Annotated in this window: 55 protein-coding genes and 1 riboswitch (1 of these 56 running past the window's edge); of the genes, 31 read left to right on the top strand and 24 right to left on the bottom strand. The window is 69.9% G+C overall.

Translation table 11 applies throughout. From position 1 onward, the window contains the following. Positions 1-298, top strand: partial view of an erythromycin esterase family protein gene (locus BCF44_RS43635; RefSeq protein ID WP_116180408.1) — the 3' end only. 947 nt of this gene lie to the left of the window's left edge; only the last 298 of its 1245 coding nucleotides appear in the window; the start codon falls outside the window, past its left edge; the stop codon is at positions 296-298. A 36-nt stretch (positions 299-334) separates the two neighbouring features. After that, positions 335-886, top strand: coding sequence for a S1 RNA-binding domain-containing protein (locus BCF44_RS43630; RefSeq protein WP_116180407.1), 552 nt, complete (start codon positions 335-337; stop codon positions 884-886). Here the strand turns inward: BCF44_RS43630 and BCF44_RS43625 are convergent. Together BCF44_RS43625 and BCF44_RS43620 are read right to left on the bottom strand one after the other, a co-directional pair. Continuing rightward, on the bottom strand, positions 849-1061 hold the full coding sequence (locus tag BCF44_RS43625) for a helix-turn-helix domain-containing protein (protein ID WP_116180406.1): 213 nt from the start codon (positions 1059-1061) through the stop codon (positions 849-851). The genes BCF44_RS43630 and BCF44_RS43625 overlap by 38 nt on opposite strands. A 45-nt stretch (positions 1062-1106) precedes the next feature. Then, a complete protein-coding gene (locus BCF44_RS43620; RefSeq protein WP_116180405.1) occupies positions 1107-1451 on the bottom strand; it encodes a TfoX/Sxy family protein in 345 nt (114 codons plus the stop codon). A gap of 114 nt (positions 1452-1565) precedes the next feature. Here BCF44_RS43620 and BCF44_RS43615 point away from each other — a divergent pair, with 114 nt between their 5' ends. Genes BCF44_RS43615 through BCF44_RS43605 form a run of 3 tightly spaced genes read left to right on the top strand, consistent with a single transcriptional unit; the run spans position 1566 to position 4127 of the window. Next, positions 1566-2603: an MFS transporter gene (locus BCF44_RS43615; RefSeq protein ID WP_116180404.1), complete on the top strand. Its 1038-nt coding sequence runs from the start codon at positions 1566-1568 to the stop codon at positions 2601-2603. A 7-nt stretch (positions 2604-2610) separates the two neighbouring features. Further along, positions 2611-3558, top strand: coding sequence for a hypothetical protein (locus tag BCF44_RS43610; RefSeq protein ID WP_116180403.1), 948 nt, complete (start codon positions 2611-2613; stop codon positions 3556-3558). Positions 3559-3611: 53 nt separating this feature from the next. Continuing rightward, complete coding sequence (locus BCF44_RS43605) at positions 3612-4127, top strand: protein-tyrosine phosphatase family protein (RefSeq protein ID WP_211353505.1); 516 nt, start codon at positions 3612-3614, stop codon at positions 4125-4127. 17 nt (positions 4128-4144) lie between these two features. Here BCF44_RS43605 and BCF44_RS43600 read toward each other — a convergent pair whose 3' ends face one another. Next, on the bottom strand, positions 4145-5887 hold the full coding sequence (locus BCF44_RS43600; RefSeq protein WP_211353504.1) for a S9 family peptidase: 1743 nt from the start codon (positions 5885-5887) through the stop codon (positions 4145-4147). A gap of 84 nt (positions 5888-5971) precedes the next feature. Between BCF44_RS43600 and BCF44_RS43595 the strand changes: the two genes are divergently transcribed. Continuing rightward, complete coding sequence (locus tag BCF44_RS43595; RefSeq protein ID WP_246016159.1) at positions 5972-8224, top strand: M64 family metallopeptidase; 2253 nt, start codon at positions 5972-5974, stop codon at positions 8222-8224. Here BCF44_RS43595 and BCF44_RS43590 read toward each other — a convergent pair whose 3' ends face one another. Then, the gene (locus BCF44_RS43590) at positions 8225-9667 is read right to left on the bottom strand and encodes a M1 family metallopeptidase (protein WP_116180401.1); all 1443 of its coding nucleotides are present in this window, start codon (positions 9665-9667) and stop codon (positions 8225-8227) included. Positions 9668-9755: 88 nt separating this feature from the next. Between BCF44_RS43590 and BCF44_RS43585 the strand changes: the two genes are divergently transcribed. Next, positions 9756-10049: an MGMT family protein gene (locus BCF44_RS43585; protein ID WP_211353503.1), complete on the top strand. Its 294-nt coding sequence runs from the start codon at positions 9756-9758 to the stop codon at positions 10047-10049. On the opposite strand, the gene BCF44_RS43580 is transcribed toward BCF44_RS43585, so the two are convergent. Beyond that, complete coding sequence (locus BCF44_RS43580; protein WP_116180400.1) at positions 10018-10395, bottom strand: MerR family transcriptional regulator; 378 nt, start codon at positions 10393-10395, stop codon at positions 10018-10020. The two genes, BCF44_RS43585 and BCF44_RS43580, sit on opposite strands and share 32 nt — an antisense overlap. Before the next feature lie 64 nt (positions 10396-10459). Between BCF44_RS43580 and BCF44_RS43575 the strand changes: the two genes are divergently transcribed. Next, positions 10460-10903: a hypothetical protein gene (locus tag BCF44_RS43575; protein ID WP_116180399.1), complete on the top strand. Its 444-nt coding sequence runs from the start codon at positions 10460-10462 to the stop codon at positions 10901-10903. Here the strand turns inward: BCF44_RS43575 and BCF44_RS43570 are convergent. The 3 genes from BCF44_RS43570 to BCF44_RS43560 all read right to left on the bottom strand — a co-directional run bounded on the left by BCF44_RS43570 (position 10840) and on the right by BCF44_RS43560 (position 14801). Further along, positions 10840-11364 (bottom strand): universal stress protein, encoded by a 525-nt coding sequence (locus BCF44_RS43570; protein WP_116180398.1) that lies wholly within the window; start codon positions 11362-11364, stop codon positions 10840-10842. The genes BCF44_RS43575 and BCF44_RS43570 overlap by 64 nt on opposite strands. A 69-nt stretch (positions 11365-11433) precedes the next feature. Continuing rightward, positions 11434-12459, bottom strand: a complete 1026-nt coding sequence (locus BCF44_RS43565; RefSeq protein ID WP_116180397.1) for a ribonucleotide-diphosphate reductase subunit beta — start codon at positions 12457-12459, stop codon at positions 11434-11436. Then, complete coding sequence (locus tag BCF44_RS43560) at positions 12450-14801, bottom strand: ribonucleoside-diphosphate reductase subunit alpha (protein ID WP_246016158.1); 2352 nt, start codon at positions 14799-14801, stop codon at positions 12450-12452. The genes BCF44_RS43565 and BCF44_RS43560 overlap by 10 nt, the downstream gene beginning before the upstream one ends. Before the next feature lie 118 nt (positions 14802-14919). Further along, positions 14920-15126: riboswitch (cobalamin riboswitch) on the bottom strand. 122 nt (positions 15127-15248) lie between these two features. Here BCF44_RS43560 and BCF44_RS43555 point away from each other — a divergent pair. The 3 genes from BCF44_RS43555 to BCF44_RS43545 all read left to right on the top strand — a co-directional run bounded on the left by BCF44_RS43555 (position 15249) and on the right by BCF44_RS43545 (position 17557). Then, positions 15249-15923, top strand: a complete 675-nt coding sequence (locus BCF44_RS43555; protein WP_116180396.1) for an SDR family oxidoreductase — start codon at positions 15249-15251, stop codon at positions 15921-15923. A gap of 21 nt (positions 15924-15944) precedes the next feature. Next, complete coding sequence (locus tag BCF44_RS43550; RefSeq protein WP_116180395.1) at positions 15945-16532, top strand: TetR/AcrR family transcriptional regulator; 588 nt, start codon at positions 15945-15947, stop codon at positions 16530-16532. 248 nt (positions 16533-16780) lie between these two features. Continuing rightward, positions 16781-17557, top strand: coding sequence for a polysaccharide lyase family 7 protein (locus BCF44_RS43545; RefSeq protein ID WP_246016157.1), 777 nt, complete (start codon positions 16781-16783; stop codon positions 17555-17557). A gap of 43 nt (positions 17558-17600) precedes the next feature. On the opposite strand, the gene BCF44_RS43540 is transcribed toward BCF44_RS43545, so the two are convergent. Both BCF44_RS43540 and BCF44_RS43535 read right to left on the bottom strand, forming a co-directional pair. Beyond that, positions 17601-18125, bottom strand: a complete 525-nt coding sequence (locus BCF44_RS43540; protein WP_147328864.1) for a hypothetical protein — start codon at positions 18123-18125, stop codon at positions 17601-17603. A gap of 89 nt (positions 18126-18214) precedes the next feature. Continuing rightward, positions 18215-19102 carry a VOC family protein gene (locus BCF44_RS43535; RefSeq protein WP_116180393.1) on the bottom strand — a complete coding sequence of 296 codons (888 nt, stop codon included), beginning with the start codon at positions 19100-19102 and terminating at the stop codon, positions 18215-18217. Between the two features lie 110 nt (positions 19103-19212). Between BCF44_RS43535 and BCF44_RS43530 the strand changes: the two genes are divergently transcribed. The 5 genes from BCF44_RS43530 (at position 19213) to BCF44_RS43510 (ending at position 24637) form a co-directional block, all read left to right on the top strand. Next, positions 19213-19872, top strand: a complete 660-nt coding sequence (locus BCF44_RS43530; protein WP_116180392.1) for a class II aldolase/adducin family protein — start codon at positions 19213-19215, stop codon at positions 19870-19872. A gap of 13 nt (positions 19873-19885) precedes the next feature. Further along, positions 19886-21169: an MFS transporter gene (locus tag BCF44_RS43525; protein ID WP_211353501.1), complete on the top strand. Its 1284-nt coding sequence runs from the start codon at positions 19886-19888 to the stop codon at positions 21167-21169. Further along, positions 21166-22590, top strand: coding sequence for an aldehyde dehydrogenase (locus BCF44_RS43520; RefSeq protein ID WP_211353500.1), 1425 nt, complete (start codon positions 21166-21168; stop codon positions 22588-22590). The genes BCF44_RS43525 and BCF44_RS43520 overlap by 4 nt, the downstream gene beginning before the upstream one ends. 43 nt (positions 22591-22633) lie before the next feature. Beyond that, a complete protein-coding gene (locus BCF44_RS43515) occupies positions 22634-23179 on the top strand; it encodes a PadR family transcriptional regulator (protein WP_246016174.1) in 546 nt (181 codons plus the stop codon). Positions 23180-23470: 291 nt separating this feature from the next. Further along, positions 23471-24637 (top strand): HNH endonuclease signature motif containing protein, encoded by a 1167-nt coding sequence (locus tag BCF44_RS43510; protein ID WP_147328863.1) that lies wholly within the window; start codon positions 23471-23473, stop codon positions 24635-24637. Positions 24638-25569: 932 nt separating this feature from the next. Here BCF44_RS43510 and BCF44_RS43500 read toward each other — a convergent pair. Further along, complete coding sequence (locus tag BCF44_RS43500; RefSeq protein WP_116180388.1) at positions 25570-26325, bottom strand: IclR family transcriptional regulator; 756 nt, start codon at positions 26323-26325, stop codon at positions 25570-25572. A gap of 40 nt (positions 26326-26365) precedes the next feature. On the opposite strand from BCF44_RS43500, the gene BCF44_RS43495 reads away from it, so the two are divergent. From BCF44_RS43495 to BCF44_RS43470, 6 genes are all read left to right on the top strand, one after another. Beyond that, positions 26366-27163 (top strand): 2-keto-4-pentenoate hydratase, encoded by a 798-nt coding sequence (locus BCF44_RS43495; RefSeq protein ID WP_116180387.1) that lies wholly within the window; start codon positions 26366-26368, stop codon positions 27161-27163. Beyond that, complete coding sequence (locus BCF44_RS43490; RefSeq protein WP_116180386.1) at positions 27160-28095, top strand: acetaldehyde dehydrogenase (acetylating); 936 nt, start codon at positions 27160-27162, stop codon at positions 28093-28095. Before BCF44_RS43495 ends, BCF44_RS43490 begins: the two co-directional genes overlap by 4 nt. After that, a complete protein-coding gene (gene dmpG, locus BCF44_RS43485; protein WP_116180385.1) occupies positions 28092-29105 on the top strand; it encodes a 4-hydroxy-2-oxovalerate aldolase in 1014 nt (337 codons plus the stop codon). Before BCF44_RS43490 ends, dmpG begins: the two co-directional genes overlap by 4 nt. Continuing rightward, positions 29102-29839 (top strand): 2-keto-4-pentenoate hydratase, encoded by a 738-nt coding sequence (locus BCF44_RS43480; protein ID WP_211353498.1) that lies wholly within the window; start codon positions 29102-29104, stop codon positions 29837-29839. Before dmpG ends, BCF44_RS43480 begins: the two co-directional genes overlap by 4 nt. Before the next feature lie 32 nt (positions 29840-29871). After that, entirely contained in the window at positions 29872-30762 is an 891-nt protein-coding gene (gene bla, locus BCF44_RS43475) for a class A beta-lactamase (protein ID WP_116180384.1), read from the top strand. 113 nt (positions 30763-30875) lie between these two features. Next, entirely contained in the window at positions 30876-32090 is a 1215-nt protein-coding gene (locus tag BCF44_RS43470) for a family 2 encapsulin nanocompartment cargo protein terpene cyclase (protein WP_211353497.1), read from the top strand. Positions 32091-32150: 60 nt separating this feature from the next. On the opposite strand, the gene BCF44_RS43465 is transcribed toward BCF44_RS43470, so the two are convergent. From BCF44_RS43465 to BCF44_RS43455, 3 genes are all read right to left on the bottom strand, one after another. Beyond that, a complete protein-coding gene (locus BCF44_RS43465; protein ID WP_116180382.1) occupies positions 32151-32999 on the bottom strand; it encodes a geranyl diphosphate 2-C-methyltransferase in 849 nt (282 codons plus the stop codon). A gap of 277 nt (positions 33000-33276) precedes the next feature. Further along, positions 33277-34401, bottom strand: a complete 1125-nt coding sequence (locus tag BCF44_RS43460) for a hypothetical protein (protein ID WP_116180381.1) — start codon at positions 34399-34401, stop codon at positions 33277-33279. Then, a complete protein-coding gene (locus BCF44_RS43455) occupies positions 34398-36197 on the bottom strand; it encodes an HSP90 family protein (protein ID WP_170218068.1) in 1800 nt (599 codons plus the stop codon). Before BCF44_RS43455 ends, BCF44_RS43460 begins: the two co-directional genes overlap by 4 nt. Positions 36198-36291: 94 nt before the next feature. Here BCF44_RS43455 and BCF44_RS43450 point away from each other — a divergent pair, with 94 nt between their 5' ends. Continuing rightward, on the top strand, positions 36292-37410 hold the full coding sequence (locus tag BCF44_RS43450) for a glycosyltransferase family 2 protein (protein WP_116180379.1): 1119 nt from the start codon (positions 36292-36294) through the stop codon (positions 37408-37410). Here BCF44_RS43450 and BCF44_RS43445 read toward each other — a convergent pair. Then, positions 37407-38294, bottom strand: coding sequence for a hypothetical protein (locus BCF44_RS43445; protein ID WP_147328862.1), 888 nt, complete (start codon positions 38292-38294; stop codon positions 37407-37409). The genes BCF44_RS43450 and BCF44_RS43445 overlap by 4 nt on opposite strands. Before the next feature lie 134 nt (positions 38295-38428). On the opposite strand from BCF44_RS43445, the gene BCF44_RS43440 reads away from it, so the two are divergent. After that, positions 38429-40090: an acetolactate synthase large subunit gene (locus BCF44_RS43440; RefSeq protein WP_116180377.1), complete on the top strand. Its 1662-nt coding sequence runs from the start codon at positions 38429-38431 to the stop codon at positions 40088-40090. Here the strand turns inward: BCF44_RS43440 and BCF44_RS43435 are convergent, their stop codons facing one another. Beyond that, positions 40091-41359: a dihydrolipoamide acetyltransferase family protein gene (locus BCF44_RS43435; RefSeq protein WP_116180376.1), complete on the bottom strand. Its 1269-nt coding sequence runs from the start codon at positions 41357-41359 to the stop codon at positions 40091-40093. It abuts the gene before it with no gap. A gap of 15 nt (positions 41360-41374) precedes the next feature. Then, the gene (locus BCF44_RS43430) at positions 41375-43531 is read right to left on the bottom strand and encodes an alpha-ketoacid dehydrogenase subunit alpha/beta (RefSeq protein WP_116180565.1); all 2157 of its coding nucleotides are present in this window, start codon (positions 43529-43531) and stop codon (positions 41375-41377) included. Positions 43532-43627: 96 nt separating this feature from the next. Here BCF44_RS43430 and BCF44_RS43425 point away from each other — a divergent pair, with 96 nt between their 5' ends. Together BCF44_RS43425 and BCF44_RS43420 are read left to right on the top strand one after the other, a co-directional pair. Further along, positions 43628-44128 carry a VOC family protein gene (locus BCF44_RS43425; RefSeq protein WP_211353496.1) on the top strand — a complete coding sequence of 167 codons (501 nt, stop codon included), beginning with the start codon at positions 43628-43630 and terminating at the stop codon, positions 44126-44128. A 13-nt stretch (positions 44129-44141) separates the two neighbouring features. Continuing rightward, positions 44142-44795 carry a GntR family transcriptional regulator gene (locus tag BCF44_RS43420; protein WP_246016156.1) on the top strand — a complete coding sequence of 218 codons (654 nt, stop codon included), beginning with the start codon at positions 44142-44144 and terminating at the stop codon, positions 44793-44795. Positions 44796-44815: 20 nt separating this feature from the next. On the opposite strand, the gene BCF44_RS43415 is transcribed toward BCF44_RS43420, so the two are convergent. The 5 genes from BCF44_RS43415 to BCF44_RS56105 all read right to left on the bottom strand — a co-directional run bounded on the left by BCF44_RS43415 (position 44816) and on the right by BCF44_RS56105 (position 50774). Then, the gene (locus BCF44_RS43415; protein ID WP_211353495.1) at positions 44816-47053 is read right to left on the bottom strand and encodes an exo-beta-d-1,3/1,6-glucosidase; all 2238 of its coding nucleotides are present in this window, start codon (positions 47051-47053) and stop codon (positions 44816-44818) included. Between the two features lie 17 nt (positions 47054-47070). Next, positions 47071-48282 (bottom strand): MFS transporter, encoded by a 1212-nt coding sequence (locus BCF44_RS43410; RefSeq protein WP_116180373.1) that lies wholly within the window; start codon positions 48280-48282, stop codon positions 47071-47073. Positions 48283-48663: 381 nt separating this feature from the next. Then, complete coding sequence (locus BCF44_RS43405) at positions 48664-49161, bottom strand: DinB family protein (protein WP_116180372.1); 498 nt, start codon at positions 49159-49161, stop codon at positions 48664-48666. A 14-nt stretch (positions 49162-49175) separates the two neighbouring features. After that, positions 49176-50141, bottom strand: coding sequence for an SDR family NAD(P)-dependent oxidoreductase (locus tag BCF44_RS43400; RefSeq protein ID WP_116180371.1), 966 nt, complete (start codon positions 50139-50141; stop codon positions 49176-49178). A gap of 39 nt (positions 50142-50180) precedes the next feature. Further along, positions 50181-50774, bottom strand: a complete 594-nt coding sequence (locus tag BCF44_RS56105; protein ID WP_170218067.1) for a TetR/AcrR family transcriptional regulator — start codon at positions 50772-50774, stop codon at positions 50181-50183. A gap of 84 nt (positions 50775-50858) precedes the next feature. Here BCF44_RS56105 and BCF44_RS43390 point away from each other — a divergent pair, with 84 nt between their 5' ends. Further along, the gene (locus tag BCF44_RS43390; protein ID WP_246016155.1) at positions 50859-51413 is read left to right on the top strand and encodes a discoidin domain-containing protein; all 555 of its coding nucleotides are present in this window, start codon (positions 50859-50861) and stop codon (positions 51411-51413) included. Beyond that, positions 51410-51808, top strand: a complete 399-nt coding sequence (locus BCF44_RS43385) for a glycoside hydrolase family 3 protein (RefSeq protein ID WP_116180370.1) — start codon at positions 51410-51412, stop codon at positions 51806-51808. Before BCF44_RS43390 ends, BCF44_RS43385 begins: the two co-directional genes overlap by 4 nt. A gap of 166 nt (positions 51809-51974) precedes the next feature. Here the strand turns inward: BCF44_RS43385 and BCF44_RS58165 are convergent, their stop codons facing one another. Then, positions 51975-52145 carry a hypothetical protein gene (locus BCF44_RS58165; protein WP_246016154.1) on the bottom strand — a complete coding sequence of 57 codons (171 nt, stop codon included), beginning with the start codon at positions 52143-52145 and terminating at the stop codon, positions 51975-51977. Positions 52146-52894: 749 nt separating this feature from the next. On the opposite strand from BCF44_RS58165, the gene BCF44_RS43375 reads away from it, so the two are divergent. After that, the gene (locus BCF44_RS43375; protein ID WP_116180369.1) at positions 52895-55660 is read left to right on the top strand and encodes a glycoside hydrolase family 2 protein; all 2766 of its coding nucleotides are present in this window, start codon (positions 52895-52897) and stop codon (positions 55658-55660) included. A 64-nt stretch (positions 55661-55724) separates the two neighbouring features. On the opposite strand, the gene BCF44_RS43370 is transcribed toward BCF44_RS43375, so the two are convergent. Beyond that, complete coding sequence (locus tag BCF44_RS43370; protein WP_116180368.1) at positions 55725-56378, bottom strand: HAD family hydrolase; 654 nt, start codon at positions 56376-56378, stop codon at positions 55725-55727. 108 nt (positions 56379-56486) lie between these two features. Here BCF44_RS43370 and BCF44_RS43365 point away from each other — a divergent pair, with 108 nt between their 5' ends. Both BCF44_RS43365 and BCF44_RS43360 read left to right on the top strand, forming a co-directional pair. Beyond that, on the top strand, positions 56487-56642 hold the full coding sequence (locus BCF44_RS43365) for a hypothetical protein (protein WP_116180367.1): 156 nt from the start codon (positions 56487-56489) through the stop codon (positions 56640-56642). A 38-nt stretch (positions 56643-56680) separates the two neighbouring features. Next, positions 56681-56941, top strand: coding sequence for a DUF4235 domain-containing protein (locus BCF44_RS43360; protein WP_116180366.1), 261 nt, complete (start codon positions 56681-56683; stop codon positions 56939-56941). Positions 56942-57071: the final 130 nt, after the last annotated feature.

The raw sequence follows: 57071 nt of genomic DNA, 5'->3' as shown, positions 1-57071 counted from the left end.
GGGCGTCATGTTCGCCGACCTCGACGAGCCCAAGCCGGACAGCCTCGACGGCCTGATGGCCGCCAGCCGTGCCGGCGACGAGCCGTTCGCCGTCGACCTGCGGCGGCTGTCCCCCACCGACGAGGCCACCGTGCGGGCCGTAAAGGAGCAGCGGTACGGGGTGGTCTACGCCGAGGTCGATGCCATGGCGGCGTACGACGTGCTGGTGCACCTGCCGCACGTCACCGGCGCCACCCTCGACCGCGACACCGTCTCGTATGCCGTGCCGGATGTTCGGGACCGGCTGCTCAAGGCGTGACTATGATTCGCAGGTGCCCAAGGACTTCCTGGCGAGGTGATCAACGTCGACCTCGATGAGGAGCAGAACCCTGAGCTGTGGGCGTTCCTCAAGGCGTGTGAGCGTGGCAAGATCCTGTCCGGGACGGTGGCGTCGATCCGGCCGTTCGGCGTGTTCGTGGCGCTGGACGACGGCCCTCAGCACCCGATTTTCGACGGCGTCGGATTCGTCACCTATCCCGAACTGACGTGGCGACATTTCGACGACGTCAACGATGTTGTCCAGGTGGGCCAACGGGTTTCCGGCGAGTTCCTCCAGTTCGACACATGGAACGGCGAAGCCAGGCTGTCGCTGAAGGCACTTCAACCGGATCCCTACGCCACCACCGATCTCGCCGCTGGTCAGGAAATCCTTGGCACCGTGGCCAAAGTCGTGCCGTTCGGTGTGTTCGTACAACTCACCGAGGACATCACCGGCTTTCTCTACACCAACGAAATCGATGTGACAGCCGGCGACGAGATCACCGTCGTGGTGGCGGAAGTCGACCGCCTCCGTCGCCGAACGTCGTTGACTAGAGGGACAGCATCTTCTGGATGGCCTGACGGCTGACGCCGAGTTCGCGGGCGATGTCGGACTGGCTGACGCCCTGGGCGATGAGGCCTTCCATCAGCCTCCGCCGCTCGGTGGCGTACTCCCGGGCCAGACGGGTGTGGTGGATCGCCTGCTCCCGAACCTCTTTGATGCGGTCGTAGGTCTCACGATGCGGATCGTCTGGGGTTGTCATGACACCATCGTGACAACCCCCGGTTGTCACGTCAACCCCTAGTTGTCACCGCTTCGCTTTCTTGGCCGGCAACGACTTCGCGAAGCCGACGCCGCGGTTCACCCACACCGCAAGGTCCTCGTCAGCCGCCACCGCGGCCAGGTCGACGAACAGCCAGCCGGTCATCTCCCGGCCGCCCATCACCATCGGCGCCACCAGCTTGTCGTCGATCAACGGGCCGGCGTCGGCCGGGTCGACCCGCACCAACAGGCCGCCCTGTCCGCTGGCCGCCACCGACATGTTCCCGTTGACCAGAAAGGCAAGGCCGCCGAACATGCGCTTCTCGTCGACGCCGGTCTCGGCGGCGACCAGCGCGCGGATCCGTTCGGCCAGCTCGAGGTCGTAGGCCATGCCGGGATTATTCGCCGTGCCCGCGTTTCGCGCTACGCTCGCGGCAGAACCGGGACAGGGCACGCGTCTGGTGGCTGGGTAGGCGCGTCCCCGAGGTGTGCCCGGGAGACATTCATGTCCTACCGCGAGCTCGTGCGCTCGTCCGGTCCCCTGTTCCTGGCGCTGGGTGTCATGGCCCGGCTGCCCTACGCGATGCTGCCCCTGGCCACGCTGCTATGGCTGCGGGCCGGCGGCGTCGGTTTCACCCAGGCCGGTGAAATCGCCGCCGCCCAGAGCGTCGCCATCGCCGCCGGCGGCCTCATCGTCGGCCGCATGGCGGACCGCCACGGTCCGCGCCGCGTCGGCGTGGTGACGGCGCTGCTCAACGCCACTGCCGTTGGCGTCATGCTCGGCACGTCGCCGCACGATTGGGCGGCATGGCCGATGACGGCGCTCGTCGGGCTGACCCAGCCGCAGGTCGGGCCGCTGGTTCGAGTGCACTGGACGCTGCGCCGCCCCGACCTGCTGCCCGTGGCGCTGTCCTTCGAGGCCGCCGCCGACGAGCTGAGCTTCATTCTCGGCCCGATCCTGGCCGGGCTGCCGGTCATGCTGATGCTGTTGGTGGGCGCCGCTTTCCCGTTCGCGCTGCGCTATGACGCCGGGCGGCCCGCCGGGCAGGCTGCGGGCGCTGTGCGATGGCTTCCCATCGCGGCTCTTGTGGTGGCCATGGCGTCGGTGGGGGCGATCTTCGGCGCGGTGCAGACCGGCGGCACCGCGCACGGCTCGGCCGGACCGCTCTACGCGCTGCTCGGCGTCGGCAGCGGGATAGGTGGGCTGATCAGCGGCTGGATTAGTCTTCCCCGCAGGGTTTCCGGCGCAGTGCTGATGGTCGGCATGACCGTCGTGGCCGCAGGCGCGTACGGGGTGGTGCCGTTGCCGGCGGCGATGATCCTCGGCGGCGCGACCATCGCGCCGTACATGGTCAAGCTTTTCCTGGCAGCAGAACGGTTTGCGGCCGGGCGGGTCGGCACCGTGATCGCCGTGCTGAGCGCCGGCGGGCCGGTCGGCACCGCCGTCGGCCAGGGCATCGCCGGCCGCCTGACCGACCAGTTCGGGGCCGCGGGCGCGTTCTCGGTCGTGCCGGTCGCGGCCCTGATATGCGTGCTGATCTAATGCCGCGGTGCCGCATGCAGACCTGACGGCCGCCGCGTGGCGGGACCTGTCCGACGAGTCGGCGACGGAGGTCGCGCGGGCGATCGCGAGCGAGAACGACCTGGCGCTGATCGGCGTACGCGCTCGCGAGTACGCCGGTCGGCGGCAGCGCATCGCGGTGTTCGAGCGGGACGGCCTGCGGTTCTCGCTGCTGCCGGCAGATCGCGTGACACTGGGCTTCGACGGTCACCGGTTCACGCCCACCGAGGCGCAGGCCGAGAGCTACGCCGACAGCGTCGACGAGTACGACCTGCCGCCGCTGGCCGAGCACGTCGACGCCATGACCTCGCCGGTGCGAACTGTTGACCTGCCGGCGGTGCTGGTCGGCATCGAGGCGTTCGACGGGTGCCGGGTCGACGTCGACGCCGACGACCCTCGGGTGCAGGAGGTCATCGCCCACCTGGGTCCGAAGCCCGGCTGCGAGATCACCTCCACAGGCGACGGCGACGGCGTGCGAATCCGGTTCGACCAGGACGGTGGCATCGCCGAGGCGCAGGTCATCGAGGACGTCACCTACGCCGACGCCGTGCGGCGCGTGACCGAGTTGGGACTGCGGCCGGCCAGCCCCGACGAGTGGGAGTACGCATGCGGCGCCGGGGCCACCACCCTGTTCCGCTGGGGCGACGACTGCCGTGGCGACCGCTCCCCGTACGACGACCCGGACGGTGTGCAGCACAAGCCGAACCTGTGGGGATTGCGCATCGGGCAGGACTCCTACCGCCACGAATGGACGTCCGAGCCGACGATCGTCTGCGGCGGCGACGGCGGTGGCACGGAGTGCGGCGGAGCGGGGGCGTTCCTGGCCTGGCTCACCCTCGCCACCGCCTACCGTGACGTCGACTTCGGCGAGTGGCTCAACTCCCCCGCCGCCTACAGCGACACGCTGCTGCTCCGGCCCGCCATCGACCTCAAGTGACACGTCGTGACCGGTCAGCGACGGACCGTGCCACGGCGTGGGAGCATGGGCGAGTGGGGACCTCACACCAGGACCGGAACATACCGCCGCCGCGGTCGCCGTGGAACGAGGTCTTCGACGACCTGTGGATGGGCGGCCACGAGTACGTGGACGAGAAGGGTGAGCTGCGGGACGCCGTCGTCACGGACGAGTTCGACCTGGTGATCAGCCTCTACAAGCAGCCCGGCCACGGCCCGCAGAAGGGCAAGCGGCACATTGTCTACCAGATCCCGGACGGGCCGCTCACGCCCAAGCAGATCGCCCGGCTCCGGGAGTTGGCGGAATGGACCGGCGACCGGGTGCGCATGGGGCGCAAGGTGCTGATCCGCTGCCACAGCGGCTACAACCGGTCCGGCCTGCTCACCGCGCAGATCCTGATCGAGCTGCACGTCAACCCGCACGCGGCGATCGAACTCGTGCGGCGGGCCCGCGGGCGGTGGGCGCTGAACAACCAGATCTTCGTCGACTACCTGCTCACCGGCCTGGACATCGCCTACCTGCTGACGGGCCTGGAGGCGCCGAGCCTGTAGGTCCACAGTGGACGCTCTCACAGCCGGCGATCGAGCCAGGCCCGCACGCGGTCGAGCACGTCGAGCTGGTGGCGGCGTTCCCGAAAGCGGTGCCCCTCACGGGGATAGACGACGAACTCGTGCTCGACGCCGTGGTGGTCCAGGGCGCGGTGGAAGTATTCCGCTTGGGAAAGCGGCACATTGGTGTCGGCGGCACCGTGCAGGATGAGCACGGGAGTCCGCACCTGGGAGGCGAACGAGATGGGGCTGAGCTCATCGTGCCGGTGCGGGCCGACACCCTCCCAGCCGGTGCTGCCGCCCAGCGCGGCCTCGAACAGGCCCCATTCGCCGCTCCCGGCGAGCATTCCCCAGTCGGTGACGCCGGCGCCGACGATCGCGGCGGCGAAGCGGTCGGTGTGCCCGACGGCCCACGCGGCCATGAACCCGCCGTGACTCCAGCCGGCGATGGCGAGCCGTCGGGGATCGGCGACGCCGTCGGCGACGAGCAGGTCGATGCCGGTGAGGATGTCGGTCCACTCCTCCTGCCCGACGGCCCCGCTGACGGCGGTCGCGAACTCGTGCCCCCGCCCCTGGCTGCCGCGCGGATTGGGTAGGAACACGGCGTAGCCGGCGAGCGCGAGCCATTGCCCGGACGGGACCCAGTGCAGGCCGAGATGGTCGGAGTGCCGGTCGTAAGGACCGCCATGCACGACGGTGACCAGCGGAAACGGGCCGGATCCGGGCGGCAGCACCAGCAGCCCCTCCAGCTCCAGCCCGTCAGCTGCCTGGTACTCCAGCCGCGACTGGGTGCCCCACTCGATCTCACGGGCCCACGGCCGCGTGTCGGTGACCCGAACTCCGTTGAGATGCACGTCCTGCGGCTCGTACGCGGTGCTGACGACCGCAGCAAGGGAATCGCCGCCGACACTGACCTCCTTGACCAGGCCCGTGTGCCGCGAGACCAGCCCGGCGGCAAGGCGGTGGATGGCGGTGTCCAGCCCCTCCGCGACGACCATGAGCGGGTCGCCGTCGTCGGTCTGCACGAGCTCGAACGGGCACGCCGGCAGGCCGAGAGTGAGGTTGCCGTCGACGACGTCGTAGACGGCGGTCCCGGACTGGAGACTCGGCCCGGTCTGGCCGAGGTAGGCGATCCGCCAGTCGCCGGCCCGCCGCCACACGGGCGAATGCGCCTCGACCGCCGCCGGCCCCAGGTCGCGGACCTCCCCGGACAGCTCGACGACGTGCAGCTCGGGGTGCAGCAGCCCGGGATACAGCTCGGGGCGCGACCAGGTGAGCACGGCCAGCGGCCCGCCGCCGGGCTGCTGGGCGATCTCGCTGACGTGCCGATCCCCGTACAGGACACGAATCTCGCCGTCGCGGAACAACCTCAGTCGTGACGGCCGGAACTCGCCGCGCACCTCGATGTCGTCGGTGGCAGGCGAATCGGCGGCGATGAAGGCGATGCCGTCGACGAGCGGCAGGAAGTCGTCGATACCGGCGTCCCACTCGACCACCACGGTTTCCCCGCCGGACAAGGCGATTCGACGCAGCTCAACGCCGTCGACGACGAACACGGACCGCGAGTCCGAGGCCCAGCGCGGATTCGACCCGACGGCCAGGCGACGCGGCGTCGATTCGAGAGAAGCGAGCCACACTTCGCTGACCGGCTCCTGGTCCGAATGCCCCACCGGTCGCCGCTCGTACGCCACCCAGCGGCCGTCCGGCGACACCCTCGGATTCGAGGCGTTCCACGAGTCGACGATCATCGAGGCGGTCAGCACCGGGCCGACGCTACCGGAAATCCGTTGAAATCAGGCGACTTTCGGACCTTGTGAGCGGTGCGCGGGGTTCCTAGCGTCGGCCGTGTGTTGAGACGAATCCTCATCGCCGGCATGGTGTCGGCCCTGGCGCTGCTCCCGGTCCCGATCGCGACGGCGGCCACCGGGCCGGCCACGGTCGTGCCGATCCGGGTCACCGGCGACCCGGCGAAGCGCTTCAACCTGGTGGTCCTCGGCGACGGCTACACGACGGCGGACATGCCGAAGTTCCGTGCGGACGTGGACAGACACATGAACGTCTTGTTCACGTTCGAGCCGTTCAAGTCGTACCGGAACTACATCAACGTGTACTCGGTGGAGATCCCGTCGGCGGAGTCGGGCGTGAGCTGCGACCCCGACCTGACCTCGCCGCAGCGGAACACGCCGCTGCACATGGCGTTCTGGTCGGGCTGCGACCCGAACGGCGTGCAGCGAGCGCTGGGCATGGACGGCGACGCGGCGACGGCGTACGCGAACCTGGTGCCGGGCACGACGGACGCGAACCGGCAGATCCTGGCCATCGCCAACAGCACGACGTACGGCGGCGTGGGCGGCACGTACGCGACGGCCTCGGGCGGCAACGCGATGTCGTCGCTGATCACGCCGCACGAGCTGGGGCACTCGCTGGGCGGATTGCAGGACGAGTACGACTACTACGCCCGGGGTGTGCGCGGCGGCGCGTACACGGGCGGCGAGCCGGACTCGGTGCACCACACGCTGCTGACCGAGCAGGAGATGAAGGACCAGCAGAAGAAGTGGTGGCGCTGGCTGGGCGAGCCGAGCGAGGCGGGCGGCACGATCGGCCGCTACGAGTCGGGCATGTACAGCGGCAGCGGCGTCTGGCGGCCCAGCGCGCACTCGATCATGAAGACACTGGGCTACCCGTACGACCAGGTCGGCCGCGAGGACATGACCAAGCAGATCTCGGCGAAGACCAGCATCGTGCAGGACACGACGCCGATGGCCAAGGCGATCGGCGCGGACCGGGTGGTGTGGGTGGAGCCGATGCACCCGAACAGCCACCCGCTGACGATCACCTGGAGCCTGGACGGCAAGCAGCTGTCGGCGAACGGCCAGCAGCTGGACCTGCGGCCGCTCAACCTCAAGGGCAAGCACAAGCTGACGGCGACGGTGGTCGACCCGACGGACTTCGTGCGTGACCCGGCGATCCGGCAGGCGCTGACCAACACCCACGCCTGGTCGGTCGACGCCTCGATCAAGACACCGCCGACCACCACCCCGGTCACGTTCACGGACACCACGGAGACCGACCGGCCGGTCGGTGCGGACGAGGTCGTGTTCGCCGACACCACGCACCCGTCGAACCAGGTCGTGCCGGTACGGTGGGCGCTGGACGGAAAATCGTTGGCCAGCACGGCAAACGACCTCGACCTCAAGGCACTCAGGCTGACGGGCACGCACACGCTGACCGCCGCGGTCGGCACCGACACCCGCAGCTGGGCCGTGGACGCGACGGATCCGACCACCGACTACCAACTGTCGAACTCGCTGCTCACCGTGCGCAAGGCGGACGGCACGAGCGAGTACGTCTACAATGGACCGTTCACGATGAAGCTGACCGCCGCCGACGACCGCACGGGCGCGCTCACCAGCGAATTCCGCACGGACGGCGACGGCTGGTTCAACTACTTCGGCTGGCCGAGCGACTCCACCTCGCCGTGGCACTTCACGCCGAGCGGCACCGAGATAGACCACCTGGTCTACGGCAAGCTGGGCAAGCCGCGACTGTCCCCTTGGGACGATCCGACGCCGAGCTACGGCCAGCACACCATCGAGTACCGCACCACCGACGCCGCCGGCAACACCGCGACCGCCAAGAGCTTCCAGGTGAACCTGCTGCCGGCCCCGCCGGCTTGCACCAACACGATCACCGGCAGCCACGACGGCGCAATCGTCGTCACCGACGGCGTCACCTGCCTCGATCACGCCCAGCTCCACGGCGCGATCGTCGTGCAACCGGGCGCGTCGCTGGTCGCGACCGGTTCGACGATCACGGGCGGCATCAGTGCCGCTAACGCCGACTCGGTGGAACTGCTCGACACGACCGTGCGCGGCGCGGCGACCATCGCCGGCACCGCGCACGACGTGACGATCGTCGGCGGCAGCGTGCAGGGCGCCCTCGCCCTGTCCGGCAACAACACCGGGGCACGGCAGCCGGTCGTGGCCGGCGTCAGCGTCACCGGTGCGCTGACCTGCGTCGGCAACTCCCCCGCCCCGAGCAACATCGCCGCACCCAACACGGTGCGCGGCGGTGCGCTCGGGCAGTGCTCCTCACTGTAGTCATGTCGCCGATCCCGGCTGCCAATCCGGGTGGCCGGGCATCGGCGGCGTGTGATCGCTGTAGAGCCAGTCCTTGACGTAGCCGGTGAAGTCCTTGCCGGACACCTGGTTCGCCACGTCGATGTAGTCCTGCGTGGCCGCCGATCGGTTGCGGAACCGCTCGAAGAAGGTCCGCTCGATGCGCTGGAACGTGTCCACGCCGACCTGGTAGCGCAGGCCGTACAGCATCAGCGCCATGCTGTTGGTGGTGCCCAGCACGCTGATCGTGTCCTTCGGGCGTCCCGGCGGGCCGTCGCTGGCCCGGAAGCTGTTGTCCTGCTGGTACCAGCTGTGCAGGCCGTCCTCCGTGGGCCGAAATCCCTTGTCCCCCTGGTAGAGGAAGCTGTAGAAGCTGGCGTGGCCCTCGCTGAGCCACATGTCGCTCCAGTTCCGGACCGACACGGCATCGCCGAACCACTGGTGCACGAGCTCGTGCACCATCGTCGCGGTGAGCCCGATCGGGCCTTGCAAGCCGGCCTGGGCGTTGAACGTCGACAGAGTCGCGTTCTCCATCGCCCCGAAGTACTCGCCGTCAACGCCGAGCACACCGTACGTCTCGAACGGGTACGGCCCAAGATGCTGCTCGACCCACGCGACCTCGCTCGGAATGTCGTTGACGAAGGTCTTCGAGGCGTCCGCCTGCGACGCCGTCACGTAGCTGCGCAGCGGCAGGCCGTGCGGGCCGGCAGCGGTGATCTCCGTGAAGTGGCCGACCGCGAACACCGCCGTGTCGGTGGGAATCGGGTCACGGGTGCCGTAGGTGTACGTGGTACGGTCGCCGACCGTCTTCTTGTCGCGCAGGGTGCCGTTGGACACCGCCTGCACGTCGTTCGGCACGGTGATGTGCGTGGTGAACCGGGCCTTGTCGCTGGGATAGTCGTTGCTGGGAAAGAACTCGTGCGCCCGGTCCGGCTGCGCGAAGGTCACGAAGCCGTCCGGCTTCTCGAACCAGTGCCGGCCCTGCGGATCGGCCGGCGCCGGTGACTTCGGGTCGTAGGTGCGGTCGGAGACGTACGAGATCTCCACGTCGAAGTGCTGACCCCGGCCCACCGGCCGGTCCGGGGTGACGTAGAGCTTCTCGTTGGCGTCCTGGGTGCGGAAGGCAGCCGCCCGGCCGTCCACCGTCACGGAATTGATCTTCCGGACGACCGAGTCGAGGCTGAACGAGGACAGCGATTGCGTTGCCGTGGCGTCGATCCGCACGGCCGAGTCCATCAGCGTGCTGCCAGCCCGGTAGTCGTAGCTGACGTCGTAGTGCTGGACGTCGTAGCCGCCGTTTCCCAACGCCGTGAAGACACGGTCGCCGAGGCTGTCCGCGCCCGGCGCGGGCCCGGCGAACGCCGGCGCCGCGACAACCAGACAGAGCGCCGCGGTCGCTGCCGCGGCTGGGGTGCTTCGTCGCATGCCGGCGACGGTAGCGACGAGTGACCGGTCCGACGCGGAATGTGGGGAACCGTCGAGGAGCTGTCACAGAGCGGGCATAATCCAGCGCATGGACGAGGAGTTGCACGAGCGGATGCGGGAAGCGATCAGGGACGTGCCGCCCGGGCAGGTCTCCACCTACGGCGACATCGCCGCCATGGCCGGCGCGCCGTCCCCGCGCATGGTCGGTGCGATGCTCGCCGAGGACGGTCACGACCTGCCCTGGCACCGGATCCTGCGGGCCAACGGCACCCCCGCCCCGCACATCGCGCACGAGCAGCTCGCGCGGCTGCGGGCGGAGGGCGTGCTCGCCGACGGTCAGAAGGTGAACCTCAAGAAGTACCGCTGGCAGCCGGAGAACTAGCGCGCAGCGGGCAGCCCGTGTCCACGCGCGCCACCAGATCCGCGCGCAGCGTGGCGAGTTCCGCCATCCGCGCGTCGATGAGCCGGATCTTGTCCCGGAACAGCGCGGACAGCGCTTCGGCCGAGTCGGGCACGTCCCGCAGTTCGGCCAGGTTCTCGGCGATCTCGCCGAGCGAGAACCCGAGCGCCTGCGCGGTGCGGACGTACTGGAGCCACGGGACGGTCTCGGGCGGGAAGTCACGGTAGCCGTTGCCGAGCCGCCGGCCGGCGACCAGCCCGACCTTCTCGTAGAACCGGATGGCGTCCCGGCTCAGGCCCGTCCGCGCGGCCAGTTCCCCGATACGCATGGTCGACTCCGTCGCTGGCGTGGACTTGACCCTGGAGCGTACTCCACTGTTTAGCGTCGACCCCATGGACTACCGACGACTCGTCCGCCTCAGCGCCGGCTACGACCTCGTTGTCACGGCGGCTTTCGTCACGCCGTGGACGTACGAACTGGCCCGGCGGGCGCTGTCCGCGCTGGGCCTGGCGCTCGGACTCGGGGCGATGCCCGCCGGCGATCCGACGCAGGTCATGTACGCCAACCTGATGGGGTCGGTGGTGATCGTGTGGGCGGTGTTGCGCCTGACCGACCCGCGAGCCGTCTACGGCCTGTACGACGGCGCGGCGCGAACCCTGTTCGCCCTGTGGGAGGCCTACGGGGCAACGCACGGCGCCACCGGACTGTTGTGGGGGTTCTTCGCCGTGGAGGTGGTCTTCGGCGTCCTGCAACTGGCCCCGTGGCTGTCCGCTCAGCCGCCGACCAGGTGGTTCACCGCGCGCCGACGCCGCAGCAGCCGCGGCAGCATGCCGTGATCCATCTGCCGGCTCAGCGGCGACGGCGGCACCAGCAGGACGGAACACAGCGCGTGGGCAGCGCAGTACCTCGGCACCGAGGGAATCAGCGCCCGCCGCAGCGGACTGCGCCGGCCCGCGCCGATCACCAACAGGTCGTTCTCGTCCTCGGCGATCCGCACCAGCGCCTTGCCCGCGTCGGCCCGCACCGCCACCTGCTGCACGTCCACGTCGTGCGGGATGCCGCCAAGCGCCTCGTCCCACGCCCTGGCCAGCCGCTCCCAGGCGCCCTGCTCCCACATCTTCTTCAGCTTCACGTCGAGCGTGCGCCGGTAGGCGACCTCGCCACCCGGCGCGCTCCACGCGACCACCGCGACGAGCGGGACCGCGCGCATCCGCGCCTCGGTCACCGCCCGTCGCAAGGCCTGCAAGCTGCCGACCGAGCCGTCGACACCGACGACCACTCGGCGAACGCCATCCATCACCGACCCATGGTAGGCACCGAACGCAAGGGGCCAGCGTCACCCGAACAGGTTCTTTACGGTGTCCGGCTAGAAGTCCTCGTCGAAGCTCACGGTTCCGGTCACCGCGACCTGATACGCCGACACCCGCCGCTCGAAGAAGTTGGACAGCTCCTGCACGTCCTGCAACTCCATGAACGCGAACGGGTTGCGGGCGTTGAACTCCGGCGCCAGGCCCAGCGCGGCCAGCCGCCGGTCGGCGACGTGCTCGAGGTAGGACCGCATGTCCGCCAACGACAAACCGGCCACGCCCTGCACGAGCAGGTCTTCGGCGAACTGCGTCTCGGCGTCGACGGCCTCACGCAGCATCTGCCGGACCTGGTCGTGCAGCTCGTCGTCGAACAGGTCGGGTTCCTCGCGGCGCACGGTGTCCACCACGTCGAACGCGAACGCCATGTGCATCGACTCGTCGCGGAAGACCCAGTTGGTGCCGGAGGCGAGGCCGTTGAGCAGGCCCCGCGAGCGCAGGAAGTACACGTACGCGAAGGCCCCGTAGAAGAACAGGCCCTCGATGCACGCGGCGAAGCAGATCAGGTTGAGCAGGAACGCCCGCCGGTCCTCCTTGCTGTGCAAGCGGTTCAGGTGCTCGATGGAGTCGATCCACTTGAAGCAGAACTCGGCCTTGTTGCGGATGGACGGGATGTTCTCCACCGCCGCGAACGCCTCGATCCGCTCGTTCTCGTCGGGCAGGTAGGTGTCGAGCAGCGTCAGGTAGAACTGGACGTGCACGGCCTCCTCGAACAGCTGCCGCGACAGGTAGAGCCGCGCCTCCGGGGCGTTGACGTGCTCGTACAGGTTGAGCACGAGGTTGTTGGCGACGATGGTGTCGCCGGTGGCGAAGAACGCGACCAGCCGGTTGACCAGGTGCCGCTCGGCCGGCGTCAGCTTGTTCAGGTCGGCGAGGTCGGAGTGCAGGTCGACCTCCTCGACGGTCCACGTGTTCTTGATGGCGTCGCGGAAACGCTCGTAGAACAGCGGATACCGCATGGGGCGCAGGGTCAGGTCCATGCCCGGGTCGAGCAGGGACTGCTTACGGGCGAACGTCGTCACTGGCATGCCTCGCAGGACTCGGGGTTCTCCAGGGAGCAGGCGATCGCCTCGACAGCCGGCACCGTCGCCTGCTGGATGCGCGTCGCCGGGCGGGAACGCAGGTAGTAGGTGGTCTTCAGCCCGGATTGCCAGGCGTAGCGGTACATCGACGACAGCTTGCCGATCGTCGGCGAGGCGACGAACAGGTTCAGCGACTGGCTCTGGTCGATGTACGGGCCGCGCGCGGCGGCGAGATCGATCAGGGACCGCTGCGGAAGCTCCCACGCGGTGCGGAACAGCGACCGGCTCGCCTCGGGCAGGCCCGTCAGTCCCTGCGCCGAGCCGTCGTCCCGCTTGAGCTGGGCGCGGGTCTGCGCGGTCCACTGGCCGTGCCGCTTGAGCTCGGCGACGAGATAGGTGTTGACCTGCAGGAACTCCCCGGAGAGGGTTTCCCGCTTGAACACGTTGGACACCTGCGGCTCGATGCACTCGTAGCAGCCGGCGATGGACGCGATCGTCGCCGTCGGGGCGACGGCGATCAGCAGCGAGTTGCGCAGGCCGTGCTCGGCGACCTTCTCCCGCAACCGAGTCCAGCGCTCGGACTGCGTCGGGGTCACGCCCCACAGGTCGGGCTGGAGATCGCCACGGGCCGCGCGGGTCTCGGCGAACGACGGGTGCGCGCCGGCGCTCGCGGCCAGATCCGCCGAGGTCTCCAGGGCGGTGAGGTAGATCTCCTCGGCGATCCGCGTGGACAGCTCGCGCGCCTGCTCCGAGTCGAAGTCCAGACGCAGCTTGAAGAACACGTCCTGGAGGCCCATGACGCCGAGGCCCACCGGCCGCCAGCGCGGGTTGGAACGCCCGGCCGGCTCGGTCGGGTAGTAGTTGATGTCGATCACGCGGTCCAGGAACGTGACGGCGGTGCGGACGGTCTCCCGCAGCCGCTCCCAGTCCATCCCCTCGCCGAGCACGTGCGCGCCCAGGTTGACCGAGCCGAGGTTGCACACCGCGGTCTCGGTGTCGCTGGTGACCTCGAGGATCTCCGTGCAGAGATTGGAAAGGTGCACGACGTTGCCGCGTTCGGCGGTCTGGTTGCAGGTGCGGTTGGACGTGTCCTTGAACGTCATCCAGCCGTTGCCGGTCTGCGCCAGCGTCCGCATCATCTTCGCGTACAGGTCGCGGGCCTTGACCGTGCGCACGGCGCGGCCGGCCTGTTCGGCGGCGCGGTAGGCGCGGTCGAAGTCCTCGCCCCACAGGTCCGGCAGCTCCGGCGTCTCGTCCGGGTCGAACAGCGACCAGTCGGCGTCGGCCTCGACGCGGCGCATGAACTCGTCCGGGATCCAGTTGGCGATGTTGAGGTTGTGCGCGCGGCGCGCGTCCTCGCCGGTGTTGTCGCGCAGCTCCAGGAACTCCTCGACGTCCGGGTGCCAGGTCTCCAGGTACACGCAGGCCGCGCCCTTGCGCCGGCCGCCCTGGTTGACCGCCGCCACCGACGCGTCAAGGGTCCGCAGCCACGGCACGATGCCGTTGGAATGGCCGTTGGTGCCGCGGATCAGGGCCCCGCGCGAGCGGACCCGGGACCACTGCACGCCGATGCCGCCGGCGAACTTGGACAGCTGCGCCACCTGCGCGTACCGCTCGTAGATCGAGTCGAGTTCGTCACGCGGCGAGTCCAGCAGGTAGCAGGAGGACATCTGGGTGTGCCGGGTGCCGGAGTTGAACAGCGTCGGCGAGCTCGGCAGGTACGCCAGCGAGGACATCAAGCGGTAGAAGCGGATCGCCTCGGCGGCGGTGTGCGACAGGCCGCAGGCCACGCGCAGCAGCCAGTACTGCGGACGCTCCAGCACCGCCCGCGAGTTGGGGTGGCGCAGCAGATAGCGGTCGTACACCGTGCGCAGGCCGAAGTACTCGAACCGGCGGTCCGCGTCGGCGTCGATGGCGTCGTCGAGCTTGCGGGCGTGCGTGGCAACGAATTTCGCGGTGGCGTCGCCGATCAGGCCCTCGCGGTGGCCCAGCGCGATGCTCTGGCTGAACGAGTGCACGCCCTGGCCGCGGACCTCCTTGTCGATGTAGGCGGCGAGCAGCTGCGCGGCCAGCCTGGAGTACTCGGGCTCCTCGGCGACGAGCTCGGCGGCGGTCTGGATGGACAGCCGGTCCAGCTCCTCGGTGGTGGCGCCGTCGTACAGGCCGTTGATCGTCTTGGTGGCCACCCGCAGCGGATCCACCTCGGCCAGCCCCACCGCGGACCGCCCGACCGCCCTCACGATCTTGTTGACGTCGACGGTTTCGTAGCCACCGTCCCGTTTTCGCACCCGCATCGTCGGATGGGGATCGGCGTCTGCCCGCACGACCGTCTGGTCGGAGACCGTCACAGCCCTTGACTCCTCGCACGCTGTCGGCCTTTCGGGGCACGCGCGAGGACACGCCGGCAGGCGCCGGTCGGCGGGTCCCCACGCCCTCCCTCGGGGCCTGGACACGAGCCCGGCCGCGGTGCGGACGGGCGAGCGGGCAGGTCTTCGGACTCACGGGCATGCCTGTCGGCACCTACCGGCCGTCGCTTCCCGGACTGGGCGTCCAGTGCTTCCTGACGGCTTTCGTTCCCGTTCACCGCTGCGGGGCAGTCCCGGACTTCCACCGGGTTCCCTCTTGCGACGACCGCCCTGGCGGGGCGGCCGAACCAGCTCAGTGAACACAATACATGGGCCGAGCACGGTCGCAAGCACCCACATGTTGTGTCGGCGTGTCGCCCCGCGGAACGTGGTCACGGTCACCGTCACGCTTATTGCACCGTTCGTTCTCAACAGAGTACCGTCGAAGGCATGGACCTCACCAACACCGTTGCCGTTGTCACCGGCGCGAACCGCGGCCTGGGCCGGGAGTTCGCCAAGCAGCTCGTCGAGCGCGGCGCGAAGGTGTACGCCACCGCGCGCCGCCCCGAGACCGTCGACATCGAGGGCGCGATCCCGCTGCGCCTCGACGTCACCGACCACGCCAGCATCGAGGCGGCCGCAAAGGTCGCGTCCGACGCCACGCTCCTGATCAACAACGCCGGCACCTCCGGCGAGCTCGAACTGCTCACCAGCGATCTCGACGCCATCCGCGACCAGATCGACGTGCACTACGTCGGCCCGCTGGTCGCCATCCGCGCGTTCGCCCCGGTGATCGAGGCCAACGGCGGCGGCGCCGTCCTCAACGTGGCCTCCGTCCTGTCCTGGGCGCACTTCCCGTCCGTCGGCGCGTACTCGGTGGCCAAGGCGGCCGAGTGGGCGATGACCAACGTGGTCCGCCAGGAGCTGGCGCCCAAGGGCATCACCGTCACCGGTCTGCACGTCGGCTACATGGACACCGACATGGCGGCCCACGTGGAGAGCGGCAAGTCGGACCCGGCCGAGGTCGCCAGCACCACGCTGGACGCGGTGGCCAAGGGCGAGCCCGAGGTGCTCTTCGACGAGCTCACCCGGAAGGTGAAGGCCGGCCTGAGCGCGGCGCTGTGATCGTGTGAGAGGTTTGTCCCCATGGTGCGGCACAAGGAATTCGACCCGGACGAGGCGGTCGCGGCGGCGATGGCGCTGTTCTGGGAGCGCGGCTACGAGGCGACCTCCGTGCAGGACCTGGTCGAGCACACCGGTGTCGGCCGGCGCAGCATGTACGACACCTTCGGGGACAAGCACTCCCTCTACCTCAAGGCGCTGGACCGCTACACGGCCACCACCGAGAAGGTCTTCGGGGACGCGGCCGCCACCGCGCCCGACGGCCGGGCCGCGATCCGAGGCCTGTTCGACATGCTGCTCGACTCGGCCCCCGACGACCGCCGCGGCTGCCTGGTCGTGAACAGCGCGACGGAGGTCGGCCCCACCGACGACGACGCGGCCGAACGTCTGGGCCTGCACCTGGCCGGCAGCCGCGAACTCCTCGAAGGGTTGATCCGGCGGGGCCAGCGGGACGGCTCCGTCACCGATCGGATGAGCGCGGAGACGCTGACGAGCGTCGCGTTCAACGCCTGGCTCGGCGTCCGCGTCGCGGTGCGGGCCCGCACGCCGCGCGACCGGATCGTCCACGATGTGGAAGAACTTCTGACCCTGCTTTCCGGTTCACAGCTCTGAACAATTCACGTGCCTGAACACTGTTCAGAAGTGTTGACGGCGCTGCCCGGGTAACCGCAAACTGTTGTCCCCTGCTCTTCTCGAAGTCGGAATGGCACCGCCGCCAGACCGGAGGAGATAGAACTTCATGAGCACCACCCCTGCCAGCGCTGCCATTTCTCGCTGTGACGGGGCGGCCCGAAAACCGTGACTCCTGCCTGATTCCACGGTTCACCTCACGCCGCCACGTGTCCCTGCGAGGAGAAGAATTGAACAAGAAGCTGACGGCGAGCGCCCTGACCCTCGCCGCGGCCGGCGCCCTGTTCGCCGGCCAGGCGGCCGTGGCCGCACCGGCCCTGAGCACGTCCGTCGCGCCGGGCGGAAACTTCAACCTGTCGGTGTGGGAGCTCCAGGAGCCGACCGGCTCGCCGGGCTCGCCGAACACGATCAGCCCCAGCCGGCTCAAAGGCGCGAACGGTTACCAGGACAGCTACTTCTACACCGACAAGACCGACGGGTCCATGACGTTCTGGGACCCGGAAAACGGCGTGCACACGCCCAACTCGAACTTTTCCCGATCCGAGCTGCGGGAGATGAACGCCAGCGGTTCGGCGGCGAGTTGGGGGCTGCCCGGAACGCACAAACTGAGCGCCACCGTGAAGGTGACGAAGGTGCCGTCCAGCGTGTGCATCGGGCAGATCCACGCCAGTGAGAGCAGCGGCACCACCAAGCCGCTGGTCGAGCTGTACTACCACAGCAACGGCGACATCGTGGCCGGGCTGGAGGGCGGTCCCGGCGGCGGCCAGACCCCGCACACCATCGGCCACGTGGCGCTGAACACCACGTTCAGCTACGTGATCAGCGTGACCGGCGGCAACACGCTCTCGATCCAGATCAACGGGGCCACCACCAAGCTCACGATCCCGTCGGCCTGGAACGGCTACCCGCAGTACTTCAAGGCCGGCGACTACGACCAGACGTCCGGCAGCAGCTCCACCATCGGCGCGACCGTGCACTTCTACGCGCTGACCGTGGCGCACAGCTGAGTGGTGACCGGGCCCGGCGGACCGCGGATCCGTCGGGCCCGGTTCACCTGCTCGCGGCCATGATGAGGTCCCGTACCCGCTCCGCGCCGTCGATGGCCCGCAGCTCGAACGGTCGCTGCGGCATCGGCCGGTTCCGGTTGGCGCGCACCATGTCCACGAACCCCGGCTCGTCGAACCGCACATCGCCGAGGCCGCCGGCGCGGGCGGCGACCCTCGGCGGCGACAGCTGGCGCAGGTAGCGGCTCCGGCTACGGGCCACGCCGAACACCTTCGCCTCGATCACCACCCGCTGGTCGGTGACGGTGTACACCGTCGCCCGCAGCTCCAGCCACCGGAGCGCGGGCCGGCCGATCAGCAGAAACACCGTCCAGGCCAGGAAGACGTACCCGAAGGCGACGAAGAAGCTCGGCGCGCCGGCGTTGGTCGCGGTCGAGATCCAGAACACCGTGAACGGGACACCGAAGATCGCACCCGGCACCACGAGCCGGTCGGAGGAGTCGAAGACGGGGTGCCGGACCGGCGATCCGGTCCACAGCACCCGCTCCGACGGCGCTAAGTCCGCTACCACGAACGGGACGATACGACCGGCACCGCCCTGCCGTCCCGGGTTTCAGCGATCCCGTTCGCTCAGGGTGGTCCCCGTCCGGACGACGGGCATCAGCGCGCCGCCAGGCCGGGCAGCTGCGGCTGGGACGCGCAGCGGTTGGTCGGCCCGCGCCACATGTCGATCGCGTCCGGCTCGGCCGGGTCGAAGTACCGCACCCGCCAGGCTGCGTCGTCCTCGATCCGCCGCACCCCGTAGGAGTACTCGTAGGTCAGGCCCTCGGGTCCCTTGAAGTACAGGAAGACCGCGCCGGACTGGGGGTGCCGGCCGGGCCCCTGCTCGATCTCGATCCCGTTGTCCCGCAGGAAGTTCCAGTTGCGCATGACGTCGTCGATCGTGGCGACCTGGAAGTTCATGTGGCACAGGCCGGGACCGGCGCCCTGGAACACGGCCATCTTGTGGTGCACGGGGTCGAACCGCAGCAGGCAGGCGACGTCGCCGATCCAGTCGGACACCTTCATGTTGAAGTGCCTGGTCCAGAACCGGTACGCGGCACGGACATCCGGCGCGTCCAGGCAGAGGTGGCCGAACTCGGTGATGCCGGCGGCGCGCGCGAAGTTCACCGGCGTGGGCACCTCCTTCTGGTCCACCACGAGCTCGACGACGTTGCCGAACGGGTCCTCGAAGGCGATGAACTCCCGCACGTGCCGGTCCGCGGCGGCGGCCTTGTCGCCGCGGGTCACCGTCAGCCCGGCCTGTTCCAACTCCGTTTCGGCATCGGCCAACCGGTCCTCGTCGGCGAGCACGAAGGCCGAGGCCAGCACGCCGGACTCGCCGGCCACGAAGGACAGGCAGTGGTGGCGGTTGTCGGCCCGCAGGTAGGCGCGGTCCGCGGTCCGCTCCACCAGTTCCAGGCCCACCACGTCGACCGCGAAGCCGACGGCGGTGGCCAGGTCCGCCGTGCCGGAACGGACATAGCCGATGTCCTGGATGGTGATCACAGCCCCACCTCGCTGTCTGCCGGTGACCGAACGTGCACCACGTTACAGGTATCGATATACATGTCAATACACCGTTGACAGATATACAGATACCGGTAACGATTGCCCCCATGACGACAGCCACCCTCACCGAGGACCTGACCAGGGCCGGTCACGCCCTGCACGCGGCCGGCCTCGTGACCGCGTTCGGGCATGTCAGCGCCAGGATCTCGGACGCGGAGCTGCTGATCACCCCGCCCCGGCCGCTGGGCTCGCTGACCGGTGAAGAATTCCCAAGGCTGCCCATTGGCACGAACACTCTTCCGGCCGGAACGCCCCGCGAGGCGTGGATGCACACCGCGATCGCGGCCGTCCGACCGGACGTGGGCGCGATCTGCCGCGCCCAGCCGACGGCCGTCGCGGCCACCGCCGCGCTGGCCCTCCCACTGATCCCGCTGCACGGTCAGGGCGCGCTGCTCGGCCCGATCGTGCCGATCTTCCACAACTCCCGCCTGGTGCGGGACCCGGCCATCGCCGACGACCTGGCCGCCGCGCTCGGCAGCGCGTCCGCGCTGGTGCTGCGCGGCAACGGCGCGATCACCGTCGGCGCCACCGTCGCCGAAGCGGTGGCGCGCATGTGGATTCTCGACGAGACCGCCAAGCTCACGCTCGCCGTCGCCCCACACGGCCCGGTCCGCGCGCTGCCCGCCGAGGAACAGGCGTCCTGGGCGGCGACCGGATCCGAACTACTCAACCGCATCTGGCTCCACCTGACCGCAACGTCGCGGTGAAAGGACCCCCGCCATGCAGCCCAGAAGAAGCTTATGGATCGTCGTGGCGCTGTGCGCCTTCGCCGTCACCTTCGACGGCTACGACCTCGTCGTCTACGGCACCACGGTGCCGTCCCTGCTCGCCGACTGGCACATCGGCCCCGCACAGGCCGGCACGATCGGCAGCTACGCGCTGATCGGCATGCTGCTCGGCGCGCTGCTGGCGGGCACGGTGACCGACCTGATCGGCCGCCGCCGCATCCTGGTCATCTGCATGCTGTGGTTCTCCGTCTGCACGGCGCTGTGCGCGATCGCGCCGAACCCGGAAGTGTTCGGGGTATTGAGGTTCGTCGCCGGCATCGGGCTCGGCGGGTTGATGCCGACGGCCGCCGCGCTGGTCGTGGAGTACGCGCCGGCGGGCCGGCCCAACCTGACGTACGCGATGATGCAGTCGGGGTACGCGGTCGGCGGCATTCTCGCGTCGGCGGTGGCGATCCCGGTGATTCCCGCGCTGGGCTGGCAGATCATGTACCTGATCGGCGCCGCGCCGGTGCTGGCGGTGCCGATCGCGCTGCGCTGGCTGCCGGAGTCGTTGGAGTACCTGGTGTTGCGGGGGCGCACGTCTGAGGCCTCCGCATTGGCGGCGCGGCTCGGGGTCGAGGTGCCGGTGATCTCGTTGCCGGAGAAGCGGAACTGGCTCACCGGCCTGCGCGAGCTGGCGGCGCCCGGTTTTCGTGTCGGCACGGTTCTGTTGTGGCTGGCCACTTTCAGCTCGCTGCTGGTCGTCTACGGGATGAACACGTGGCTGCCGCAGATCATGCGCCAGGCGCACTTCCCACTGGGTTCGGCGCTGAGCTTCCTGCTGGTGTTCAACCTGGGCTCGATCGTCGGCTCGGTGATCGGCGGGCGGGCGGCCGACGTGCTCGGGTCGAAGCCGGTGGTGGCGGCGTCGTTCCTGCTGGCCGTGCTGAGCATCGCGCTGCTGGCGACGCGACCGTCCACTGTGGCCATCTACGTGCTGGCCGCGGTCGCCGGCTACGGCGCCATCGGCACCACCAACCTGCTGAACGTGTTCGTCACCCGGTACTACCCGCCCACGTCCCGCGCCACCGGCATCGGCTGGTCGCTCGGCGTCGGCCGGCTCGGCGCGATCCTCGGGCCGGTGCTCGGCGGCCTGGTGCTGGCGTCCGGCGCGAACTACGTGTGGAACTTCTATCTCTTCGCCGCCGTGGCGGTGATCGGCCTGGTCGCGACCGGGCTGGTGCCGGTGGCCGGCCGGGCCGCGGCCACCATCCGACTGAGGGAGCAGACATCGTGAAGATCCGGCACATCATCGGCGGCGCGGAGACCGACTCCGCCGACGGCGCCACGTACGACGACATCGACCCGTACACGCGGCAGAGCTACGCCACCGTGGCCCGCGGGTCGGCCGCCGACGTCGACCTTGCGGTGGCCGCGGCACGGAAGGCGTACGACGAGGGTCCCTGGCCGCGCATGGGTTTCGCCGAACGCGGACGTCTGCTGCACAGGTTCGCCGACCTGATGGAGGCCAACGCGGCGGAGCTCGGCGAGGCCGAGGGTCGTGACATGGGCAAGCCGATCGCGGCCGCCTCGTCGCACGACGTGCCGCGCTCGGCGGAGAACTTCCGGTTCTTCGCCGACCACGCGCGGCTGTCGACGGCCGAGACGTTCCCGTCCGACATCGGCATGCACACGTACACGCGGTACGAGTCGGCCGGTGTGGTGGCGGCGATCTCCCCGTGGAACTTCCCGCTGATGCTGGCGACGTGGAAGATCGCGCCGGCGCTGGCGTGGGGCAACACGGTGGTGCTGAAGCCGGCCGAGGACACCCCGCGCTCGGCGGCGATCATCGGCCGGCTGGCGCTGGAGGCCGGCATCCCCGAGGGGGTGCTGAACGTGGTGCTGGGCTTCGGCGACGCCGGCGCGGTGCTGACGCGGGACCCGCGCGTCGACCGGATCACGTTCACGGGAAGTTCCGTGACGGGTCGGGCAATCGCGGCGGCGGGCGCGGCTCATCTGACGCCGGTGAGCCTGGAGTTGGGCGGCAAGGGGTCGAACCTGGTGTTCGACGACGCGGACCTCGATGTGGCGGTGGACTGGTCGATTCGGGCGGCGTTCAGCAACACGGGGCAGGTGTGCCTGGCCGGGTCGCGGCTGTACGTACAGCGCGGCGTGTACGACGAGTTCCTGTCGCGGTTCGTCGCGGCGGCGGCGAGCCTTCGGTTGGGTGATCCGTCCGATCCGTCGACGGCGATCGGGCCGCTGGCGTCGGAGAAGCACTTCGCGAAGGTCGTGGGGTATCTGGATCCGACGAAGACCGGTGGGGCGTCGGTGGTGACCGGCGGGGTCGGCGAGGACTGGTTCGTCCGGCCGACGGTGCTGACCGAGGCGCCGGCGGATGCTCCCGTGCAGCGGGAGGAGGTGTTCGGGCCGGTCGTGACGGTGACGGGGTTTGCCACCGAGGAAGAAGGTGTCCGGCTGGCGAACGACACCCCGTACGGGCTCTCGGCGATGGTGTTCAGCGAGGGGGTGAACCGGGCGCATCGGGTCGCCGCGAGGCTGCGCAGTGGGAACGTGTGGGTCAACTGCTTCTTCGTGCGGGACCTGCGCTCACCGTTCGGTGGGGTCGGCGATTCGGGGCTCGGGCGCGAGGGTGGGACGTTCAGCCGGGAGTTCTTCACCGAGCCGAAGACCGTGAGCGTGCGCATCGGCGCGTGACCGTTAGTATCGGATCATGTCCCTACAGCATGCCTTGTTGGGGGTGCTGGAGGCACGCCCGATGAGCGGTTACGACCTGGTGCGGTTCTTCGACGGGTCCACCGGGTGGATCTGGGCCGCGCCGCAGAGCCAGATCTATCCCATGCTCCGGCGGATGGAACAGGCCGGGCTGATCTCCGGTGACGAGGAGGCGCGGGGGCCGCGCCTGACCCGCACGGTGTATTCCGTGACTCCGAAGGGGCACGGTGAGCTTGTCGCTTGGCTCGGGGTGGCGCATGACGCAGCGCCGCCTCGGGATCCGTTCATGGTGCAGGCCCTGAACTTCGACATGATCGATGCCGGGGATGCGGCGGCTGTGTTGGAGGCGTTCATCGCCGAGCAGGAGAAGGCGGCGGCGGAGGCGGAGGCGCATCGGGATCGGTTGCTGCGGCGCGACACGGCGTTGCTGAAAGAGCGGCTGACGCGGCGGGATCCGGAGGACCATGAGCGGATCGCGCGGTTGAAGGCGCACGTGTTCGACGGGATCGCTCGGGTGGCGCGGGTGCGGGCGGAGTGGGCGCGGGAGGGACAGCGGCTGCTGGAGGAGTAGGGGTGTTCCGGTCTTCTTCATGGCTTGGGCTCTTCGCGTATCCTTTAGCCGGCCATTTTGGGGTTGGCGGGTTTATCGTGTGCATGTCGCGTGGATTTGGCGTGGAGCCTCTGAACGATGGCCATGAGGGGCATCTCCGGGGCAGGCTCCGCCTGCCCCTCACGCAGTAAAGCTTAGGCCATCGTCCCCCTCCACGCAAAATCCACGCTTATCGTGTTGTTGGCGGTTCTGCGCGACCGATCGCTCGATTATGCATGAAACAGTTCACCCGTTAGGGATTCGATTTGGATCTTGCAGGTCGGTATTCTTAGAGGTATGGAACTCACCCGAGAGTTGGAGAGAGCGGAGCCCAGTGGGGCCCTGTTCGACCTTCTCGCGGGGCTCGATCTGGACGCCCTTTCCGCCGACGAACGGGTCACCGTCACCATTCTCGCCCGTAAGATCAGGGCCTTCGCCGACTATGTGGAGTTGGCTGTGCTGCGGGGTGTCGAGGACACCGCCGAGTTGGCGATGGCCATCACCGAACCCGAGCAGACCGTGGTCCGCCGCAAGGAGTTGACCGAGGATCTGCGGACCCTGCCCCGCCTGATGGACCAGTTGCGGCAGGGGCGGTTGGACCTGCGCCGGCTGGAAGCGGTTCGTGATCGGGTCCGCAACCTGCCGTCCACTGCGCTCATCACCGAGGTCGAAGACACGCTGCTTGAGGTGGCTCCCGGCTTGACCCACTCCCAGCTCAGCCGACGGACCACCGCCCTGGTCGCGCAAGCCGACCCCACCGGCTACGAACAACGCCACCAGAAAGCCAAAGCCGAGCGACGGGTGGAGATCCGGCCGCTCCCGGACGGCATGGCCCACCTCACCGCGATCCTGCCCGCCGTCGAGGCCCGCATGGTCCACGACCTGCTCTGCGCCGACGCCAAAGACCTCCCGAAGGACGAGCGCACCACCGACCAGAAACGGGCCGATGCCTTCCTCGACCGGTTCCTCGGCCAGGCCAAGGAACGTGACGTTCGGGTGCACGTGACGATGTCTATGGAGACCCTGATGGGTCTGACCGAAGACCCCGCCCTGCTCGAGGGATATGGCCCCATCACCGCCGACACCGCCCGAGAGTTGGCCATGGACGGCATCTGGCGGGCGATCCTGCTCGACGAACACGACCAAGCCGAAGCGATCGGCAAACACACCTACCGACCAGGCCAACGCCTCAAAGAACTCGTGGGAGTCCGCTCCGGCAGTGTGTGCTCGGCCCCTGGCTGCACCCGGTCGGTTCAGGAAGGCGACCACGTCACCCCGTGGCCCAAAGGCCACACCACACTCCCCAACCTCAAAGGCCTCTGCACCCGCCACCACCACTTGAAGCACGACACCCACAAGGTCACCGTCGACGACGACGGCACCCTGCACTGGACCACCCCACTCGACCGCAACTACACCACCACACCCCATCAATACTGACCACCCACGGGCCACAGACCCACACACCGACCAGCCACCCCCATCGCCCCACCAGACCTCCGCCCCACCGGGCCACAGACCCACACACCGGCCAGCCACCCCAATCGGGGCCGGCCCCCCTCGGGCCACCCCTATCGCCCCACCGGGGGCCACCACCCCGCCCGACCTCCGCCCAGCCGGACCCCACCCAGCCGGACCCCAGTCCGCCGGATCTCCGCACCACCCAACCTCCGCCCAGCCGGACCCCGCCCGCCGGACCACCGCGCCACCGCCCCGCCGGACGACCGCACCACCCCACCACCGCCCCGCCAAGCCACCGGCCAACCACCCCACCGCCAAACCGGGCCACCCCCACGACCCATTCCCACCACCCAACCACCCCCAATACCACCCCCACGTTCCTTGACAATTCCACAGCGAACCAAAAGTTCGCCAGCACACCACCGGAAACTACCGCCTCGGGTCGATTTTGTGTGGAGGTGGACGATGGCCTAAGCTTTCCGGCGCGAGGGGCAGGCGTAGCCTGCCCCGGAAAGGCTCCTCGAGGCCATCGTCCAGAGGCTCCACACAAAATCGACCCGAACCACGCCACCAAAAACCAGGTCACCATCAGCCTTAAACGACCCCCAAACCACGCCGCCCTAAAAACCACACCTCCCCCACCTCAAACACCGTACCACCCAAAAACACAAAAAACCGCCACCCCTTCTCACCCCTCAACAAAACCGCCGGTCCCTTTCACCACCCCAAACGCAAATCCCACCCCGACCGCCACCGCCAAAGCACCAGTCTCCCCCACAACACCAACAGCGCCGACACACACAAACACACCCCTAGCGCTCACCTCTCCCCCACAACACCAACGACCCCTCCCACCCACCACAAACACACCCCAGCACCCCACCCCGATCCACCTACCGATTTCCCACCCCTCACCCCCACTGCCGACTCAGCATCAGCGCCGTAGTCCGCAACGCCGGCACCACCCGCTCCACCTGCATCCGGTTCACCCACCCGGACACGGACACCGCCGCTATCGCCGTCCCCGCCCCGTCCACCACCGGGCACGCCGCACACACCACCCCCTTCGCCGATTCCTCGTACTCGTGCGCCACACCGTCCGCCCGAACCCGACGGAGCTCCCGCAGCAGCACCCCACGCATCACAACCGTCCGCCCGGTCACCCGTTCCAACGTCCCGGCCAGCACGGCCTCCCTGACCTCCTCGGACGCATGGGCCAGCAGCGCCTTACCCACCGCAGTCGCATGCGCGGGCATCCGACCACCTATGCGAGACGGCACCGCAGGCGCGGCACGGCTGGTGAGCTTGTCCAGGTAGACCACATCCGGCGGCTCCAGCACGGCAAGGTGCACGGTCTCCCCGGACGCCCGGTGCAGGTCCTCGAGGTACGGCCGGGCGGCATCCCGCAATCCCCGCTGCCGAGGCACCAACTGCCCCAGCTCGAACACCCGCATCCCGAGCCGGAGCCCACCATCCCCGTGCTCCAACAACCCCAACGACACCAGTTGCCCCGCCAGCCGGTGCGCCGTCGGCTTGGCGACCCCAGCGCGACGGGCCAGTTCGGACAGTGTCACGCAGCGGTCGTCATCGGACTCGAAGGCCGACAGCAGGGAAACCGCCCGGCCCAGCACCGAATTCCGACCGTCGTCTCGCTGAGTGGAACGCATAGCTGGCATCCTGCCACCGCGAACCGCCATCGTCGACCTCGTGACCACCACGACCGAAGAGGCCGCCGACCGCCTCGAACGGGCCGCAGCCACCGGCAAGCCCTGCGCCCCGGTCCGCGATCTCATCGGCGACACCGACATCGACACGGCGTACGCGGTGCAGGAGATTCAGACCAAGAACCGCCTCGCCCAAGGCGCCCGCGTCATCGGACGCAAGATCGGGCTGACGTCGGACGCCGTGCGCAGCCAGTTCGGCGTCTTCCGGCCGGACTTCGGCACTTTGTTCAACGACATGGGCTACGCCACCGGCGAACCCGTGCCGCTGCGACGCCTCCTCCAGCCGCGCGTCGAGGCCGAGGTCGCCTTCGTCCTCAGGACCGACATCGACCTCCCCGACGCCTCCGTCGCGGATGTCCTGCGCGCCACCGACTTCGTCCTGGCCGCGATCGAGATCGTCGACTCCCGGGTGGCCAACTGGGACATCCGCATCACGGACACGGTCGCCGACAACGCCTCCAGCGGCCTCTACACCCTCGGCTGCGTCCCGTTCTCCCTCAACGGCCTCGATCTCGCACAGGTCGGCATGGTCATCGAGCACGACGGCGAGCCGGTCTCGGTCGGCAGCGGCGCAGCCTGCATGGGCAACCCGGTGGTCGCGGTCGCCTGGCTGGCCCGCGAGGTAGCCCGCCGCGGCGCGCCGCTGCGCGCCGGCGAGGTGATCCTCTCCGGCGCGCTCGGCCCGATGGTCCCGGTCACCGAACCGGGGGTGTTCACCGCCAGGCTCGACGGCCTCGGCGAGGTCCAGGCAGTCTTCACCGACGACGGAGGTGCGCGATGACCGTGGGCGCGGTCGTGATCGGATCCGGCAACATCGGCACCGACATGATGTTCAAGATCAAGCGGCTCTCGAACGTCCTGCACGTCGCCGCGATGGCCGGCATCGACCCGGATTCCGATGGCCTCGCCCGCGCCAAACGCCTCGGCGTCGCCACCACGTCGTCCGGTGTGGACGGTTTGACCACGCTTCCGGAGTTCCGCGAGGCAAGGATCGTCTTCGACGCCACCTCCGCAAGGGCGCACCGGCACAACGCGAAGATCGCCGCCCAGCACGGCAAACTCATGGTCGATCTGACGCCCGCCGCCATCGGCCCGTACGTCGTGCCTCCGGTCAACCTCGACGACAACCTCACCGCCGACAACGTCAACATGGTCACCTGCGGCGGCCAGGCCACCATCCCCGTCGTCGCCGCCGTCTCCCGCACGACCGACGTCCTCTACGCCGAGATCGTCGCCTCCATCTCCTCGAAGTCCGCCGGTCCCGGCACCCGCGCCAACATCGACGAGTTCACCGAGACGACCTCCGCCGCCATCCGCACGGTCGGCGGCGCGGCCCGAGGCAAGGCCGTCATCGTGCTCAACCCGGCCGAGCCGCCGCTGGTCATGCGCGACACCGTCTACTGCCTCGTCGAGCACGGCGACCAGCACAAGATCACCGAGTCGATCCACGACATGGTCGCGCAGGTGCAGCAGTACGTCCCCGGCTACCGCCTCAAGCAGGACGTCCAGTTCGACCCGATCTCCGTGCCCTACCTGCCGGCCCTGGGCCGCCCCTTCGACGGCGTCAAGGTCTCCACCTTCCTCGAGGTCACCGGCGCCGGCCACTACCTGCCCGCCTACGCGGGCAACCTCGACATCATGACCTCGGCCGCGCTGCGCACCGGCGAGCGCATCGCCGAACTGCGCGGCTGGCTGACCGGGAGCGCGGCATGACCGACATCTACGTCCAGGACGTGACCCTGCGCGACGGCATGCATGCCATGGCGCACAACTACTCCGTCCAACAGGTACGCGACATCGTCACCGCGCTCGACGCTGCCGGGGTGGCCGCGATCGAGGTGGCGCACGGCGACGGGCTCGGCGGTTCCAGCGCCAACTACGGCTTCGGCGCGCACACCGACACGGAGTGGATCACCGCCGCGGCCGAGTCCGTCACCAACGCCAAGCTGACCACCCTGCTGCTGCCGGGCATCGGCACCATCGAGGACCTCAAGCACGCCAAGGACCTCGGCGTCACCAGCGTCCGCATCGCCACGCACTGCACGGAAGCGGATGTCGCCGCGCAGCACATCGCCTGGGCGCGGGAGAACGGCATGGACGTCGCAGGCTTCCTGATGATGAGCCACCTCAACGAGCCGGCGAAGCTCGCCGCACAGGCCAAGCTGATGGAGTCCTACGGCGCGCACTGCGTATATGTCACCGATTCCGGCGGCCGCCTGACCATGCGAGACGTCGCCGAGCGGGTCGACGCCTACCGCGAAAAACTCAACCCTGACACACAGATCGGTATTCACGCGCACGAGAACCTGTCGCTGTCGGTCGCCAACAGCGTCACCGCCGTCGAGCACGGTGCGTGCCGCGTGGACGTCGCGCTCGCCGGACAGGGCGCCGGTGCCGGCAACTGCCCCGCCGAGGCGTTCATCGCCGTGGCGGATCTCCTTGGCTGGCATCACGGTTGCGACCTGTTCGCGCTTCAGGACGCCGCCGAGGACCTGGTCCGGCCGCTCCAGGTGCGCCCGGTTCGCGTCGACCGCGAGACCCTCACCCTGGGCTACGCCGGCGTGTACTCCAGCTTCCTGCTGCACGCCGAGCGGGCCGCCGAACGCTACGGCCTGGACACCCGCGAGATCCTGGTGGAGCTGGGCCGGCGGCGCATGGTCGGCGGGCAGGAGGACATGATCGTGGACGTCGCGCTCGACCTGGCCGGGAAGGCGACATCGTGACCGCCGTTCGACTGCACGAGGCCCAGCGCAACGCCGTTGCGACACCGCAGCTCCCCGAGGGGATCTCCATCGACGAGGCGTACGCCATCCAGCACGCCGTGCTGGACCTGCGGTTGGCCGCCGGCGAGCGGCTCGTCGGCACCAAGTTCGGCTTCACCAGCCGGGCCAAGATGGCGCAGATGGGGGTCTCCGACATCATCGTCGGCCAGCTCACCGACGCCATGCGCGTCGAGGACGGCGGCGAGGCGGACCTCACAACCCTCGTCCACCCGCGCGTCGAACCGGAGATCGTCTTCCGTCTCGCCCGCGACGTCGATCCGACGGATCCCTTGGCGGACATCGTGTCCGCGGTGGACGCCGTCGCGCCGGCGGTCGAGATCATCGACTCGCGGTACTGGGACTTCAAGTTCAATCTCGCGGACGTCATCGCCGACAACACCTCGGGCGCCCTGTTCGCGATCGGCGGCTGGCGGCCCATCGCCGACATCGGCAACCTCGCCGTGCGGCTGTCGGTCGACGGCCGGGACGTCCAGTTCGGTTCGACCGCCGCCATCCTCGGCCATCCCTTCCGTGCCCTGCGGCAGATGGTCGGGATCGCCGCGCGGCAAGGGTTCCCGCTGCGCGCCGGGCACGTCATCCTCGCTGGAGCCGCCACCGCGGCCGTGCCGTTCGGACCGTCGGTCGTCCGGGTCGATGTCGCGGGTCTGGGCGGCGTGACCGTCCGAGGGCGATAGGGTGATCCCCTCGGACGTACTGGGGGAATCACATGCCGTTGCCTCGCCGCACCCTGCTGTTCGGCGGGCTCGCCGCCGCGCTCGCCGGCTGCTCCACCACCACGACGCCGGCCGCGCCGTCGACCGCCACCCAGACCACCGCCGCGTCCGATCCCGACCTCGCCGCCCTAGAGCGGAAGTTCGGCGGCCGGCTCGGGTTCTACGCCCTCGACACGGCGAGTGGCAAGACCGTCGCCTACCGCTCGGGAGAGCGGTTTCTCATGTGCTCCACGCACAAGGTGCTGGTCGTCGGGGCGATCCTCCAGCTCCGCCAGCAGCAGCCGGGGCTGCTGGACCGGGTCATCACCTACGACAAGTCGCAGGTCCTCTCGTACGCGCCGATCACCTCCCAGCACAGCGGCATGAAGGTCGCCGAGCTGTGCGACGCGGCGCTCAGGCTCAGCGACAACACCGCCGACAACCTGCTGATCGATCTGCTGCAAGCCCCCCAGGCGGTCACGGCGTTCGCCCGCGACCTCGGCGACAACGTCACCCACCTGGACCGGAAGGAACCCGACCTCAACGACGGCGCGCCCGGCGACGAGCGGGACACCACCCGGCCGCCGGTCTTCGCCTCCGACCTGAACGAGCTCACCCTCGGCGAGGGTCTTGACTCGGCCGGCCGGGACATGCTCGTGAACTGGATGAAGTCCAGCACCACCGGCCTCGACCTGGTCCGCGGCGGGCTGCCGCCGGGCTGGGTGGCCGCGGACAAATCGGGCAGCGGCGCGAAGGGCGAGGTGAACGACGTCGCCGTGGTCTGGCCGCCGAACCGCGCACCGCTCGTCATCGCGGCGTATACCGCACCGACCGACCCGAAGTCCACCGCCGGGCGCAAAACCATCGCCGACGCGACCGCGATCGCCGTCAAGAAGCTCACATGAATTCCTTGGAGCACCGCACTTCTGGCGGTATCCACCCCCGACACCCGTAGCACGTCCGAGTGGACTTCCCGGACCGGTCCCCAGGGTTGTGGCTTACTGGCAGCATGTCCCTGATGTCTCGGCTTCTTGCCCCGAGTGTGTCCGGAGACCCGGCCGAGCTGGCGGCGGCGGTGCTGGCCGACATGCGCGCGGCGCCCTCCGTCGAGCTGGCGGCGCTGCTCGACGACGGCGCCGACCGACTCGCCCCAAGCCTGTTGTTCCCCACCGAGCAGCCGTCCACGCTGGGCATGTCGGCCGCGCGGCTGCCGCTGCTGCTGGCGGACCGGCCGCGCGAGCCGGCGGCGCTGCCGCCGGAGCCGGCCGTGGACGACGATTCCGACGAGGTGCCGGAGCTCTTCTGCCCCGGCCCGGTGCGGGACGATCCGGCGCTCGGCGAGGAGGTCAACGAGCGCATGGTCGAGTGGGCCGGCGAGGTCGGCATCTACGACGGACGCCTGGAGCACCTGCGGTCCTGCGGCTTCGGCCGGCTGATCATGCTCACCCACCCCGGCACCGACGACGCCGACCGGCTGCTGGCCGCGGCCAAGGTGGTCGTCGCCGAGTGGGCCTCCGACGACTACTACCTGGACGAGGAGGAGATGGGCGCGGATCCCGCCCTGACCGCCGCCCGCTTCGGCGTCCTGTACGGCGTCGTCGACCCCGTGACGATGCCGCAGCGCTACCGGCACGAGTTGGAGCGGTTCGTCAAGGAGGAGCCGATCGCGCTGGCCTTCCGGACCGGCATGGAACACCTCGCCCAGTACACCACCACCGCCCAGATGGGCCGCTTCCAGCACCAGATGGCCATCCTGTTCCAGGCCCTGGACCAGAACGCCAGCTGGCGGCAGACCGGCCGGCGGCCCGCGGTGTGGGAGTACTACATGCACCGCTACCACAACAGCTACCTGCCGCCGATGATCCTGGTCGACGCGATCGCCGGCTACGAGCTGCCGGCGCAGGAGTTCTACCACCCCCGGCTGCGGCGGGCGTTCACCATGGCCGGCATGGCGGCGGTGCTGCTCAACGACCTGCACTCGATGGACAAGGAGGCCGACGACGACATCAGCCTGCCGATCGCGCTGATGGAGGAGGAAGGCCTGTCCCGCGAGCAGGCCACCAAGCGCACGGTCGAGATCCACAACGAGCTGATGCGCGGCTTCGTCGCCGAGGCGGCGGCCATGTACCTGGAGGGAACCCCGATGCTGCAACGGTTCCTGGCCGACACGTGGGCGTGGTGCGGCGGCAGCCGCGAATGGCACGCCACCAGCAAGCGCTACCACAGCGACTAGCGGACCGACGACGTCGAGGCCCGTGTCCGATCCGGACACGGGCCTCGATGTCGTTGCGGGTCAGGCGATCCGGTCGGCGGCGATCAGCAGGTAGTGGAAGCTGCCCTCGCGGTACGCCTGGAGGAACGGGCCCTCGATGCCGGTGGCCACCGAGGACCGCTGCCGCAGCTCCCAGTACGGGATGGTGTCCGCGGTCAGGTCGATCACCGCGATTGGCGCGAGCTTGTTGGCCGCCATGGCCTTGAAGTACTCGCTGCGCGGGTGGATGTTGCACGTGTAGTGCTGGTCGATCTGGCTGACCGCCTTGGACCGGCCGCCGGTGACGTCGTTGTAGCATCCGGTGATCGTCACGTACCGACCGCCGATCTCCAGCTGCCGCGAGTGTTCCGCGAACAGCTGGTGCAGGTCGACGTACATGGTGCTCTCGTTGTTCCAGATGGCCTTGCGGCTGGCGTCCTCGAAGCCGGTGTCGAGCATGTTTCGGAAGTGGTAGCGCACCTTGTCTGCGACGCCCCGGCGGCGGGCCTGCTCGTTGGCGAAGTCCATCTGCTGCTCGGAGATGGTCACGCCGTCGGCGTAGCAGCCGAACCGCAGGTTGGCCATGATGCTGGTGCCGCCGCGGCCGCAGCCGGCGTCCAGCACCGCGTCGTTCGGGCCGACGTCGCCCAGGTGGTCCAGCAACACCTCGGCCTGGGCGGTCTCCAGCCGGTGCAGCTCCGCGATCACGGCCTCGTCCGGCCCGTCCAGCACGGCGGGGTCGTAGGCGCCGAGCCCGTAGTGGTGGTGGTAGAGGCCGTCGACGTCACCGAGCCGCAGGTTGACCGGGTCCTTCTCGTTGTTCCAGTACTCAGCGACGGAACGCTGGTAGTCGCTGCGGAGGACCGGGCGAGCGCGGTGGGTTGTCGTCATGCGCGAACTCCTTAACCGTGCGGACGTGCGCCATCGATCAACGGTGGCAGAAGAGGACTTCCCGGCGTCGGTTCGTCGACGTCTGCGGGAGGCGTGCGTGGTTGGCCGGCCGGCCCAGCCGAGGCTAGCACCGGTTTTCCGGGCCATCACAGTCCCTCGGAAGGGTGGTGTGGCAGGGGTTCCGGTGTGGACACGCGCTGCGTAGATCCCGCTGCTCCGTGCGGGTGACGACGCTTAACCCGGTGGTGACCGTTGCGCCGAAAGGGAAATCGGGCGATCAGAGCCCGGCCGGCCCGAGCAGCGCGTGCTCGCGCAGCAGCTCGCGGGTCACGAAGTCGTTGCCGTTGCGGGCATCGAAGCGGATCGCGAGCGAGCGCACGCCGGCGCCGAGGCGCTCCGCGAGCCGGCCCACGTGGTACCGGCCGCTGGACCGGAAAGCCGGGTGCCAGGGCGGTATCCGCAGGTCGGTCTCGACCACGCCGTGTCGGCGCAGCGCGCAGACCACCAGCCAGACGCCGACGTCGAGCCGGTAGCGGCCGTGCTCGGTGAGCCGGTCGGCGAGTGCGAGGTGTTGGCCGGCAAGGGAAGTCGCCCGGTTCAGATCGCCGACGGCGGCGAGGAAGGCGAGGTGCTTGCCGATCTCGCCCAGCGCGCCCGATCTGCCGATCACCATCGCCAGACCCCGCCGATGGCAGGCCCACGCATCATCCAGACGGCCTAGCCGCACCAACGGCGCAAGGGCGTTCGCGTGCCCCCAGGACCTCAGTCCTTCGCACTTCTCCTTCACCCCAACGGCGGTGCCGTCGAGCAGCGGCGCCGCGGCGGCGATCGCGTGCTCGTCCCGGCCGATGGCCGCGTACCACTCCAGAACCGCGTCGGACTCGCAGACGTCGCAGTCCAGCCGCCACGAGGATTCCCTCGGCAGCGAGCGCCAGCGGTCGAACGCCTCGCCGGCAGGCCCCAGGTCACCCATCCGGAGCAGGACGAAGTGGCGGATCTCGGTGATGGCCCGCAGCGGCATGCCGGCCCGCCGCTGCAACCGCTCGATCTCGTCGAGCAGTCGGAAGATGTCGTCGCGGGGCAGGTCCGGCACCGACGGCAGCAGCTGCGCGATCGTGCCGGCGGTCCGCAGGATCCGGCCGCCGTCCTCGGCCCGCACGGCCGGGTCGCGGTCGAGGGTGGCCAGGCACCAGGACACCGCGACCAGCGCCCGCTCGGCCAGGTCCAGGTTGTTGCACACGCCCGCGAGCTGGGCCCGCATCCAGAAGCCGGCCCAGGTGTCGCCGGCCTCGTCGGCCAGCGGCACCGCCTCCTCCAGCAGCGGGAGCAGACGTGGGAAGTGCCGATCATCCCACGGCGTGCCGAGGATCTCGCGTCGCAGCTGCTCCAGCCGCGCCGTCACCCCCGGTCCTCGACAAAGCCGAGGACGACGTCGTCGAGCAGGCCGAGTTCGCGGTCGCGCAGCGGGTGGTGGCCGAGCAGCAACGCCTGCACGTACAGCAGTTCGATGGCCCGCCGGACGCGCATGATGCTGCCCTGTCTGGCCTGCCGCGCCAGCTCGCGCACCGCCGCGTTGGCAACATTCAGGCACAGCTGGGAATTCGCGGCGGATGCAGTCGGCAGCGCGGCCAGCACGCCGCTCCACGGACCGTCCACAACGGACCTCGTGCGGTCGAGTTGCCTACGGAAGCGGGAGTCCTCGTTGGTGACGAGCGTCGCGTGCATCTGGCTCGGCGCGAACGCCCGCACCTGCACGCCGACGTCGTGCGAGCGGAGCGCGGTTTCGGCCAGCCGTACCAGATCCGCGACCTCCGACCGCTCCTCGGCGGTGAGGTCGGCGAACGAGTCCACGATCTCGGTCGGGTCCAGCTCGGAGATCCTGCGCTCCGGCCGCAGCACCGCCAGTCGCTCCAGCAGCGTCGACAGGTTCACGTGCCCGCCGTTGACCACGCAGCGGCCCTGCGCGGCGGCGATCGGCGCCACCTGGCGGAAATCGTCGAAGCGGCGGACGAAACGCAACTCGCCGAAGCGCCGGGCGTGCTCCCCCAGCGTCATGCGGCCGAGCGAGGTGTCCACCGGCAGCCAGTCCGCGAACAGCAGCAGGCACTCGTCGTCGTGCACGGCCAGCGCCGAGATGCCGGCGTCGTGGGTGGCGACGATGCCGGCCAGCCGCGCCGGCCACAGCCGGGCCAGATCCTTGAGGTGGTCCCGGATGCCGCGGCCCAACTGCTCGCGGACCCTCGCCAACCGTTCGTCCTCGATGAACCCGTCCCTGGCCGCGTTCGGGCTCAGGTCGTCGGCGTCGATCACGCAGCGCACGAAGAACGCCCAGTCCGGCAGCAGGCGGTCGGCCGACTCCGACAGCAGCATCCGCCGCAGGTAGACGCGGTGGTCCTGGCGGGCCGCCGGACTCGGCTCGTACGGCAGCACGAACGCCAGCCCGCGGACGCCGTCGGCGTGCAGCGGGATCGCGTCGAGCGGGTCGAGGTCCAGCACGCGGCTGGCGTAGGCAAGAGCGCTCTCCCTGCCGTGTTCCATCGTGAGGGCCGGGAAGTCCCACGGCGGCGGCTCGTTGTTGACCTGCACCGAGCCGAGCCGGATCGGCAGCGTCAGCAGGCCGCCGTACCGGCGAGCCAGTGCCAGCACGTGGTCGCGGGTCAGGTGGTGCTCGAAACCGGTCCGAGCCCGCAGGTGCACACGGGTCCCCGCGGTGAGGTCGCTGTCCACCGGAGTGATGTCGTACGTGCCGTCGGCGCGCCCCTGCCAGCACAGCGCCTGCGCGTCCGGGTCCCTGGCCGAGCGGGTGACCACCGTGATCTCGTCCGCCACCAGGAAACACGCCAGCAGGCCGATGCCGAACTGGCCGATGAAGTCCCGGTGCTGCGCCAGCTCCCCACGCTTGGAGCTGCGGCCGATCGTGGCCAGCAGCTCCACCAGCTCGGTCCCGGTCAGCCCGATGCCGTTGTCGGTGACGACCACCGTCGGAGGCCCGTCGGCCGGTTCCACCACCTCGATCTCCACCGCCCCGGCCACGCCGGGCTCGAGCCGGCGCCGGGCGGCGATCGCGTCCACGGCGTTCTGCAACAGCTCCCGGACGTACACGTCGGGGCTGCGGTACAGGTGTCGCGACAGCAGGTCGACCAGGCCGCGCAGGTCGACCTGGAAGGTTCCGGGCGTGGTCGGGTACGAGGGACGCACCCGGCCGATTCTGGGGTGGCCGGGCACCCCCTAACATCGGTGAAACCCCTAACCTTCGCCTAGGGAGCGCTACGGGTTGTGGCAGCCTGAGGGCATGGGCAAGGGGGCGATTCTCGGGTCGGCGGTGTTGGCGGCGCTGGCCACCATCCGGTCGGTGAACACGGTGGCGACCTGGAAAACGGTGCAGCCGCTGCCGGACATGCCGCTGAACGACGGCAAGGTCAGCGTGGTGATTCCCGTACGTGACGAAGAGTCGACGATCGACGGCTGCCTGGCGTCGCTGCGCACCCAGCGCCACAGCGACCTGGAGATCGTCGTGGTCGACGACGCTTCGACCGACCGGACCGTGGCGATCGTGCAGGAGCACGTCGACGCCGATCCGCGGGTGCGGCTGGTCCGCACCGACGGGCCGCCACCCGGCTGGGCCGGCAAGGTGCACGCCATGTGGCGGGGCGTCGCCGAGACCAGCGGTGACTGGCTGCTGTTCGTCGACTCCGACACCGAATCCGCCCCCGACCTGGTCGGCAAGCTGCTGGCCGCGGCCGCCCGGGACGACGCCGACCTGATCACGACGCCGGGCCGGCCGACGGTGGCCAATCCCGGCTGGTGGCTGCTGCTCGCGCCCACCAACGTGCTGCTCTTCGACTCCGCCAGCCCGGACGGCAGCCGGGGCAAGGCCGTCGGCATCGGGCACTGCATCCTCGTGAGCCGGGCCGCGTACGACAAGGCCGGGGGTTGGAGAGCGCTCTCCGCGGAGCGGGCCGACGACATCGCGTTCGCCACCGCGGTGCGGGACGCCGGCGGCCGGACCCGGCTCGTGGACGGCATGGACTCGCTCACCTCGTCCGGGCTGGACTCCTTCGGCGCGGTCTGGCGGTCCCAGCGCAAGAGCTCCGTCGCCGGCGGGGCGATGCTCGGCGGCCCCACCGTCGGCGCCGCCGCGCTGGGCTTCGCCGGCCTGCTACACATCGGCTACGGCATCGGCCCGGTGCTGATGGCCTTGCGCGGCAAGGGTTTCACCCGGCTGGCGGGCCTCGCCGCCTGGGCCGCACAGTCCGCCGCGCACCGCTCGTACATGCGCGCCAGCCACCTGTCCACCGGGACGTCCGCGCTCGCCCCCGTCGCCAACGCCGCCTTCGGCGTGAACCTGCTGGACGCCGCCTACCGCTCCGTCCGCGGCGGAGATCTGTGGAAGGGCCGGGACATCCGCTAGCGCCAGGTGACCTTGCCGTTCACCTCGCGCAACAGGCGCTCGATCCGCTCTGTCTCCTGGCGGATCTGCCTGTCGCTGTTTGTCTTGCCCGGCCGGAGATCGCGGTACCGGTTGGTCAGCACCCGGGCCAGTCCGCACAGGAAGTCGAAAGCATCCGAGGTGCGGTCGCGCGCGTCGACCGTACGGACGTCCACCGACAGCACGGGTTCGCAGTGCGGCGCGTCACCCGGCCACCACATGGACTCCCGTATCTCCTCGGTGCCATCGGCGCGGATGTGAGCGAGCAGGGCGGCGGGATCGCGGAACAACACCACCTGGCCGTAGCCACCGAGAAAGGGGTGCGCCGAGGTGTCCCGCGCCCTCAAGTCGTCCATCGCGACCAGCGTGACGCCCGAACCGGACGGCAGCGTCAGCCGCACCGGCTGGATGTCGCGCCCCATCCAGTAGTCGCGCTCCTCGTAGCCGGGCTGCTCGAAGTCGTCGCGGCACGTCGTCAGCGCCGTCACCCGTGCCAGCGCGTCCTCGAAGGATTGCGGATCCTCGATGCCGCAGGCCTCCACGACGAGCAGGCACTCCGTCCAGATCCTCGCCGCGTCGTCCTCGTCGACATCGGGATCACCGAGGAGGTCGAAGTCCGCGAGGTACCCCGGTTCGACGCTCGTGACATCCACGCCGTCCATCCCGTCGTCGAGGCTGTGCGGTTCGCCGGAGGCGAGGAAGTCGGCCATGCCGTGCCGGGTCGGGAAGAGGTACATGCCGCCCTCGGGTCCGAGCACCCGCAGCGATTCGTCCTCGGCGACCTCGAGGACGGTCAGCCCGGACATCTCCGCCAGCCGCACGCCCATCAGCCACAACCCGGGCGCCGGCACCCCAGTGTTCCGCACGTCCACACGGTAGGCCCTCGCCACCGGGTAGCGGGGCGACTGTCGGAAAGGTCCGAACGCGGCCCCGCCTTACCGAAGTGTGAAAGGGGGCTCACCAGCGGGTTTCCGACCGAGGGAAGTGGTAAGCCTGAGGTATGTCGGACGAGCGTGACGGCCGCACGGCCGCCGATCTGATCGTGGCCTGCCTGGTGGCCGAGGGCGTCGAGGTGGTCTTCGGCATCCCCGGCGAGGAGAACATGCGGCTGACCAACGCGTTGGACGCCTCCCCCATCCGCTACGTGCTGACCCGGCACGAGCAGGCGGCGTCGTTCATGGCCGAGATGTACGGGCGGGTGACCGGCAAGGCGGGCGTGGTGTCGGCGACGCTCGGCCCGGGCGCTATCAACCTCCAACTGGGCGTGGCCGACGCCAACACCAACTCGACGCCGCTGGTCGCGCTGTCGGCGCAGGTGGGGCAGTTCCGCGAGTACAAGGAGTCGCACCAGTTCGTGGACCTGGTCAGTCTGTTCGCGCCGATCACCCAGTTCGCCGCCAGCGTGCCGTCGGCCGCGGCGGTGCCGGAGATGCTGCGGCGGGCGTTCAAGACGGCGCAGAGCGAGCGCCCCGGCGCGGTGTACCTCGCGGTGCCGGAGGATGTGGAGATCGAGGCGGCCCCGGCCGCGCTGAAGCCGTTGCCGCTCAACGTGGTGCATCCCGAGGCGCCGTCGGCCAGCCAGGTCGGGCGGGCCGCGGCCATCCTGCGCGAGGCCCGCAACCCGGTGCTGCTGGCCGGTCACGGCGCGGCCCGCAACCACGCCAGCGCCGCGCTGGCCCGGTTCGCCGAGCACACCGGCGTGGCCGTCGCGACCACGTTCCACGGCAAGGGCGTGCTGGCCGACGACCACCCGAACTCCATGGGCACCATCGGTTTCATGCGGCGGGACTACGCCAACTTCGGCTTCGACCAGGCGGACGTGATCATCGCCGTCGGCTACGAGCTCCAGGAGTTCGACCCCGTCAAGATCAACCCGGACGGCGACAAGCAGATCATCCACATCCACCGGTTCCCGGCCGAGGTGGACGCCCACTACTCGGTGGCCGTCGGCATCGAGGGCGACATCAGCGCCTCGCTGGACGCGCTGCGCGAGGCGGTGCCGGCCCGCGAGCCGCACGCCGGCGCGGCCAAGATCCGCGAGCTGGTCGGCGCGGAGCTGGCCCGGGGCCGGCAGGACGACCGCTTTCCCCTGTCGCCGCAGCGTATCGTCGCCGACACCCGGGCGGCGCTGGACCGTGACGACATCGTGCTGGTCGACACCGGCGCGGTGAAGATGTGGATGGCGCGCCTGTACCCGACGTACGCGGCGAACACCTGCCTCGTCTCGAACGGCTTGTCCACCATGGGTTTCGCCGTGCCCGGCGCGCTCGGCGTGCACCTGGCCCGGCCGGACCGGCGCGTGCTGGCCGTGACCGGCGACGGCTCGTTCCTCATGCACTCGCAGGAGATCGAGACCGCCGTGCGCGAGCGGCTGCCGCTGACCGTGCTGGTGTGGGAGGACAGCGGCTACGGCCTGATCGAGTGGAAGATGCGGCTGGAGACCGGCAAGGTGTCCAATGTCCGGTTCACCAACCCGGAGATCACCCAGTACGCCGCCAGCTTCGGGGCCACCGGGTACCGCGTGAGCCAGGCGTCGGAGCTGCTGCCCACGCTGCGCAAGGCCCTGGACGACGACGGCGTGTCGATCGTGGTCGCGCCGGTGGACTACGCCGAGAACATCAGCCTCACCGACCGGCTGGGGCTGCTGACCGATCCGCTGTGATCAGGCGACGAGTCGTAGCGGCTCCTCCAGAGCGGTGACGAGCGCCGCCATCCACTGCGCCGCCAGCGCGCCGTCGATGGCGCGGTGATCGACGGAGAGCACCAGGTTCAGCTGGGTGGCGATCTTGAGTTCGCCGTCTTCGACGGTCGGGGCGGGTTTGCCCGCCCCGACCGCCAAGATGGCCGACTGCGGCGGGTTGATGATCGCCGCGAACTCGTCGACGCCGTACCTGCCGAGGTTGCTCACCGCGATCGTGCCGCCCTCCAGGTCGCGCTGCATCAGCCGGCCGGCGTCCGCCTGCTGGGCGAATGCCTTGACCTGCCTGGAGATCTCACTGAGGGACGTCTTCTCCACGCCGCGCAGCACCGGCGTCACCAGGCCGCGTTCGGAGGCGATGGCGACGCCGATGTCCACCGATTCGTAGCGGCGCATCGCGTCGTCGGTCCAGATGACGTTGGCGTCCGGCACCGCGACGTGCGCCACCGCCACCGCGCGGATCACCAGGTCGTTCACGGAGATCCGCTCCGGCGAGACCTCGTTGAGCTGCTTGCGCAGGGCCAGCAGGGCGTCGATCCGGGCGGTGCGGCGGAGGTAGAAGTGCGGCACGGTCTGTTTGCTGGCGGTCAGCCGGCTCGCGATGACGGCGCGGACCCGGCTGTGCGGCACCTCGACGAAGGCGGACTGACCGGGTCGCGGGGAAGGACCGGCCGGCGGGGCCGGAATCGCCGCGGCGGGAGCAGGCGCGACGGCGGAATCGGATGCGGCGGTCGCCTCAGCGGGTGCCGTTGCCGAGTCGGCTTCCGCCGCGATTGCCGCCTCCACGTCCTTGCGAACGATCCGACCGTTGGGGCCGGTGCCCTGGACGTCCGCGAGCGCGATCCCGGCTTCCTTCAACAGCTTCCGGGCCAGTGGACTGGCGAAGATCCGCTCCGGAGCGGCCACCGACTCCCCTGCCGCCGGGACCGGTTCAGCCGCAGCCGCCTGAACCGCACCACTCCCCAACTCCGCCAGCACCGCGCCGATGTCCTCGCCGACCGCGCCCAGCACGGCGATGGGCGTCCCGACCTCGACGGTGGAACCGCCGTCGACCAGCCGGCGCAGCACCGCCGCGCCGGATTCCGCCTCGACCTCCACCGCCGCCTTGTCGGTCTCCAGCACGGCGATCGCCGCGCCCGCCTCGAACGCGACGTTCTCCGGCACCAGCCACTCGGTCAGCACGGCCTCGGTCGACCCGGTGGCGACCTCCGGCACCCGCAACAGCGTTGCCATGGAATTCCTCCCCGCTCAGGCGACGATCCGCCGCAGGGCGGCGACGACTTCCTCGGTGCGGGCGATGGCGGCCCGCTCCAGGACCTTGCTGATGCTGGGCGACGCCTCGCCGCCGGTGACGCGTTCGATGGGCGCGTCCAGCCAGTCGAACAGCCGGCGCTGGAGCTCGTCGGCCAGCCGGCCGCCGTAGGACGTGCCGACGGCCCCCTGCTCGACGATGAGCACCCGGTTGGTCTTGCGGACGCTGCGTTCGAGGGCGTCCCAGTCGAGGCTGGCGCGATCCAGCCACCGCAGGTCGATCAGATCGGCGCTGACGCCGGTGATGTCCAGGGCCTCGGCGCAGCGCCGGACCATGGACAGGTAGCTGATCACGGTGAGGTCGTCGCCGACCCGGCGCACCGCGGCCCTGCCGACGGGCAGGCGGTAGTCGAAGTCGTCCACCGGCGCGGTACCGGTCGAGCCGTACAGGTCCACGTGCTCCAGGACCACCACCGGGTCCTCGCAGGCCACGGCGGTGTTCAGCAGGCCGACGTAGTCGAACGGATTCGAGGGCGCGACGACGCGCAGCCCGGCGGCGGTGGTGAGCACGCCGGCGGGGTCCATGGAGTGCTGCGACCCGTAGCCGGTGCCGGCGGCGAGCTTGCTGCGCAGCACGAACGGGACGCTGCCGTGGCCGCCGAACATGTGCCGGGCCTTGGCGACCTGGTTGAACAGCTGGTCGGCGGCGACCCACATGAAGTCGGCGTACATGAACTCGACGATCGGCCGGCTGCGGCCGTCGATCGCCATGCCGCCGGCGAGGCCGGTGAAGGCGTTCTCGCTGATCGGGGTGCCGAGCACGCGGTCGGGAGCGCGCTCTATCGCCCGCCTGGTGGCGCCGTTGGTGCCGCCCTTGAGACGGTGCACGTCCTCGCCGAGGACCACCACCCTGGCATCGGTCTCCAGACGCCGGCCCAGCACGTCGCTCACCACGTCGATGAACCGCCGCTCGGCCAGCTGGCCGGCGAACGTCTCGGCCTCCTCGTACCGGCTGCCGTCCAGCTCGGACAGGTCGCCGCGCACGCCGACGTCCACGAACGCCGGGTCCGGCCAGGCGGATTCCCTGATCGACCGCCGATCCTCGGTGAGGAAGGAGCCGCCGATCTCCCGCAGCGCGGCGACGAAATCGTCCTCGAACGCCTTGAGCTCGGCCTCGCCGGCGAGGCCGCGGCGCAGCAGGTGGCCGCGCAGGAGCTCGATGGGATCCCGCTCCCGCCAGGCCCTTTCCTCGTCCTTGCTGCGGTAGCCGAAGGCGCTGCCGGGGTACGGCCCGTTCTGGTGGAAGTACCGGTAGAGGTCCGCCTCAATCACCGTCGGACCGCCGCCGGCCCGCATGTGCGCCAGGGCCTCGGTCATGGCCAGGTGCACGGCCAATGGATCCATTCCGTCGACCCGCCAGCTCGGGATCCCGAACCCGAGCGCACGGGCCGACAGCCGCGGCTCGGCGGTCGCCTCGCCGACGGCGGTGGACACCGCGTACTGGTTGTTCTCGATGAAGAAGCAGAGCGGCAGCTTCCAGGCCGCCGCGAGGTTGAGCGTCTCCAGCACCGAGCCGATGTTCACGGCGCCGTCGCCGAAGTACGTCACGGTCACCGCGTCGGTGCCGAAATGCCGCTGGTTCCAGGCGAAACCCGCCGCCTGCGGCACTCCCCCGCCGACGATGGCGTTGGTGCCCATCGCGCCGGCCTCCCGCCACTGGAGGTGCATCGAGCCGCCGCGGCCGCTGCTGAACCCCTCGGCCAGGCCGCAGATCTCGGCGAGCGTGCGGCGCAGCACCGTGCGGACGTCGTCGTTGAGCGCCGGCAGGTCGCCGGCCTTCGGCCGCAGGACGTGTCCGAACGCCTTGGCCAGGAACTGGTGGTGGCCGCGGTGCGAGCCGTTGACGAAGTCGTCGCTGCGCAGCGGCAGCACCGAGCCGACCGCGCCGCCCTCCTGCCCGATGCTGGAGTGCACCGGCCCGTGCACGAGGCCCTGACCGGCGAGTTCGAGCACGTACTCCTCGAACGATCGGATCCACTGGGCCTGCCCGTACAGCCTGAGCAGCAGGTCGCCGTCGGCGTCGTCCCAGTCCTGCGGGGTGGTGCGCAGCTGGAGCCAGGGCGCGCCGGCGGCCAGGTCCTCATGAGCGGGCATCGCGGCCTCCATTGGATCCATTTGACCTCGCGTGCCGTACACTATGCGAGGTCACCAGCATTAACGCAAGCATTAATGGATCCAATGGAGGTGTCAGTGCCCATCCCGGGAGTGACCGGCGTCGACCACATCGGCGTCACCGTGCCCGACCTGGAGCAGGCCCACGCGTTCTTCGTCGACGTGCTGGGCTGCGAGTACATGTACAAGCTCGGGCCGTACCGGCACGACGGCAGCTGGATGGGCGAGCACCTCGGCGTCGACGACCGGGCCGTGATGCGGGAGCTGCGCTTCTACCGGCTCGGCGGCCGGGCGATCTTCGAGGTCTTCCGGTACGAGGCGGCCGATCAGCGCACGGAACCACCGCGCAACTCCGACATCGGCGGCCACCACATCGCCTTGTACGTGGAGGACATGGACGCCGCCGTCGCCGACCTGCACCGGCGGGGCCTGCGCGTGCTCGGCGAGCCGACCGCCAGCAAGGGGCCGAGCGAGGGCCAGCGCTGGGTGTACTTCCTGTCGCCGTGGGGCATGCAGTGTGAGCTAGTGTCCTATCCCGACGGAAAGGCCTTCGACCACAACCCTGAGGCCTTCGACTGAAGGGATCGCAGCCGTGTCCGTTCCCGCCGGCGTGGCCAGCCAGCGCGTCGCCGACGAGCTGCGCGAGCGCATCCTGGCCGGCCGGCTGGCGCCGGGCACCCGGATCATCCAGGACGAGCTGGCCGAGGAGCTCAACACCAGCCGGCTGCCGGTGCGCGAGGCGCTGCGCATCCTGGAGTCGCGCGGCCTGGTCACCCTGCGCGCCAACTCGGGCGCGTGGGTGACGTCGATGGACGCGCGCGAGTGCGAGCTCAGCTACAAGATCCGCGAACGGCTGGAACCCTTGCTGCTCACCGAGTCCGCGCCGCGACTGTCCGAAGAGGACATAGATGCCATGGACGAGCTCCAGGACGGCATCGAGGCGTGCACGGACGTCGAGGAGTTCCTGGTGTTGGACCGCCGCCTGCACTGGGCCGTCTACCGCCGCCACGAGGCCGAGGACCTGGCCGCCATCGTGAACCGGTTGTGGGACACCACCCAGCACTACCGGCGGGCGTTCACCCGGCTCGCGTTCGAGCGGCGCGGCTGGATCATCGGGGCCGAGCACCGGCTGCTGATCCAGGCGCTGCGCGACCGCGACCACACGTCGGCGGCGCGCGTCCTGGAGCTACACATTCGCCGCACGCGGGTGGAACTGGCCAAGCACCCCGAGCTGTTCACGGGCTGAACAGCTCGGGGCGTCGAACCTCAGCTGATGGTGAACCTGGCCGACAGCAGGTCGCGCGGCCGCGACGAGTGACCGACCAGCAGCTCGAACTCGCCGGGCTCGACGATCCGCCGGCCGTCCGCGGTGACCAGCGTGCAGTCGGCCGCCGGCAGCTCCAGCGCCACCCGCACCGACTCCCCTGCCGGGACGTCGACCTGCCGGTACGCCTTGAGTTCCCGGTCCGCCCAGGTCACCGACGTGATCAGGTCGCGCAGGTACACCTGCACGGTCTCGCGCGCCGGCCGCGACCCGGAGTTGGTGACGGTGACCTCGGCCCGCACGGTGTCGGCGGGGCCGACCGACGGCGTCGACACCGTCAGGTCCGAATACCCCAGGGTGGTATAGCTGAGGCCCTCGCCGAAGGCGAACAGCGGATCCTGCGTGAGGTCGGCGTACCGGTGGCCGTGCTGGCCGCGGATCTGGTTGTAGAACACCGGCTGCTGGCCGACGTGGCGCGGCACGGTGATCGGCAGCCGGCCGCTCGGCTCGATCAGGCCGAGCAGCAGCTCGCCGATCGCCCGGCCGCCCTTCATGCCCGGGTTGAACGCCTGGATGATCGCGGCCGCGCCCTCGGCCGACGGCGGCAGCACCAGCGGCTTGGAGCTGATCACGACCACCACCAGCGGCTTTCCGGTCGCCGCCAGCGCGTCCAGCAGCGCGACCTGGCCGCCGACGAGTTCCAGCGTGGCGGTGGAGCGGGCCTCGCCGACCAGGCCGATGGTGTCGCCGACCACCGCGACGACCACATCGGACGCCTCTGCCGCGGCGACCGCGTCGTGGATCAGCTCCGGGTCCGCCGGCTCGGGGTTGACGACCTCGGGCGCGGGCTGGCCGTCCGGCAGCACCGCGCCGTCCGGATCCGGGCCGAACGAGGCGATGCGAGCGCCGAGGGCGTGCTCGATCGTCCACTCCGGAGGGACGACCGCGCGCAGCCCGTCCAGCACGGTCTCGGTGAGGTGGCGGGGATGCCCGTCCGGCAACCAGTCGACCTGGCCGGACGCGCCGGCCCAGTCGCCGAGCTGGGCGTCGACATCGTCGGAATTCGGGCCGACCAGGGCGATCCGCAGCTTGTTGCCGGCGAGCGGCAGCGTGCCGTCGTTGCTCAGCAGCACCAGGCTCCGCCGCGCCATCTCCAGGTTCACGGCGGTGTGCTCGACCTGGCCCACGTACAGCTTCTGTCGCTCCGGGTCGGGCAGCCGCGGGTTCTCGAACAGGCCCAGCTCGAACTTGAGCGTGAGGATGCGGCGCACCGCGGCGTCGATGTCCTCTTCGGACAGAATGCCGCGCGCCACGGCGTCCTGCGCGCCCTGGAAGAACTGGGGCGTGGTCAGCACGAGGTCGTTGCCGGACCGCACCGCCAGCGCGGCGGCCTCCGCGTGGTCGGCGCAGATCTGCTGCTCCCACACCATCCGGCCGACGTTGTCCCAGTCGGTGACCAGCGTGCCGGCGTACTTCCACTCGTCGCGCAGGACTTCCTTGAGCAGCCACTGGTTCGCGGTGATCGGCACGCCGTCGATGGACTGGTAGCCGATCATGAAGGTGCGGCAGCCCTCGCGCGCCACCCGCTCGAACGGCGGCAGGAACCAGGACCGGAGCTTGCGCCGGCTGATGTCGGCCTCGGTGGCGTCGCGGCCGCCCTGCGTCTCCGAGTAGCCGGCGAAGTGCTTGGCGCAGGCCAGGATCGCCGTCGGGTCGTTCAGGCCGTCGCCCTGGTAGCCCTTGACCATCGCGGACGCGTACTCGCCGATCAGGAACGGGTCCTCGCCGAACGTCTCGTCGACACGGCCCCAGCGCAGGTCCCGCGCGATGCACAGCACCGGCGAGAACGTCCAGTGCACGCCGGTGGTGGACACCTCCACCGCGGTCACCCGCGCCGCCCGCTCGACCAGCTCGGGGTCCCAGGAGCAGGCCATGCCCAGCTGGGTCGGGAAGATCGTGGCGCCCGGCCAGAACGAGTGGCCGTGGATGCAGTCCTCGCCCGTGAGCAGCGGAATGCCCAGCCGGGTCCGGCTCGCCAGGTCCATCGCCAGCACCAGGTTCTCCGGCGAGGTGTGCAGGATCGCGCCGACGTGGAAGTCGTCGATCAGCTCCCGGACGCCGCCGCGCGCGTCCAGGTGCAGCATCTGACCGATCTTCTCCGGCAGCGTCATCCGGGCCAGCAGGTCGTCGATGCGCTCGGCGACGGGGAGGGCCGGATCACGGTAAGGCTGGTCGACCACCTGCGTTGCTCCTGTCTTCACTGGTTGTCGAGTGCCCGGTGGCGGGCCGGGAGCGGACGGGTCGCGGCGGCCAGGCACAGCGCCACCACCTGTAGTGCGGCCACCGCGAGCAGGGCCCGCAGGATCGTCACGTGGTCGCCGAGCAGACCGAGCAGCGGCGGCCCGGCGAAGCTGGCGACCTTGGCGACCGAGGACGCCACGGTGACCCGGCCGGCGGCGTGCGCCGGGTCGTCCGCGGCGGCGCTCATGCCGACGGGATAGCCGAAAGCCACGCCCACGCCCCACAATGCGGCGCCGACGAAGGCCAGCGGAACCGCCGGGGCGAAGATGAACAGCAGCAATCCCAGCACGGCGACGACGCCCTGGATGCGCAGCACGGTCACCCGGCCGTAGGCGTCCAGCAGCCGCGGCCCGAACCAGCGGGTGGCGGTCATCGCGGCGAGGAAGGTCGCGTACGCCACCGTGCCCAGCACGGCCGGCGCCTTGTAGCCGTCGACCAGGCTGACGCCGGTCCAGTCGTTGCCGGCGCCCTCGCTGAAGCCGGCGGCCAGCACGAAGACGCCGATCATCAAGGTGCGGGGCTCGCGCCAGTAGCGCAACGTGTGATGCGGCTTCGGATTGTCCGATGTGGACGGTTGCTCGTCGGGCAGGAAACCGCGCACCCCGTACGGCACCAGCACGGCCAGCAGCACGCCGACCGCCGCCAGGTGCACGATCACCGGCACGTCCAGCTGCACCATCGCCGCGCCCAGCAGCGCGGCGGCCACGGTGCCGATGCTGAAGCCGGCGTGGAACCTCGGCATGATCGACCGACCGAGGTGGCGCTCCACCACCGTGCCCTGCACGTTCATCGCGACGTCCCAGGACGAGCTGACGAAGCCGAACAGCAGCAGACCGCCGGCGAAAACCCAGGCGCCCAGCCGGTCGCCGAGTCCCATCACGACAAGCGCCACGCTGGAGGCGGCGGCCATCCAGGCGACGGTGCGGCGCTGGCCGAGCCTGGCCACCACACGGCCGGAGAACGGCCGCGAGACCAGGGCGCCGGCCGCGCCGGCGAGCAGGATCGCGCCCAGCCGGCCGGTGTCCAGGCGCAGGTCGTCACGGATCTGCGGGACGCGCGCGAGCCAGGTCGCCAGCGCCAGTCCGCAGCCGGCGAAGGCGACGTAAGTGGACGTTGCGGCGGCGCGCACGATCGCCGGCCGCGGTGCGGTCGGCTGGATGGTTGTCACGGCGGCACGTCGCCCGGGCACGGTGGAATTTCTACCATATGGTCAAGATTCGTGGAAGCGCTCTCAAATGATGGTGACACGGATCCTGCGCCCAGTGTCGGACACGCGGCCGCGACGCGCGACGATCTTTGGCCGGAAGTCACTCGAACCAACCAGTGAACGCAGGAAGCTCCCCCACGCGGCAGTCTGGGGGTACCGGCCGCGAGAGGGAGCTGGTCGTGGGGAATGTCCTGCTGAATTCCGGCTTCCAGGCTAAGGCGGACCGCAGCGGGCGACAACACAGGCGGACGAATCGAGTGGCGAGGCTGCCCGAACGCCCGTAATTGTGGGGGGACAAAACAAATGCGGCGCCCGTTTCCGGCCACCGCGGTCCGTTCGGACTCAATCGAGCTGGTCGCGGATGTCCCGCAAATGGTGGCGCGCCTCGTGCACGGTGTGCACCGCGACCCAGCGCAGCGACCTCCGCTGCGGCTGCGGCCAGGAGTAGACCATCTCGTTGTCCCAGTCGTCGCCGAGCCGGTCGAGCACGTTGCCGAACAGCGCGGCGGCGTCGGTCAGCTGCCGGGCGACGTCGTCGGGATCCTGTTCGGCGTACCCCTCGTGCTCGACCCGGATGTCGCGGCCCATGGTCACGCACGTGAATCCGTTGTCCCGACGGGCCTGCAGCACCCGCTCGCGCTGCACGAGGAGCACGTCCCTGAGGTGGCAGCCGTACTCCACCGGCGACCACAGCTCCGGCCGGCGACGCCCGGCCAGGTCGGCATCGGGCGTCGCCAGTGCCCTGGCTACTTCGCCGGCCAGCCGCCGGATGTCGGCGGCGGCGGTCGGCGCGTCGGCCTCGTCGTAGCGGAAGCCGCACTCGGCGCAGAGATCATCCACGCCGCGATGGTATTTCAGGCGAAGGCGTTCACGCCCGTGAGTTCGACGGAGAGGTCCCACAGCCTGGACGCCTGCTCGGGGTCGGTGGCGTACGCCTTCACGCCGGACCAGGTCGTCGCCGGGTCGGCGTCCGCAGCAACGCCCTCGGCGACGTCGCAGTCCTCCAGGTACACGCCGCCGAGCTCGGCCAGCTGCGGCGAGGTGGCGGCGAACACCGTGGTCGCGGCGCCCTGTTCCGGCGTCTTGAACTGGACCAGCTGGTTGCCGTCCGCGTCGATCCAGCCGCGGTCGATCTTCTCCTGCTGCGAGAGGTGGCGCTGCAACGGAGTCCAGATGCCGCCGGGGTGCACCGCGAAGGCGCGCACGTTCCTGGCCGCGGCCAGCTTGTCGAGCTGCACCGCGAACAGGACGTTGGCGGTCTTGGCCTGGCCGTAGGCCAGCCACTTGTCGTAGTCGTGCTCGAACTGGAGGTCGTCCCAGCGGACCGGCGAGAAGAAGTGGCCGCGGGAGGACAGGGCGACCACCCGCGCGCCGTCGGCGACGGCCGGCCAGAGCCGGTTGACCAGCGCGAAGTGGCCGAGGTGGTTGGTGGCGAACTGAGCCTCCCAGCCGGGGCCGACACGGGTCTCCGGGCAGGCCATCACGCCGGCGTTGTTGATCACCAGGTCGAGGCTGCGGCCGGTGGCCAGGAAGCGGTCGGCGAAGGCCGCGACACTGGCCAGGTCGCCCAGGTCCAGCTCGTCGACCTCGACGTTCGTCAGCTCGGAGAGCGCTCCCCGGGCGTTGTCCGGGCGACGGGCCGGCACGATCACCCGCGCGCCCGCGTCCACCAGGGCGCGGGTGGTCTCCAGGCCGATGCCGGAGTAGCCGCCGGTGACGAGAGCGAGCTTGCCGGTCAGGTCGATGCCGGCGAGGACCTCGGCCGCGGTGCTGGTGGCGCCGAAGCCGGTCCCGATCTTGTGCTGAGCCGTTGCTGTCATGGCTACGACGCTAGGAGCTGGAGTGCACTCCAGCGCAAGTCACTCGAAGGTGAGCAGCGCGAAGCCCCGGTCCACGATCTCGTCGAAGTCCCGGTCGGTGTCCAGGCTGACCAGCCGCATGGACGTCTCCAGCACGCTCACCGCGAGGTCGGCCAGCTGCGGCGCGACCAGGTCGACGTCGGCGCGGCCGGCCAGCCGCTCGCGCAGCTGGGTCTCCACCAGCCGCAGCCACTTGATCCGGATCTCGTAGGCCTGGCCGAGCAGGGTGCGCGACCCCATCATCATCAGCCGGGCGTACTCCACGGTGCGGGCCCTGGTGGTCTCGTCCATGCCGGCCACGTGCGCCTTCACCGCGGCGCGCAGCGCGTCCAGCACCGGCTCGTCGCCACGGGCGGCCAACTCCGCGCCGAACGCCTCGCGGCGCTGGTCGTCGTCGAAGTTGAGCACGTCCTCCTTGGCGTTGAAGTACCGGAAGAAGCTGGCCCGGGACACCTCGGCCCGCTCGGCGATGTCGTCCACCGACGTCTGCTCGAAGCCCTGCCGGGCGAACAGCTCGAACGCCGCGTGCCGCAGCGCCTCCATCGCGGCGAGCTTCTTGCGCTCGCGCAGGCCCGGGGTCCTCGGCTCGGTCATACCGGTCAGCCTAACAGAGCTGAGACTCCAGTCTCCGTATGGCCGGCCATTGGCAGCCCGGAACCGGCGGCGGACGATCCGGGAGTGCGCTCTCCCATCCTCCTGCCGACACTGGTCGGCGGCGGCCCCACCACCCTGCTTTCCCCCGCCTCGGCCGCCGTGGACGGTGACACCGACATCCGTTGGTCCAGCGCGGCGGCCGACCCCCAGTGGCTCCAGGCAGACCTCGGCGCGACGTCGTCGATCACGCAGGTCGTGCTGCAGCGGGAGACGGCCTACGCCATGGCGTTCCAGATTCAGGTCTCCGACAACGGCAACGACTGGAACCCCATCTACACCAACGCTTCCGGCGCCGGCGGCAAGCAGACCCTGAACGTTTCCGGCTGCCAGAACCCGGCGATCCTGAACACCGGGCTCTACCAGCAGGCCGCCAACACCGGCCTAACCGTGGAGATGCCCGGCGGCTACTGCTACGCCGACTACCTGATCCAGGCCGCGCAGAACGGGCAGGGTCAGTCAGTCCACTGTGGACACAGTGGTGTCCCGCGTGCTGACCCAGATGTTCCGGTTCGGCATGTTCGACAAGGCCCCCACCGGCAGCCGCAACGCCATCGTCACCACGCCGCAGCACGCAGGTGAGCTACAACGACGGCACCGACCAGAACGCCGCCGCCAACCTGGCGCGGTCCTCGTCGGTGGCGGTCGTGTTCGCCAGCGACAACTACCGGCACGAGGAGGCCGACAGCGCGTCGCTGAACCTGCCCGACAACCAGGACGCGCTGATCTCCGCGGTCGCGGCGGCCAATCCCCGGACCATCGTGGTGCTCAACGACAACTCCGCGATCCTGATGCCGTGGCTGAACCAGGTCGCCGGCGTGTTCGAGGGCTTCCACGACGGCCAGGTGTGGGGCAAGGCCGTCGCCGCGCTGCTGTTCGGCGACGCCAACCCGTCCGGGCACCTGCCGGTCACGTTCCCGACCTCGCTGTCCGCGGTGCCGGCCAACACGCAGGCGCAGTGGCCGGCCCAGCCCTGACCCCCGCGAGTAGCGGCCAGGACCAGAACGATTGCAGGTCTGGGGCAGACCCCGCGAGTCCCGTCCAGCGTCATGCCGAAATGCGTGTCGGGCAGATCTGAGCTTCGAGTCTCGTTTCTGCCTGAAACCGCATTTCGGTGTGTCTGTGAGCGCGACTCGCGGGGGTTCAGCGGGGGTCGAGCAGGGCCAGCGTCGACAGCAGCGCCGCCAGGCCGGCGTCGGCGGTGGCGGGGTCGCCGACGAGGCGTTCCAGCAGCAGGCCGCGCAGGGTCGCCACCACCATCGCGGCCACGCCCTGGCGACGCTCCTCCGACCACTCGGCAGGACAGGCCGTCATCAGCACGGGCATGTACTGACCGGGACGCCTCCCGGCCCAGGTCGCGATGCCGACCGGGGTCGTACATCGCCAGCCCCACCGCCTGTTGAAGCACTCGCCGCACGCCAAGGTCCTCCGAGATCAGCGAGCCCCAGGCCAGCCGCACGAACTCGACCAGGCCGTGCGCGGGCGTGCCGGCGGCCAGCGCGTTGTCGATACGCCGTTCGCGCAGTCGGAAGACGGCCTGCCGCAGCAGGTCCTCAGCGTTGTCGAAGTGGTACAGCAGCACCTTGTGCGTGGTGCCAGCGGCGCGGGCTGCCCGCCGCAGCGAGAAGTCGACCAGGCCGTTGGCCGCCAGGTCGTCGGTGACGAGCTCCAGCAGCGCCCGCTTGCGGGCCTCGCCGCGCGGCGACCCGGCCGACCGCCGGTAGGTCGGCGCGGTCATGCCCCGATGCCGAAATTGCGCACAATCGCCCCTTTTGTCCTCCAGGGACCGTTCAGCCGGATCCGATGATCATCTTACCGGCCGAATGGGGAAAACCTTTCCCGACAGGGCCGTCCGGCCGGCGAACCCGTCCCCTTCGATCAACGTGCGGGTTCAGCCTGGGGAACCGGCGGACAACCCCCGAACGCGGCCGGACTATTGACAGCAATGTGTCCGCACCGCAAGGCTGTCCGACTATAGGAAGGAACCTTTCCTAATACTGGACCAAGCAGCGGAACGCCGCCGCCGCCGCTCGCCCGCGTCATTCGTCCGCAAGGAGCTGACCATGAAGCGAGTCATCGGCGCGGTGCTCGGCGCCGCGCTTGCGCTGGTGGCGCCGGCGCCACCGACCAGCGCCGCCGCGGCCCCGCCGGGCCTGACCACACTGGGCACCGGTGGGTGGACGGTGCTCAGCAGCGCGACCGCGACGCAGACCGGCGCCGCGATCTCCACGCCCGGCTTCAACACGTCGGGCTGGCTGAAGGTCCAGCCGGACGACGGGGGCGCGCCCGGCACCGAGATCACCGCGCTGCTTCAGAACAACAAGTGCCCTAACGTCTTCATGGCCGACAACATGAAGACCTGCTTCGGCACCCAGAAGAAGAACTCCGGCCCGGTCACCACCGCGCAGTTCGCCAAGCCGTGGTGGTTCCGCACCGACTTCACCACCTCGCTGGCCGCCGGCCAGACGGCATCGCTCGTGGTCAACGGCGTGGTCGGCAAGGCCGACGTCTGGGTCGACGGCAAGGAGGTCGCCACCAACACGACCGTCACCGGCGCCTACACCAAGTTCACCTTCGACGTCAGCAGCGTGCTCAAGTCCGGCGCGAACTCGCTGGCCATCGAGATGTACCCCAACGACCCGTCCAAGATGCTGACCCTGGACGACGTCGACTGGAACCAGCTGCCGCCCGACAACAACACCGGCATCCAGTTCCCGGTGCAGCTGCTGGTCGCGAACGCGCTGTCGATCGGCAACGCGCACGTGATCCAGGCCAACGCCACCGACCTGAGCAGCTCCAAGCTGACCGTGAAGGCCGACGTCACCAACGGCGGCGGCTCCAGCCAGACCGGCAACGCCACCGCGACGATCACTCCCCCGGGCGGCGGCACGCCGATCACGGTGAGCCAGAGCGTCACGGTCGCCGCGCACTCCAAGGCCACGGTGACCTTCCCGGTGCAGACGATCTCGCACCCGCAGGTCTGGTGGCCGTACCAGATGGGCCCGTCGCCGCTGTACACATTGGACACGACGGTGGCCGGCGGCAACAGCACGCACGAGCAGTTCGGCATCCGCAACATCACCACCGCCCTGGTGGGCAAGGCGACCATCGCGCCGGACGGCGTGCGCCAGTACTCGATCAACGGCCAGCCGTTCGTGGTGCGTGGCGGCGGCTTCGCGTCGGACCTGTTCCTGCGCTACGACTCCGCCAGCATCGCCCGGCAGATCGCGCTGCTGAAGAACATGGGGCTCAACACCATCCGGCTGGAGGGCCACCTGCCGCCGGACGACTTCTTCCAGCAGATGGACGCGGCCGGCATGCTGATCGACTCCGGCCAGCAGTGCTGCGACTTCTGGGAGACCCCCGGCACCGCCGCGGCCACCCTCAGCCTGCTGACGCTGTCCGCGCAGACCATCGGCGAGAGCGAGCGCGACCACCCCAGCGTGTTCACCTACAGCTGGAGCGACAACGCCCCCAGCGCCTCCACCGAGAAGGCCGAGCTCGCCGGCTTCAAGGCCGCCGACTTCAGCCAGCCGATCATCTCCTCGGCCGAGTACAACAGCAGCCCGCAGCTGGGCGCGGCCGGTGAGAAGGAGGGCCCGTACGACTACGTGCCGCCGAACTACTGGTACGACACCAGCCACTTCGACAGCGGCGACAGCACCCGCACCAACGCGGGCGGCTCGTGGGGCTTCGACAGCGAGCAGAGCGCCGGCGACACCGTGCCGACGCTGGACTCGATCAACCGCTTCCTGTCCGCGTCCGACCAGTCCAACCTGTGGCAGAACCCGGACTTCAACCAGTACCACGCCAACTACGAGACCGGTCACGGCGGCTACAAGTTCGGCACGCTATTCACCTTCGACACCGCGCTGACCAACCGCTACGGCAAGTGGAGCGACCTCCCGTCCTACGTCGAGGAGGCGCAGGTCCAGAACTACGAGAACACGCGCGCCCAGTTCGAGGCGTTCCTGGACCACTCCACCAACGCCAGCGCGCCGGCCACCGGCACCATCTACTGGCAGGCCAACAAGGGCTGGCCGACGCTGCTCTGGGACCTCTACAACTACGACGGCGACCAGGCCGGCAGCTTCTTCGGCGCGAAGAAGGCCAACCAGCCGCTGCACGGGCTGTTCGCGATCGACGACAACGCGGTGACCCTGGACAACCTGTCCGGCACGACGCAGTCCAACGTGTCGGTAGAGGCGAAGGTCTACGACACAGGCGGCAAGGTGCTCGACGACCAGGGCGTGAACGGCCTGACGCTGAACCCGCAGCAGGTGCGCAACTCCGTGGTCAAGCCGAAGGTGCCGACCAGCACGCCGAACAACGTGTACTTCGTCGAGCTGCTGGTCAAGCAGAACAATGCCGTGGTGGACCGCAACGTGTACTGGCAGCCCACCAAGCAGGACGCGGTGAACTGGTCGTCCACGCTGGGCAACCCGCAGGCGACGATGACCACCTACGCCGACCTGACCGGCCTGAAGTCGTTGGCACAGGCCAAGGTCTCGGCCACCGCGAGCACGTCGAACGCGGCCGGGCCGGACGGCGCGGACCGGGTGACCAAGGTGACCATCACCAACACCTCCACCACCCCGACGGTCGGCTTCTTCCTACGGGCCGACGTCCGGCGCGGCACCGTGGCCGGCAGCGAGCAGTCCGGTGACAACCAGGTCACCTCGACCCTCTGGGACGACAACGACATCACGTTGTGGCCCGGCGAGTCGCAGACCCTGAGCGTCACCTGGAAGTCCAGCGACCTCAACGGGGCGTCCCCGGTGGTCAGCGTCAGCGGCTGGAACGTCGGCAAGATCGACGTCAAGGGCTGAGTGATCAGCCAGCGGCAGTGAGCGGGAAGGCCGGCGCGAACCAGTGCGCCGGCCTTCCCCGCTTTCAGACCAGTTCGAGCACGTCGCGCAGTTCGGCCCGCAAAGCCGAGGGATCCTCGTACACCCGGATCGCCCCGGCGTCGCGCAGCTCCGCCTCGCCGAAGCCCCCGGTGCGCAGCCCCACCGTCGGAATGCCCAGCTTGCCGGCGGCCTCGCAGTCCCAGACGGAATCCCCCAGTGCGAGCGCCCGCTCCGCCGGCACCTTGTGCAGCGCGACGCCGAGCAGGTCCGGCGCCGGTTTGGTCGCCTCCACGTCCTCGGACGTCGTCCAGCCGTCGACGAGATCCCGCACGCCGAGCAGGCCCAGGTAGTGGTCGACGTGTTCCGGCTTGCCGGAGCTGGCCAGCACCAGCCCGCAGCCCAGGCGTTTCACCTCGACGAGCAGGTCCCGTGCCCCGGACAGCGGCACGATCTCGCCCAGCAGCGGCTTCACCTGCTCGGCCCACGCCGCGCGCACGTCGTCACCGTGCAGCAACTCCACGCGCTCGCCGGCGACGGCGCTGACCAGCTGGTCGCCGCCCATGCCGATGGCCCGGTGGATGCGCCACGTCGACACCGTGACGCCGCAGTCCCGGAACGCCCGGGACCAGGCCACGGCGTGGAGGTAGTTGGAGTCGACGAGCGTGCCGTCGACGTCGGCCAGCACAACCGTGTCCACGCGCGGGGATACCGCACGTAGCGACCCGTGAAACCTCCGTGGTTGGTCCGAATGGCCGGTTTTCCGACGTCGTGGGGCGGTCACCCCACCGGCGAAGGAGGTTGGGCCATGATCACCCTTGGAGTCATTCTGCTGATCGTCGGGTTCATCTTCGGGATCCCGACACTGTGGACCATCGGCATCATCCTCGCCGTGATCGGCGCGATCCTGGCGATCGTGGGCGGCACCGGCCGGCGCATCGGCGGCCGCGCGCACTGGTACTGACGGTTTCGCAACCGTCCCGCGGTGGCAATCCCGCCACCATGGGCAAACTCGCGTACAAGGTAGCCGCAACACTGTTGAGCATGCTCGCCGGCGCCGCCGCCGGGGCCGTCACCAGACGGCTCTGGCGGGTGGCGACCGGCGAGCACGACACTCCCACCGCGACGGACCGGCGCCAGGGCTGGGCCCGGGTGCTGACCGCCGCCGCCATCGAGGGCGCGGTGTTCGGCCTGGTCAAGGCGGCCACCGACCGGGCCGGCGCCACCGCGTACGAGCAGGTCACCGGCGAGTGGCCGGACTAGAACCAATGCCGTTCAGTTAAGGCGCGGGCAGCGGCTGTCAAGCCGGCCGAGACGGACAACGGAGCTCCTGCTAGAACAGCGTCGACCAAGATCGATGAACAGCAGGAACTCCGTTGCCCACACAGTCTGT

This window comes from Kutzneria buriramensis (assembly GCF_003387475.1).
In the GTDB taxonomy this organism is placed as follows: Bacteria; Actinomycetota; Actinomycetes; order Mycobacteriales; family Pseudonocardiaceae; genus Kutzneria; species Kutzneria buriramensis.
This window is presented reverse-complemented; position numbering and strand designations above follow the sequence as displayed.

Bases quoted from the DNA above. Each gene is read 5' to 3' on its own strand.
- BCF44_RS43625 (WP_116180406.1), bottom strand. From the start codon at position 1,061: ATGACAACCCCAGACGATCCGCATCGTGAGACCTACGACCGCATCAAA.
- BCF44_RS43620 (WP_116180405.1), bottom strand. From the start codon at position 1,451: ATGGCCTACGACCTCGAGCTGGCCGAACGGATCCGCGCGCTGGTCGCC.
- BCF44_RS43615 (WP_116180404.1), top strand. From the start codon at position 1,566: ATGTCCTACCGCGAGCTCGTGCGCTCGTCCGGTCCCCTGTTCCTGGCG.
- BCF44_RS43590 (WP_116180401.1), bottom strand. From the start codon at position 9,667: ATGCGACGAAGCACCCCAGCCGCGGCAGCGACCGCGGCGCTCTGTCTG.
- BCF44_RS43585 (WP_211353503.1), top strand. From the start codon at position 9,756: ATGGACGAGGAGTTGCACGAGCGGATGCGGGAAGCGATCAGGGACGTG.
- BCF44_RS43580 (WP_116180400.1), bottom strand. From the start codon at position 10,395: ATGCGTATCGGGGAACTGGCCGCGCGGACGGGCCTGAGCCGGGACGCC.
- BCF44_RS43575 (WP_116180399.1), top strand. From the start codon at position 10,460: ATGGACTACCGACGACTCGTCCGCCTCAGCGCCGGCTACGACCTCGTT.
- BCF44_RS43570 (WP_116180398.1), bottom strand. From the start codon at position 11,364: ATGGATGGCGTTCGCCGAGTGGTCGTCGGTGTCGACGGCTCGGTCGGC.
- BCF44_RS43565 (WP_116180397.1), bottom strand. From the start codon at position 12,459: ATGCCAGTGACGACGTTCGCCCGTAAGCAGTCCCTGCTCGACCCGGGC.
- BCF44_RS43555 (WP_116180396.1), top strand. From the start codon at position 15,249: ATGGACCTCACCAACACCGTTGCCGTTGTCACCGGCGCGAACCGCGGC.
- BCF44_RS43550 (WP_116180395.1), top strand. From the start codon at position 15,945: ATGGTGCGGCACAAGGAATTCGACCCGGACGAGGCGGTCGCGGCGGCG.
- BCF44_RS43530 (WP_116180392.1), top strand. From the start codon at position 19,213: ATGACGACAGCCACCCTCACCGAGGACCTGACCAGGGCCGGTCACGCC.
- BCF44_RS43525 (WP_211353501.1), top strand. From the start codon at position 19,886: ATGCAGCCCAGAAGAAGCTTATGGATCGTCGTGGCGCTGTGCGCCTTC.
- BCF44_RS43500 (WP_116180388.1), bottom strand. From the start codon at position 26,325: ATGCGTTCCACTCAGCGAGACGACGGTCGGAATTCGGTGCTGGGCCGG.
- BCF44_RS43490 (WP_116180386.1), top strand. From the start codon at position 27,160: ATGACCGTGGGCGCGGTCGTGATCGGATCCGGCAACATCGGCACCGAC.
- dmpG (WP_116180385.1), top strand. From the start codon at position 28,092: ATGACCGACATCTACGTCCAGGACGTGACCCTGCGCGACGGCATGCAT.
- bla (WP_116180384.1), top strand. From the start codon at position 29,872: ATGCCGTTGCCTCGCCGCACCCTGCTGTTCGGCGGGCTCGCCGCCGCG.
- BCF44_RS43470 (WP_211353497.1), top strand. From the start codon at position 30,876: ATGTCTCGGCTTCTTGCCCCGAGTGTGTCCGGAGACCCGGCCGAGCTG.
- BCF44_RS43465 (WP_116180382.1), bottom strand. From the start codon at position 32,999: ATGACGACAACCCACCGCGCTCGCCCGGTCCTCCGCAGCGACTACCAG.
- BCF44_RS43450 (WP_116180379.1), top strand. From the start codon at position 36,292: ATGGGCAAGGGGGCGATTCTCGGGTCGGCGGTGTTGGCGGCGCTGGCC.
- BCF44_RS43440 (WP_116180377.1), top strand. From the start codon at position 38,429: ATGTCGGACGAGCGTGACGGCCGCACGGCCGCCGATCTGATCGTGGCC.
- BCF44_RS43435 (WP_116180376.1), bottom strand. From the start codon at position 41,359: ATGGCAACGCTGTTGCGGGTGCCGGAGGTCGCCACCGGGTCGACCGAG.
- BCF44_RS43430 (WP_116180565.1), bottom strand. From the start codon at position 43,531: ATGCCCGCTCATGAGGACCTGGCCGCCGGCGCGCCCTGGCTCCAGCTG.
- BCF44_RS43400 (WP_116180371.1), bottom strand. From the start codon at position 50,141: ATGACAGCAACGGCTCAGCACAAGATCGGGACCGGCTTCGGCGCCACC.
- BCF44_RS56105 (WP_170218067.1), bottom strand. From the start codon at position 50,774: ATGACCGAGCCGAGGACCCCGGGCCTGCGCGAGCGCAAGAAGCTCGCC.
- BCF44_RS58165 (WP_246016154.1), bottom strand. From the start codon at position 52,145: ATGACGGCCTGTCCTGCCGAGTGGTCGGAGGAGCGTCGCCAGGGCGTG.
- BCF44_RS43375 (WP_116180369.1), top strand. From the start codon at position 52,895: ATGAAGCGAGTCATCGGCGCGGTGCTCGGCGCCGCGCTTGCGCTGGTG.
- BCF44_RS43365 (WP_116180367.1), top strand. From the start codon at position 56,487: ATGATCACCCTTGGAGTCATTCTGCTGATCGTCGGGTTCATCTTCGGG.
- BCF44_RS43360 (WP_116180366.1), top strand. From the start codon at position 56,681: ATGGGCAAACTCGCGTACAAGGTAGCCGCAACACTGTTGAGCATGCTC.